The organism is Streptomyces sp. NPDC002574 (genome assembly GCF_042889545.1).
Taxonomy (GTDB): Bacteria; Actinomycetota; Actinomycetes; order Streptomycetales; family Streptomycetaceae; genus Actinacidiphila.
In genome coordinates this window covers 226118-282425 of record NZ_JBIARB010000007.1, presented here as the reverse complement: position 1 = coordinate 282425, position 56308 = coordinate 226118, and the positions used below count along the sequence as shown (strand labels likewise).

The window sequence follows — 56308 nt, the reverse complement described above, 5'->3', positions numbered from 1 at the left end:
ACGCCTGCGGCTGCCCGCGCCGCTGCCGGCGGCGCGCCGCGGGCTCGTGCCGGTCGTCGTGGGGCTGCCGTTGTGCGCCGCCGCGGCCGTACCGTTTCTCCTCCCGGTCGCCCTGGTCGGGTTCACGCTCCTGGTCACCGGGCTGCTGGCCCGGCGGCGGGCCGCGGCGCTGCGCCGGGACGAACTGCCGGTGCTGCGCGTGCTGTCCCGTGAGGACGAGGACACCCGCGTGTGGGTCTACGCCGCCGACGACACCGCCGGCCGTGTGCCGCTCTTCTCCTGCCCGGTGCGGCCCGGTTCCGCGATGCCCGACGACGACCACGCGCCCGGCGACAGCCGGCTGCGCGACACGCTGCTCTTCGGCGCGCCCTGCGAGGGGGCCGAACTGGCCCTGCTCTCCGCCGATGTGGAGCACGGGCCGCTGATCGACCGGGTGGCCGGGCCGGTGCGCCCGGCGGGGGGCTAACCTGCGACCGCAAGGCAACCATCGCCACGACGAGGGGTCCTGATCGATGTTCGAGTACAAGGTCGTCAACTTCCGTGAGTCGCTGATAGGGGACGCGATCGACAGCGACAAGCTGGAGAAGACGCTCAACAAGCACGCCGAGGACGGCTGGCAGCTCAAGGCGATCACCGCCGCCGACGTCAAGGGCCGCATCGGTCCCGGCGCCGTCGAGGGCCTGCTGATCACCTTCGAGCGGCCGCGCCAGGCCTGACCGCCTCGGTCCCGGTGCGGGGGCCGGCCGGCGCGTAGGCTGCACGCCATGCCGCCCGCCGCCCGCCGCCCCCGCACCTACGACCCGGCGCGGACCGCCGCCGCGCTCACCGCGCAGACGGGGCATGTCCTCGATGCCGCGCGGACGCTGAGCGCGGAACAACTGTCGGCGTCCTCGGGACTGCCGGGCTGGGACGTGCTCCACCTGCTGGTGCACATGGCGCGCCAGATCGAGGTGGTCCCCCGGGTACTGGCCGAACCGGCCCCGGCCAAGGCGGACCTGGACCTGACGGGCTGGGCCCGTTCCACCAACCGCATCGCCGTCAACCTGGACGCCGACACCCGTGAGGCCGCGCTCGGCACCGACGACGTCGCCGGGCGTCTGGAGGCGGCGGCGGGCGACCTGCGGGCCGCGCTGCCCGAGGCGGTCGACCCGGCCCGCGTGATCGCCATCACGCTGGGCGCGATGCGCGCGCCGGACTTCCTCGTCACCCGTCTCGTCGAGCTCGTCGTGCACAGCGACGACCTGGCCGCCGCCACCGGCGTCCCCGTCCCGCTGGACCGGCAGGCGCTGGCCGCCGTCGTCCGGCTGCTCGCCGACACCCTGGCGGTCACCGCGCCCGGCAACTCCGTCGAGGTCCGCGTGCCGCCGTACGCGGCCGTGCAGTGCGTGGCCGGGCCCCGGCACACCCGGGGCACCCCGCCCAACGTCGTCGAGACCGACCCCGTCACCTGGGTGCGCCTGGTCACCGGCCGCACGACCTGGGACGCCGCCCTGGCCGCCGGCGCCGTCTCCGCGAGCGGCGAGCGCGCCGACCTGGCCGCTTACCTGCCCCTGATGGGCTGAGGCGGCGGGAGCCTCCGCATAATGCGGCGGTGACCTCGAAGAACGCACCGGCGGACATACCGGCCCGCCCCTGGCTCACCGCCGACGCGCAGCGCTGGGCCGCCGTACGCCTGCCGGGCTGGGCGCGCCCGCTGTGGTGCGCGGTCGTGCTCCTGGTGGCGGTGATCGCCGCGATCGCGTCGTCGCCGGACGAGGTGTGCAGGACGGGCGCGCCCTGCGGGCCGATGTGGCTGGACGCGATCGGTACGGTCGGCTTCTTCGTTCACGCGGTCTGGCTGTTCGTGCTGCCCGAGGCGGCGTTGTTGTCGGCGGCCTTGCTGTTGCTGTGGACAGTCGATCCCGGCAACTGGTCCGGCGGCACCGCCGAGCACGTGGCGGCCGCGACGGTGGTGGCAGCGCTTTGCTGGGGCTGGGCGGCGGTCATCGCCCGGCTGCGGATGCGCCGCCGCCAGCGGGCGCTCGCCCTGGAGGCGGCCGGCGGCCTCCTGCTGCCGGTCCCGGCGCCGATGGCCCCTTCGCGGCGCGGCACGATCCGCGTGGTCAGCGGGGCGGCGGCGCTGGTGGTTGCCGCGGTGGCCGCCGTGGTCGCCGTCAGCGGTGATCGCGCCGACGAGGCGCACGCCGCGACGGCGGAACGTGTCGAGGCGGCCGTGATCGCCAACGGCGCGGAGGACCACGTCGTCGTCCGCTTCGCGGACGGCACCCGCCACCACGTCGAGGTGATGTTCCCCGAGGACTACGCACGCGACGCCGAAGTGCCCGTCCTCGTCGACGGCGACTGGACGCGCCTCGCCGCGGAGCCCTACCGGGACCGGACGGGGGAGCAGCTCCTGGTGCTCGGGGCAGGCGGCGCGGGGCTCACCCTGCTGTGGTCCGCGGCCCTCACGATCACCCGCGTCCGGGCCGTGCGTCGTGGACCGGCGCCCGCGCTGCGGGTGCTGGCGCGGCGCAAGCACGGCTTCACCGTGATCCGCCCGCTGGACGGCTCGGCCGGCCCGCCGGTCCTGATGTACGACCCGGTCAACCTCGGCGGGCCGCCCCAGGGGGAGAGCGTGCTGTTCGGGCTGCCCGCCGAGGCGGGCGAGTTCGTACTCGTCGGCTCGGGGAAGTCCGGCCGTGTCGTGACGGAGGTGAGCGCGTCCCCTGCACGGCGGTGGTCGAAGGCGGCTCCCGATCCCCAGCGGCACCGGAACGCCGAGCACCGCCGCGCGGCGGACGCCCGGGTCACCGAGGCGGCGGCCACGATGAAACCCGCCCCGGGCCCCGTCCGCTGGGACAGCGGAGCTTCCGGCCGTGCCGCGGGAGGGCTGCTCCTGGCGTTCCCCGTGGCGTTGCTGGTGTTCGGGACGGGCTTGGCCTGGCCCCTCGACGGGGCTTGGTGGCACTGGCCGCTGTGCGTCCTGGGCGGCTTGGGCATGGCCGAGGGGCCGGTGTCCCTCATCACCTGGCGGATCACCGCCGATGCGGGCGGTCTTCGAGTCCGCCGGTACCTGCGCACCCGGCACGTCCCGTGGGCGGACGCGGCCCGTGTCGTGCGCACCCGGGACGGCGAGCTGATAGTGCGCCGTGCCAGGGGCCTGAAGGACCTCTCGCTCGGGCACCTCACCAGCCCCCGATGGGAGCGCCTGCGCAGCCGCCCGTCCCGCGCGACGCGCGCCGCCGCGGAGCTGACCGCCATGATCCGCGACCCGGAACTGCGTCCCTGACGTCGCTCAGGGCTGCTCGGGGCTGCTCAGGACCGATCAGGACGTAGGTCACATGCCCATGCGCCCCATGGGTTTACGCGCATAGAACACGGGTTTGTCGGGTTCCCTCGTTCGGACGACACCGCAACCTGCCCTAGACTCGATGACGTGCCACGTGGTGACGGACGACTCAACCACGACCTGCTCCCCGGCGAGAAGGGCCCCCAGGACGCTTGCGGCGTCTTCGGTGTCTGGGCCCCCGGCGAAGAGGTCTCCAAGCTCACCTACTTCGGGCTGTACGCCCTGCAACACCGCGGACAGGAGTCCGCGGGCATCGCAGTGAGCAACGGCTCCCAGATCCTGGTCTTCAAGGACATGGGTCTGGTGTCCCAGGTCTTCGACGAAACCTCGCTCGGCTCCCTCCGGGGCCACATCGCGGTCGGGCATGCCCGTTACTCGACCACGGGTGCGTCGGTCTGGGAGAACGCCCAGCCCACCTTCCGTGCCACGGCCAGCGGCTCCATCGCGCTCGGCCACAACGGCAACCTGGTCAACACCGCTGAGCTGGCCGAGATGGTCGCCGCTCTGCCGCAGGGCAACGGCCGGGCCACCAAGGTCGCCGCGACCAACGACACCGATCTGGTGACGGCGCTGCTGGCCGGACAGGCCGACGCGGACGGCAAGCCGCTGTCCGTCGAGGAGGCCGCCCGCCAGGTGCTGCCGAAGGTCAAGGGCGCCTTCAGCCTGGTGTTCATGGACGAGCACACCCTCTACGCCGCCCGCGACCCGCAGGGCATCCGCCCGCTGGTGCTGGGCCGCCTGGAGCGCGGCTGGGTGGTCGCGTCGGAGTCCGCCGCCCTGGACATCGTCGGCGCGAGCTTCATCCGGGAGATCGAGCCCGGCGAGCTGGTCGTCATCGACGAGAACGGGCTGCGCGCCTCCCGCTTCGCCGAGGCCAGGCCCAAGGGCTGCGTCTTCGAGTACGTCTACCTGGCCCGCCCCGACACCGACATCGCCGGGCGCAACGTCTACCTCTCCCGCGTGGAGATGGGCCGACGGCTGGCCAAGGAGGCCCCGGCCGACGCCGACCTGGTGATACCGACCCCGGAGTCCGGCACGCCGGCCGCCGTCGGCTTCGCCGAGGCCAGCGGCATCCCGTACGGCTCGGGCCTGGTGAAGAACTCCTACGTCGGCCGGACGTTCATCCAGCCCAGCCAGACCATCCGGCAGCTGGGCATCCGCCTGAAGCTCAACCCGCTCAAGGAGGTCATCCGGGGCAAGCGCCTGGTGGTCGTGGACGACTCGATCGTCCGCGGCAACACCCAGCGCGCGCTGGTCCGGATGCTGCGCGAGGCCGGTGCCGCCGAGGTCCACATCCGGATCTCCTCGCCGCCCATCAAGTGGCCGTGCTTCTTCGGCATCGACTTCGCCACCCGCGCCGAGCTGATCGCCAACGGGCTGACCGTCGACGAGATCTGCAAGTCGCTGGACGCCGACTCCCTGGCGTACATCTCGATCGACGCGATGGTCGAGGCCACCACGATCGCCAAGCCGGATCTGTGCCGCGCCTGCTTCGACGGCGAGTACCCGATGGAGCTGCCGGACCCCGAGCTGCTCGGCAAGCACCTCCTGGAGACCGAGCTGGCCGGCGGCCCCGACGCCGCCGACGCGCTCCGTCGCCCGTAAGCACACGACGCAAGGACACCTCACAGTCATGTCCGAGAACACCGGTGCCAGCTACGCCGCGGCGGGGGTCGACATCGAGGCGGGCGACCGCGCGGTCGAGCTGATGAAGGAATGGGTGAAGAAGGCCACCCGCCCCGAGGTCGTGGGCGGGCTGGGCGGCTTCGCCGGGCTCTTCGACGCGAGCGCCCTCAAGCGCTACGAGCGCCCCCTGCTGGCCTCCGCCACCGACGGCGTGGGCACGAAGGTGGACATCGCCCGCCGGATGGGCGTGTACGACACCATCGGCCACGACCTCGTCGGCATGGTCGTGGACGACCTGGTCGTGTGCGGCGCCGAGCCGCTGTTCATGACCGACTACATCTGCGTGGGCAAGGTCTTCCCGGACCGGGTCGCCGCCATCGTCAAGGGCATCGCGGAGGGCTGCGTACTGGCCGGCTGCGCCCTGGTCGGCGGCGAGACCGCCGAGCACCCGGGCCTGCTGGGCGAGGACGAGTTCGACGTCGCGGGCGCCGGCACCGGCGTCGTCGAGGCGGACCGGCTGCTGGGCGCGGATCGCATCCGTAAGGGTGACGTGGTGATCGCCATGGAGTCCTCCGGTCTTCACTCCAACGGGTACTCGCTCGTGCGTCACGTGCTCTTCGACCGGGCGGGCTGGGCGCTCGACCGCGAGGTCGCGGAGTTCGGCCGCACCCTCGGCGAGGAGCTGCTGGAGCCGACCAGGATCTACTCGCTGGACTGTCTCGCGCTCACCCGTACGGCCGAGGTGCACGCGTTCTCGCACGTCACCGGCGGCGGTCTGGCCAACAACCTGGCCCGGGTCGTGCCGGACCACCTGCACGCCACCGTGGACCGTTCGACGTGGGCACCGGGCGCGGTGTTCCGTACCGTCGGCGAACTCGGCGGGGTGGCGCGGAACGAGCTGGAGAAGACCCTCAACATGGGCGTCGGCATGGTCGCCGTGGTCCCCGAGGAGTCGGTGGACGTGGCGCTGACGACGCTGGCCGACCGGGGCCTGGAGGCCTGGGTGGCCGGTGAGGTCCTGGAGCGCGGCGACCGCGCCGAGGCCGTCGAGCTCACCGGTGAGTACGCGGACTAGGGCGCCCGGGGCGGCCGGCACGGCCAGGCCGGACATCCGCCCCGCGCCCCGCGGAACGGGCAGCACGAAACCCGGTCCGGGCGTGCCCGGACCGGGTCAGTGGTCAAGCTGGATTGGATTGTGCAGCGTCAAGCGCGACGACGTTGGGACGAGGGCTCGGACTCGTCTTCGTCCTCGTCGTCCTCATCGTCGCCGTAGAGATCCGCGTACCGTGCGTACGGGTCGTCTTCCAGCTCGTCGTCATCGTCGTCTTCCTGTACTTCCGGCGGATTAACCGGCAGTGGTGACGATGCGCCCAGCTCTTCGGCCAGACGTGACAGGTCCGTGCCGCCGCTGTTGTACTTCAGCTGGCGGGCGACCTTCGTCTGCTTGGCCTTGGCCCGGCCGCGCCCCATTGGCTCGACCCCCTCAACGTGGGGCTCGACGGCCCCGAGTCTTGACACGCGTTCACGATGTGGAACGGGCCCTCGCAGGAGAGTCCCGGTCCGTAGGGCTTCAACGGTACCTGCTTCCGAGGCCGCACGGTACGTCGCCCGCACGACGCGCGTCGGAGCAGGGGCCCGCCGAGAGCCCGTCCTGGCTGGTCAGTCGTGATTTTACCTTCTTCCGCCGCGGTCTGGTTGCCGGGGCGTGGTAACGACCGAATCTCCAGTCTGCGGCCCGTGTCCCGGGCGGCCGGCGAAGGCCGTACGGGTGAACGACGGGCGCGGGCACACCGTACGACGACGGGGCGGTCCGGTGTCCGCTTTGTGATGGAGGACACGCCCCCGCCCGGTCGGGCGGGGGCGTGCTCACCGGTGCCGTCAGTTGCCGGCGGAGGGCCGCAGCCAGCGGTCCGAGGGGGTGCGCTCGGCCATGCGCTGCTCGGCGAGCCGGTCGGCCGCCGCGGCGGGCGGGATGCCGTCGGCCGCCGCGCGCTCGAAGATGGCCAGCGTCGTGTCGAAGATCTTCGTCGCCTTGCCGCGGGCCCGCTCGAAGTCGAAGCCGTGCAGTTCGTCGGCGACCTGGATCACGCCGCCCGCGTTCACCACGTAGTCGGGCGCGTACAGGATGCCGCGGTCGGCGAGGTCCTTCTCGACGCCGGGGTGGGCCAGCTGGTTGTTGGCCGCACCGCAGACGATCGTGGCGGTGAGGGCCGGCACGGTGTCGTCGTTGAGCGCGCCGCCGAGCGCGCAGGGCGCGTACACGTCCAGCGGGGTCCTGATCAGGACGTCAGCGTCGGTGACGGCGGTGACCTGGGGGTGACGGGAGATGATCCGCTCGACGGCTTCGCCGCGAACGTCGGTGATCACGACCTCGGCGCCGTCCTCGACCAGGTGCTCCACCAGGTGGTGGCCGACCTTGCCGACGCCGGCGACGCCGACCCGGCGGCCGCGCAGCGTGGGCTCGCCCCACTTGGCCTGGGCGGCGGCCCGCATGCCCTGGAAGACGCCCCAGGCGGTCAGCACCGAGGAGTCGCCGGCGCCGCCGTTCTCGGGCGAGCGGCCGGTGGTCCACTGCGGGTTGGCGCGGGCCACGACGTCCATGTCGGCGACGTACGTGCCGACGTCGCAGGCGGTCACGTAGCGACCGCCGAGCGAGGCCACGAAGCGGCCGTAGGCCAGCAGCAGTTCCTCGGACTTGACGGTGTCCGGGTCACCGATGATCACGGCCTTGCCGCCACCGAGGTCCAGCCCGGCGAGCGCGTTCTTGTACGACATGCCGCGGGCGAGGTTGAGCGCGTCGGCGACGGCCTCCTCGTCGGAGGCGTAGGCGTGGAAGCGGGTGCCGCCGAGGGCCGGGCCCAGGGCGGTGGAGTGGATCGCGATGACGGCCTTGAGGCCGGTGTCGCGGTCCTGGCACAAGACGACCTGCTCGTGTCCTCCCTGATCCGATCGGAACAGGGTCCACAAGGGGGAGACGAGGTCGGAGGTCTGACGTACGTCGGTCACTGTGGTGACTCCCGATGTCCAGAGGTCGCCCTCCGAGCGGGTGGGGAGGGCCGGTTGCGAGAAGAGTAGAGCCACCTGCTCCTGTGCATGCTTCCAGTGTCGTGGATCACTCCCGGCGGGGGAAGCGACGTGGGACGATGCCAGGGCGGATGCCGTCGTGAGGGAGCGGGTGTGGGCTTGTCTTCGGTACTGGTCCCGTACGCGTCGTATCTGCGCGTGTACGAGCCGCTGGCGGCCTTCCCGGAGCCCGAACGAAGCCGTTGGTACCGCTATGCCGCGGCGGGCGCGGAACGGACCGCACAGGACGAACTGCGCCAGTCCCTGGCCAACCTCCTGCCCGTCCCCCCGGTGCCCGTACCGGTGCACGAGAGCCCGGACGCCTTCGTGACCGTCGTGGACGGCGTGACGCACGTCTGCCCCTGGCGCACCCGCCTGCGCGGCTGGCTGGCCCTGGAGGACCTCGAGGAGGAGTTCCCCACCGCGGTGCTGGACGCCGTGCTGCCCAAGGTCGTGCGGGAGCAGGCGGCGGCCGACTACGAGGCGTGGCGGGCCGAGAAGCCGGAGAACGCCGACGCGCGGCCGTGGATCCGCAGTGCGACCTGGCACGTGCCGGTGCGCTGGTTCACGCTGTTCGACGACTCCGAGCGGGAGTACGAGCCGGCCGGCGCCGGGGAGTCCAAGCAGCCGGTGATGCGCTACCGGACCCCCATGGTGCAGGCCCGCCGGCGCACGGCGCGGGGCCTTCGGGTGCTGAAGGATTCACTCGATGAGGGAGTCCTGATCGACGGCCTGGTGGATGTGGGGCGCTGGCTGGAGGAGTTCCACCCGCGGTCGCTGGTCGAACTCGACTACGGCGGCCTCGTCCACGTCATCCCCGAGGACCGGCTCGCCGACGACCACTCCGCCACCGATGTGGCGGACGCGCTGGCGGCGTTGCGCGCCGGGGACGGGTCGCGGGCCGGCGAGGCGTACGAGCGTCTCACCGACCGCTGGCGGGCCGTCCGGGAGCTGCAGTACGCGAGTTGAGGGACCGTCGGAAGTCCTTCGCCCTGGGACCTTGGTCCCGAGTGCGGTCGACCGGTACCTTTGGCCTAAGGGTGACGTAAAGCACCTTTGGGGGGCTTGCCCTCATCCCTACCCCCCATGACAATATGGGACATCGGGTCCGTAAGGACCTTATTCCGTCTGCTTGGGACGGGATGTCCGGTATTGCATCCTTTGAGATGGGGCTGTTGCTCGTGGGTTGGCTGTGACTGATCGTCACTGTGGTGTGACTGTCCGTTATAGCCCGGTCCATCGGCTTCCGTCGAGCTTAGACACCTCAGAGGGCAAATCCATCGGTTTGGCCGACACGGCTGGACAGATGGTGTAGTTGTAGTGCCGAGGACAAGCCGTTCGTCCTATTACCGACTCGGCCTGCGTCCGCCATTTCGGGCAACGTGGGTCAAGGTGCAGAATTTAGAGGAAAGAACCGTGTTGGTTCGGTTCTCTCGAGGAGGCCGCTCATGACCGCTCGCACCCCTGATGCCGAGCCGCTGCTGACCCCCGCTGAGGTCGCCACGATGTTCCGCGTGGACCCGAAGACGGTCACGCGCTGGGCCAAGGCTGGCAAGCTCACGTCCATCCGCACGCTCGGCGGGCATCGCCGCTACCGCGAGGCGGAGGTCCGTGCACTGCTGGCGGGCATTCCGCAGCAGCGCAGCGAGGCCTGACCTGATCCAACGGGCTTTCGTGCAGGGCCCCCAACCTGCCGAAACGTCCGCTCCAACGGGTCCCTGCCCCCATCAGGGAAGCCCAACGGAACCTTGATCGCACCGGAGTCCGCCGGCTCCGGTGCGATCTTTTTTGTGCGCGTCATGTGTCCGTCTTGTGCAGACGTGAGGCTCATGACCACAGTGCAATTGCACATATTAAATTGACGGTCCCCCAGGAGACCTCAAGTTCCCCCAGAGTCGAAACTCTTGACGTGACTCCCGTCACACGCACGGGTCTTGCTCTGGATGTTCCCTGTGCGGTAGTGACGTTCCGCACTCGGCCGCCCGTTCCGCCGCCGGCCCCAACGGCCCTCGGCGGGCCGGGCGGTGGCGTGTGCGGCGCTCGCGCCCGGATGCCGGCCGCCGCTGCCGGCAGCCGGCTGTGGGGGCGCCGGTGACGGCGACGGTGAAAGCCATGAGCCAGGCGTACCACGCACGAAGGCCCGGATCCAGGGGATCCGGGCCTTCCTTTACTGCGGTCCTGACGGGATTTGAACCCGCGGCCTCCACCTTGACAGGGTGGCGAGCACTCCAAACTGCTCCACAGGACCAGGTTTCGCCGCCCTCTTTCCTGGCGACGAGGAAGACTGTACAGCAGGTCAGAGGGTGAAAGCGAACCGGATGGCGGGCGACCTCCGGGCGGACCGCGGGGGGTGCCGCGGGGTCAGCCCCAGGCCTCGTCCAGCGCCTTGAAGATGCGCTTGTCGGAGACGGGGAACGCGGTGCCCAGGGCGTGCGCGAAGTAGCTCACGCGCAGCTCCTCGATCATCCAGCGGATGTCGCGCACCCGCTCGGGGACCGGTCGCCCGGCCGGCCGGGCGGCGAGCAGCTCGGCGTACTCGGTCTGGATCTCCCGGACCTTCTCCATGCGCGTGGTGTCGCGCTGGGCGCCACTGGGCATCTGCTGCAGCCGCCGGTCGACGGCGACCAGGTAGCGCATCAGGTCCGGCAGCCGGCGCACACCCGTGGCGGCCACGAAGCCGGGGTGCACGAGGGCCGCCAGCTGCTCCTTGACGTCCGCGAGGTTGGCGACCAGCGCCAGGCTCTGGGTGGCCTTCAGACGCCGCTCACAGGCCTGCCAGGCGGCCAGCACCTGGCGGATCTGCCCCACCGTCGTGATGGTCAGTTCGACGAGGTCCGCGCGCACGGAGTCGTAGAGCTTGCGGAAGGACTCCTCGTCCCAGACCGGTCCGCCGTGGTCGGCGACGAGGCGGTCGGCGGCGGCGGTGACGCAGTCGTCGAAGAGGGCGGCGACCGAGCCGTGCGGGCTGCGCGACAGGGCGAGCTTGTCCTGGTTGGACAGCCGGTCCGCGACGAACTTCGCGGGGTTGGCGGGCACGTTCAGCAGGATCAGCCGGCGGGTGCCGCGCCACATCGCCTCGGCCTGCTCGGCCTCGGTGTCGAAGAGCTGCACGCCCACGCTCTCGCCCTCGTCCACCAGCGCCGGGTACGCCTTGACCGGCTGGCCGGCCCGCCGGGTCTCGAAGGTGCGCGGCAGGGTGCCCACGGTCCACTGCTTCAGGCCCGTACGCCGCTCGATGCCGATGGAGCCCGCCGCGTCGAAGGCCTTGCTGATGGCGGCCTTGGTCTTCGGCCGGAGGCTGAGCTTCAGCGCCTCCAGGTCCTTGTCCTCGGCCAGCTTGCGGCGCCGCTCGTCGGTCACCCGGAAGGTGATCTTCAGATGGTCGGGCACCTTCGCGAGGTCGAAGTCCTCGGCCGTGACGGGCACGCCCACCATCCGCTGCAACTCGCGCGCCAGCGTCTCCGGGAGGGGATCCTGCACCGGCACGACGCGGTCCAGGAAGGCCTTCGCGTAGTTGGGAGCCGGTACGTAGTGGCGGCGGATCGCCTTGGGCAGCGAGCGGATGAGCTCGGTGACGACCTCCTCGCGCAGGCCCGGGATCTGCCAGTCGAAGCCGTCCGGGGTGATCTGGTTGAGCACCTGGAGCGGGACGTGGACGGTCACGCCGTCCGCGTCGGCGCCGGGCTCGAACTGGTACGTCACCCGCAGCTTGAGCTTCCCCTGGCGCCAGGAGTCGGGGTAGTCGTCCTTGGTGACGGCCTCGGCGTTCTCGTTGATGAGCATGGAGTGCTCGAAGGTGAGCAGCTCCGGCTGCTCCCGGCGGGCCTGCTTCCACCACGAGTCGAAGTGCGCGCCGGAGACGACGTGTTCGGGCACCACGCGGTCGTAGAAGTCGAAGAGCGTCTCGTCGTCCACGAGGATGTCGCGGCGCCGCGCCCGGTGCTCCAGCTCCTCGACCTCCGCGAGCAGTTTGCGGTTGTCGTGGAAGAACTGGTGGTGGGTCCGCCAGTCGCCCTCGACCAGCGCGTTGCGGATGAACAGCTCGCGGCTGGTCTCCGGGTCGATCTTCCCGTAGTTGACCTTGCGGTCGGCGACGATCGGCACGCCGTACAGCGTCACCTTCTCCAGGGCCACGACCGCGGCCTGGTCCTTCTCCCAGTGCGGCTCGCTGTAGGACCGTTTCACCAGGTGCTGGGCGAGCGGTTCGATCCACTCCGGTTCGATGCGGGAGTTGACCCGCGCCCACAGCCGCGAGGTCTCCACCAGCTCGGCGGACATGATCCAGCGCGGCGGCTTCTTGAAGAGCGACGAGCCGGGGAAGACCGCGAACTTGGCGCTGCGGGCCCCCAGGTACTCGTTCTTGCTGTCGGTGTCCTTCAGGCCGACGTGCGACAGCAGGCCGGCCAGCAGGGACTGGTGCACGTGCTGGGCGTTGACCTCGTGGTCGCCCTCGGCGAGGTGGATGCCCATCGTCTTGGCGACCGTGCGCAGCTGGCTGTAGATGTCCTGCCACTCGCGGATGCGCAGGTAGTTGAGGAACTCCGTACGGCACATCCGGCGGAAGGCGGAGGAGGACAGCGCCTTCTGCTGCTCGCGGACGTACCGCCACAGGTTGAGCAGCGCCATGAAGTCGCTGGTCTCGTCGGCGAAGCGGCGGTGCTTCTCGTCCGCCTGCTGCTGCTTGTCCTGGGGGCGCTCGCGCGGGTCCTGGATGGACAGCGCGGCCGCGATGACCATCACCTCGCGGACCACGCCGTTGCGCTCCGCCTCCAGCACCATGCGGGCCAGTCGCGGGTCCACCGGCAGCTGGGAGAGCTTGCGGCCGGTCTGGGTGAGCTTCTGGCCGTCCAGCGCGCCCAGTTCCTGCAGCAGCTGGACGCCGTCCTTGATGTTCCGGGCGTCCGGCGGGTCGATGAACGGGAAGCGGGCGATGTCGCCGAGGCCCGCGGCGGTCATCTGCAGGATGACGGAGGCCAGGTTGGTGCGCAGGATCTCGGCGTCGGTGAACTCCGGGCGGGACAGGAAGTCGTCCTCGGAGTACAGCCGGACGCAGATGCCGTCCGCGAGCCGGCCGCAGCGGCCCTTGCGCTGGTTGGCGCTGGCCTGGCTGATCGGCTCGATCGGCAGCCGCTGCACCTTGGTGCGGTGGCTGTAGCGGGAGATGCGGGCCATGCCCGTGTCGATCACGTACCGGATGCCCGGGACGGTGAGCGAGGTCTCCGCGACGTTGGTGGCCAGCACGATACGGCGCCCCGTGCCGCCGCGCTGGAACACCCGGTGCTGCTCTGCGGAGGACAGTCGCGCGTACAGCGGCAGCACCTCGGTGAAGCGCAGCTGCCTCTTGTTGAGGGCGTCGGCGGTGTCGCGGATCTCCCGCTCGCCGGAGAGGAAGACCAGGATGTCGCCGGGGCCCTCGGCCTGGAGCTCGTCGACCGCGTCGCAGATCGCGGTGATCTGGTCGCGGTCCGCTTCGTCGGCCTCCCCGTCGCCTTCGGCCAGCAGCGGGCGGTACCGCACCTCTACCGGATACGTGCGCCCGCTGACCTCCACGATCGGGGCGTCGCCGAAGTGCCGGGAGAAGCGCTGCGGGTCGATCGTCGCGGAGGTGATCACGACCTTGAGGTCGGGGCGCCGGGGGAGCAGCTGGGCGAGGTAGCCCAGGATGAAGTCGATGTTGAGGCTGCGCTCGTGCGCCTCGTCGATGATGATCGTGTCGTACTGGAGCAGCTCCCGGTCCGTCTGGATCTCGGCGAGCATGATGCCGTCCGTCATCAGCTTGACCAGGGTGCTGTCGCCGACCTGGTCGGTGAAGCGGACCTTCCAGCCGACCGCCTCGCCCAGCGGGGTGCGCAGCTCCTCCGCGACGCGCTCCGCGACCGTGCGGGCGGCGATCCGGCGGGGCTGGGTGTGCCCGATCAGGCCGCGGACGCCGCGGCCCAGCTCCAGGCAGATCTTCGGGATCTGGGTCGTCTTGCCGGAACCGGTCTCGCCCGCGACGATCACGACCTGGTGGTCGCGGATCGCCGCGAGGATCTCGTCCTTCTTCTGGCTGACCGGCAACTGCTCGGGGTACGAAATCGCGGGTATGGCCGTGCGTCGGGCCTCGACCTTGAGGGCGGCCTTGTCGATCTCGGTCCCGATCTCCGCCAGCACCGCCGTACGGGCCTCCGGCTTGCGGATGCGGCGTGCGCCGTCGAGGCGGCGGCCGAGGCGCTGCGCGTCGCGCAGGGTCAGCTCGGTCAGCCGGGTGCCGAGCTCGGCGAATGCGGGGGTGGGGGGCTGCGTAGACATAGCGCGTTCCAGCATCGCATTCGGCGAGGCCCATGGGCGAACCCATTTCGCTCGGCGGCCCCCTTCGCGCGCTGCGCGTGCGATGCCGGGGGCCGCGCGCGACGTGCGGCATCCCCGTACCAGGGAGACGATCGAGGAGCGGAGTCCTCCCGGGAAGCGGGCCGTACCCCTCGCTCCCCGCGGGCCGGGGCTCCGCGCGCGTGATCCACGACCCCGGCACGTCCGCAGGAAGGACCTCACCATGGCCGCTCCCACCGTTGTGATCACCGGCGCGCTCACCGGCATCGGCCGTGCCACCGCGGAGGCGTACGCGCGCCAGGGCGCGAACGTCGTGGTGTCGGGCCGCCACCAGGAGGCCGGCGAGCAGCTCGCCGGGGAACTGGGGGCGCTGGGCGGCCGGGCGGAGTTCGTCCGGACCGATGTGCGTCTCGAGGCCGAGGTGCAGCGGCTGATGGAGCACGCCGTACAGGCGTACGGGAAGATCGACGTCGCCTTCAACAACGCCGGCACCGAGGGCACCCCCGGCGGCATCGAGGACATCACCGACAAGGAGTACGACGCCGTCTTCGACACGAACGTGCGCGGGACGCTGCTCAGCATGAAGCACGAGTTCCTCGCCATGAAGAACAGCGGCGGCGGCAGCATCGTCAACATCAGCTCCACCTACGGCCAGATGGGCTTCCCCGGCGCCGGCCTGTACGTGGCCAGCAAGCACGCCGTCATCGGTGTCACCAAGGTCGCCGCGATCGAGGGCGCGCTGCACGGCATCCGGGTGAACGCGGTCGCTCCCGGCTTCACCCGGACCGCCATGTACGAGCGGGTCACCGCCTCGGACGGATTCCGCCGGGCGGTGGACTCCGTGCTGCCGATGCACCGCCCCGGCACCCCGGAGGAGATCGCGGACGCGGTGGTCTTCCTCGGCTCGGAGAAGGCCTCGTACATCACCGGGCAGACCCTCACCCTGGACGGCGGGCTCATGGCAGGCTGGCCGCTCTTCCCGGTCGGCTGACCCCGCGCGTCGTACACGCGCCCGTGCACAACGCGGAACCCCCGCCGAGGATCTCGGCGGGGGTTCCTGCCCTTGCGGGCTGCTGTGGCTGGGGCCGGGGTCGAACCGGCGACCTATCGCTTTTCAGGCGATCGCTCGTACCAACTGAGCTACCCAGCCAGCGCGGTCCTGACGGGATTTGAACCCGCGGCCTCCACCTTGACAGGGTGGCGAGCACTCCAAACTGCTCCACAGGACCCAGCTTTGCGCTTCTCTGTGCGAGACACAGTCTCGCACAGGTCAGTGCGTGCCCCCAACGGGATTCGAACCCGTGCTACCGCCTTGAAAGGGCGGCGTCCTGGGCCACTAGACGATGAGGGCTGATGGCCCGCCGGGCGGTGTTTCGGCCGTCGGGGACGTGAGAAGCATATGGGATGCGGCGGGGGATCGCCAAAACGCTTTAGCCCGCGCCCGTCGGGCGGACCGCGGGGGACGGCTCCCGCCCGGGTTCCACTTCCGCCGGCAGGTGGCGGGAGACCTCGGCCGTCGACTGGCCCAGACCGCCCAGCGTGATCTCGTCCCAGGCCTGCAGGGTGTGGCTGTCGCGGTCCAGGTAGAGCACCGAGGCCTCCACCTTCTGCGGCGTGTCGCCCTCCACGGCGCGCAGCCCGCCGCCGCCCGTCGTGCCCTGCACCATCAGACGGCTGCCGTGCTCCAGGACGCTGACGTTCCGCTGGTGGGTGTGCCCGGCCAGGATCAGCGGGACGGTGCCGTCGGCCTCGGCGGCCGCGACGGGGTTGTGGGCGATGGCGATGTCGACCGTGTGCCCGGCCGCGTCCTGCCGCCGGATGGAGTCGGCCAGCCGCTGCCCGGCCCGGCGTTCCGCGGGGTCGCCGGCCGCCTCGACCGAGCGGTCCGGGGTGAACTGCGGGTCGCCGATGCCGGCGATCCGCAGCCCCTTCACGACCGCCGAGTCCCCGTTGTCCACCACGATGGCCCCCTTGCGCGCCGCCACCGCGCGCTGGCTGTCCATGGAGTCGTGGTTGCCGCGCACGAAGACGTAGGGCGCGCCCAGGTCCGGGATGGCGGAGGTGAAGCCGTTCTCGGCGGCGGTGCCGTGGTCCATCAGATCGCCGGTGTCCACGATGACGTCGATCCGGTACTCGGCGACGACGGACTGGATGATCTGCCAGGCCGCCGGGTTGAGGTGGATGTCCGAGACGTGCAGCACCCGCAGGGTCGACGGGTCGGGGGTGTACGCGGGCAGCGTGGAGGTCGCGTCGTACAGCCGGGTCATGTTGGTGACCAGGCGTGCCAGCTCCTGCTGGTAGACGTCGAAGTCGCTGACGATGCTGCGGGCGTTGCCGACCACCGACGGCGCGCTGCTCAGCAGGCCGGAGAACTTGGGCTCCAGGACACTGCGCGGGTTCCACGTCCCGTACGCCGTGCCCGCGCAGGCCGCCAGCACCACCAGCGACAGCCCGCCGGCGGCCAGCGCCCTGCGGGGCCTGCGGTAGACGGCCAGGCCCAGGGCGGTGGCGCCGGTCAGCACGGCCAGCGACGAGCGCAGCGCGAGCTCCGCGGTGCTGTTGCGCACGTCCGAGGCGATCTCGTCCTGCAGCCCGCTCAGCCGCTCCGGGTGCCGGACCAGGGCCTGGGCACGTTCGGGGTCGAGCGTGTCGACGTCCACCACCAGCCGCAGCGGGCCGTCGTGGCTGTCGAGCTGCAGGGCTCCCAGCGGCGCCACGTTCACCTGGGTGTCGCCGGTCCACGCCGGGTGCAGTGACATCCGGGTGTTCATCGGCCCCACCGGCTCCTTGATGCTCCCCAGCACCACCAGCCCGAGCCAGCCGCCGATCAGCGTGACCGCGACCAGCGCGAGCGCCGTGAGCCAGGGGCGGTGCGGTGTGCCGAGGGCGGGGACGGCACGAGTCGGACGGGATGTACCGGAGGAGGGGGCGGGACGGCGCCGAAGGGCACGGCGCAGCACGGACCGGACGCGGTGCGGCAGATCTCGGAGCATTGCCGACGTATGCCCGCCTCCTCCCTCGCGTAAGCCCCGTTACCCCCAGCCCAGCTCGTGGAGGCGCTCCTCCTCGATGCCGAAGTGGTGCGCCACTTCGTGGACGACGGTGGTGGCGACCTCCTCCACGATCTGCTCGGTGGTGGAGCACAGCCGCTGGGTCGGGCCCCGGTAGATCGTGATGCGGTCGGGGAGCACCCCCGCGTACCACTCGCCGCGCTCGGTCAGGGGAGTTCCCTCGTACAGGCCGAGCAGCCCGGGGTCGGACGGGTCGGGTTCGTCCTCGACGAACACCGCCACGTTGTCCATGACCCGGGCCAGCTCGGGCGGGATCCGGTCCAGCGCGTCGCTGACCAGTTCCTCGAACGCTTCGCGCGACATCTCCAGCACACCGCCCATTGTCCGGGACGGCAGGGCGATCGGGCAGCGTCCGACGCGGATTGGGTCACACGAGCGCGGCGCCGGCGAAGGCGGCGGCCACTCCCGCGGCGACGCTCCCCGCCACATTGAGGGCCGCGTACAGCCGCGCGCCGCCCTCGGCCAGCCGCAAGGTCTCGTAGGAGAAGGTCGAGTACGTCGTCAGCGCGCCGCACAGTCCGGTGCCCAGCAGGAGTTGGAGCCGGGTGGACGCGCCGGCCGCCACCGCGCCGGTGACCGCGCCCAGGATCAGCGACCCGGCGACGTTCACGGTGAAGGTGCCCCAGGGGAAGACGCCGTCGTGCCGCGACTGGACCGCACGGTCCGTCAGATAGCGCAGGGGCGCGCCGATCGCGGCGCCGACGGCGACCAGCAGCCAGTTCACCCCTCGTCACCCCCGGCGGTGCCGTGCACGACCTCCACCTCCTCGACCGTGGCCAGACCCGTGGTCAGCACCTCCCGCAGCTGCGGCAGGAAGGCCCTCACCCGTTCGGCGCTGTCCACGACGACGATCATGACCGGCAGGTCCTCGCTCACCGACAGCAGGCGGGAGGTGTGGACGCGCGAGCCGGCGCCGAAGCCCTCGACGCCGTGGAACACCGACGCCCCGGCGAGTCCTGCGGCGTGGGCGCGGTGCACGATCTCGCTGTGCAGCGGCCGGTGGTGCCAGGTGTCGATCTCCCCCAGGTGGACGGTGAGGCGAAGCGCGGGACCGGTGAGCATCATCACGTCCTCCACACGCGGCGGGTCAGCACCGCCGCGGACCATACGCAGAGCAGGGCGGCCACGGGCGTGGCCGCCAGGTAGAGCAGGGCGACGCCGACGCGGCCGGCGGTCAGCAGTCGCTGCACGTCGACCGTGTACGTCGAGAAGGTCGTGAAGCCGCCGAGCACGCCGGTGCCCAGGAACGGCCGGACGAGGCGGTGCGGCGAGGGAAGGCGTTCGGTGACCACCACCATCAGTACGCCGATCGCCGCGCAGCCGGCCGCGTTCACCAGGAAGGTCGTCCACGGGAAGGCCCCGGCCGCGGTGGGCCGGAGCAGCCCCGCGCCGTAGCGGGCGAACGCCCCGGCGACCCCGCCGAGCGCGACGACGGCGACCACCGGACCCTGGTCGCGCAGCGGTGCCGTCCACCGGGAGCGCGGCGGGTCGCCCGCTGCCTGTGCCGGCCGACTGCTCATGCCCAGGACGGTATCCGAGAGGCGTCACGGGAGGGCCGGCCGGGCGGCGTGCGGCCGCGGGCGTGTCCCCGGGGGCCGCGGGCCCGTTGGGCAGCGCGGGACCCGCTCAGCGGGACGGACTGCCCGCAGCTCCACTCCTGATCATCTCCAGACCCTCTTCAGACGTCTTCAGACCTTCCGAGGTGCTCCCGTGACCCCTGCCACAGCCCGCGCGCGCACGGCGGCCGCACTGCTTCTTCCCGTACTCGCCCTGGGGTCCCTGACCGGCTGCATGACGGTCGGCGGCACGGGCAGCGACGCCAAGCCCGACGGGATCTCCTCGGGGATCTCGGGCGAGGACGGTGGGGCCGGCGGCGCCGGCTCGGACGGCGGGCTGGGCATGCCCGGCGTCGCCCCGGGGGCCCCCGCGGGCCGCCCGGGCCGGCCGGGGCACTCCCCGTCGGCCTCCGGGTCGCCGTCGGCGACCGCGCAGGAATCGGTGCCGGGGCCGACCCAGGGTCCGGGCGGCCCGCACAGCGGCAAGCCCTCGGGGCGGCCGTCGTCCTCGCCCCGGCCCTCGACGCCGGCGTCACCGTCCGACCGGCCCTCGCCCTCGTCGTCGCCCGGCGGCGGCGAGTCGTCCGCACCGCCCTCCGGCGGGTCCTCGCCCGAGCCGTCGCCCTCCAGCGCACCGTCCGCGAACGGGGCCGCCTGAGGCTCCCAGGACCGAATTGGCCAAAGCGGCCACCTATGCGTATGCTGGTAGATCGTTTGATCCCATTGCCCGGCGCCGAACCGAGACGCGCCGCGTTGGCGCGTTCCTTTTCTCCTGTGGCTGACCGCATCGAGGCGGTTGTAAGCAACCTCCGGAGCTGGCGCGTGCCGAAATCTCCGAGAGGTTTTAGCTTCAGCATGTCTATTGACACTGCCGACCGTTCCGCCATGCCCTTCGACAGCAACGACACCACCGACGTCATCGACGAGGCCGTCACCGAGGAGCACACCGCTCCCGAGGCCGTCGAGACCCCCGGGCCCACCTTCGGCGACCTGGGCCTGAACGAGGCCATCGTCCGCAAGCTGGCGCAGAACGGCGTCACCACCCCCTTCCCAATCCAGGCCGCGACCATCCCGGACGCCCTGGCCGGCAAGGACATCCTCGGCCGCGGCCGCACCGGCTCCGGCAAGACGCTCTCCTTCGGCCTGCCGCTGCTCACGCAGCTCTCCGGCGGCCACACCGACCGCAAGCGTCCGCGCGGTGTGATCCTCACCCCGACCCGCGAGCTGGCGATGCAGGTCGCCGACGCCCTGCAGCCGTACGGCGACGTGCTCGGCCTGAAGATGAAGGTCGTCTGCGGCGGTACGTCGATGCAGAACCAGATCTACGCCCTCGAGCGCGGCGTCGACATCCTCGTCGCCACCCCGGGCCGGCTGCGCGACCTGATCGACCGCGGCGCCTGCTCGCTGGACCAGGTGCAGATCGCCGTCCTCGACGAGGCCGACCAGATGGCCGACATGGGCTTCCTGCCCGAGGTCACCGAGATCCTCGACCTGGTGCCCAAGGGCGGCCAGCGGCTGCTGTTCTCCGCCACGCTGGAGAACGAGATCGACACGCTGGTCAAGCGCTACCTGAAGGACCCGGTCACCCACGAGGTCGACCCCTCCGCGGGCGCGGTCACGACCATGACCCACCACGTGCTGATCGTGAAGCCCAAGGACAAGGCGCCGGTCACCGCGGCCATCGCCGCCCGCAAGGGCCGCACCATCATCTTCGTCCGCACCCAGATGGGCGCCGACCGCGTCGCCGAGCAGCTGCGCGAGTCGGGCGTCAAGGCCGACGCCCTGCACGGCGGCATGACCCAGGGCGCGCGCACCCGCACGCTGGCCGACTTCAAGGACGGTTACGTCAACGTCCTGGTCGCCACGGACGTCGCGGCGCGCGGTATCCACGTCGACGGCATCGGCCTGGTGCTGAACGTGGACCCGGCCGCCGACCACAAGGACTACCTGCACCGCTCGGGCCGCACCGCCCGCGCGGGCGAGTCCGGCACGGTCGTCTCCCTGGCCCTGCCGCACCAGCGCAAGCAGATCTTCCGGCTGATGGAGGACGCGGGCGTCGACGCCTCGCGCCACATCGTCGGCGGCGCCGGCGCGTTCGACGAGGACGTCGCCAAGATCACCGGCGCCCGTTCGCTGACCGAGGTCCAGGCGGACGCGGCCGGCAACGCCGCGCAGCAGGCCGAGCGTGAGGTCGCCGACCTCACCAAGTCCCTGGAGCGCGCGCAGCGTCGGGCCGCCGAACTGCGCGACGAGGCCGACCGCCTCACCGCCCGCGCCGCCCGCGAGCGCGGTGACGACCCCGAGGCCGCCGTGGCCGCCGCCCAGGCCGAGGCCGCCGAGGCGGTCGCCGCCGCTGCCGCCGTCCCGGCGCAGGCCGAGGCCCCGGCCGAGCCGGCCGAGCAGCGCACCTTCCAGCGCCGCGACGACCGGGGCAACTACGACCGCCGCCGCGACGACCGCCCGTCGTACGGCAACCGCGACCGCGGTGACCGCGGTGACCGTGGTTACGAGCGTCGTGACGACCGTCCGTCGTACAACAGCCGTGACCGCCGCGACGACCGCCCGGCCCGTCCGTCCCACGACCGCCGCGACGACCGTCCGTCCTACGGCAACCGCGACCGTCGTGACGACCGCCCCGCGTACGGCAACCGGGACCGTCGTGACGACCGTCCGTCGTACAACAGCCGTGACCGCCGTGACGACCGCCCGGCCCGTCCGTCCTACGAGCGCCGTGACGACCGCCCGTCGTACGGGAACCGCGACGACCGCCCGGCGGCCCGCTCCTACGACCGTCCGTTCAACCGCGACCGCCGTGACGACCGCCCGTCGTCCTTCGGCCGCGACCGCGACAACAACGAGCGCCGCCCGTACGGCCGTCGTGACGACCACCGCCCCGGCACCACGGGCACCGGCACCGGCACCGGCTCGTTCGGCCGCCGCGACGACAAGCCGCGCTGGAAGCGCAACGGCTGACGCCGTATGAACCGCGTCTGAACGCGAACGGGCCCGGCGGGTGCACACCACCTGCCGGGCCTTTTCATGCTCCATGCAGCTTCCGGGGCCTGTGGGGCGGCTGTTAGGGTCCGTGGTAATTGCGTGGGGGGTACAAGCCGGGGGGCTTGGGGGATTCCGCGGCGCCGGACGCCGCGACACCAGTGACCGCTGTGCCGCTCCGCTTCTTCGTGACTTCCAGGAGGAACGGGTGGCCAGACGTGCCCTCGTCCGCGGCGGCGCAGCCGCCGTCACCGCAGTCGCCACCGCCGTGGCCCTCGGCCCGGCCTCTCCTCCCGCGGCCGCGGCGGGCAGCAGCATCCCCGCGGAGGCGGTGATCGCGGCCGGCGCCCGCAAGATTCCGCGCGGCGAGACCGTGGTGACCGCCGGTCCCACCGGCTACCTGCACGTACAGGAGGGAACGGACGGCTACTTGTGGACGGACTACGCGTCCGGCACCACGACGCCGTCCCTGTCCTCCGTGGCGACCCACCAGCTCAACTCCGGCCTGTACGCCTCCGTGCCCTTCGGCTCGCACAACGTGGTCGTGCGCGATCTGGCGACCGGCGGTACCACGACCGTCCCCTTCTCCGAGGGGCACAACTGGACCGGGGCCTACGGGGCGTCGTCGGCCGTGACGTACGAGAAGGACGCGGCCGGCGCGATCACGGCGCTGCACCTGGTGCGTCTGGCCGACGGACAGGTCACCGACGTTCCGCTGGCCGCGGAGGGAGTGCTCCCGGGAGCCCACTCTGTCGCCGTCCTCGCCCAGGACCGGAAGGGCGCGGTGCTCGTGTTCGTCACCGCATCCGGACTGCGCCTGCTGCTGGTCGACTTCGCGACCGCCACGGCCACGGAGGCCTTCGGTTCGATGGCCGCCAAGCCCGGCAGGGTCGCGCTCTCGGGCGACCGGGTGCTCGGCTGGAACCCGGCGTCGGGAACGGCCTGGACCGTGCCGCGCGCCGATCCGGCCGCCGAGCCGGTGGCGACCGCGATCCCGCCGCTGGCCGGGGCGTCACCGCAGCCGGACGTCACGCTCGCCCTGGCCGGCGACTGGATCCTGGTCGGCCGTCATGAGACGCAACCCACGACTGACCCGGGTGAGGCACTGACCGCCGTCCCGGTCGGGGGCGGTGCGTCCCGGACTCTTCTGCCCTACGCGGTCGACCACTTTGCCACCGCCCCTGACGGCACCGTCCTGGTCGCGGGCGGCAGCGCCTCCACGGACTGGGCGGTGCACAGGGTCACCGCGGCGGGGGCCGGGGTCCCCACGGTCGCCTCCGTCACCACGGTCGACCCGATCTCCATGGCCGTCGACGGCATCGCGCTCGGCGGCGGCCGGCTGTCGGTCGCCACCGCCTCCGACAGTTCCATTCGCGTCCAGTACGACTACGACCTCGCGCTCAAGGGGACTCCCGTGCCGGGCCCGCGCACCCTGCGCGCCGTCCTCCACACCTGGTACCAGCCGTGCCGGACGGACTCCGCGTGCATCGAGCTTCACGCCCTCGGCGACGGCCGCACCGCCCACCTGTCCAAGGGGTCCGTGGACAGTCCGATCTCGCAGAGCACGGGTCAGGTTGTGCTCCTGCCGAATTCGCTCAACCGGATCGTGGACTCCTCCGGGCGCTACACGGTCGTCGACGACGGTACCGTCGCCCGCCAGTACGTCGGTGACTTCGAACAGCACTCCACCAACAACATCGTGAACACCCGGACCCGGTCTGCCGCGTCCGTCTGGGGCAGCAAGCTGTGGAAGCCCGCGGGGACGAAGGGCAGCGTCAACTCCTACGATCTGAAGACGAAGAAGACCTCCGCCGACATCGCCCTCGGTTCCGGCTGCGTTCCGCAGGAACTGCAGGTCGTGGGGCGTTGGCTGTACTGGTCGTGCGGCCCCACGGCCAAGGCGGGTGTGTGGGACCTGACGGCGAAGAGGGACATCCCCGTCCCGTCGGGCGAGGCGCTGCTCGGTGACGGATTCCTCGTACGTCACGACCGGGCCGCGGGCAAGCTGCTGCTGACCGACTTCCACAAGGGCGCGGGTACGGCGGCGGCCACGGCCGCCTTCGCCGATCTGCCGGCCGGCGATCCGCCCGCCGACCGGCGGATCACGTGGACCGTGGACAAGTACGGCGGCAACGTGGCCTACGTGGACTCCGCCCAACGGGTCCACGTCAAGCCGGTCACCGTGCCGCGTTCCCCCGTCACCACCGTTGAGTCACGGGTGGACACCTACACGAACCTCGGCCTTCCCGACGAGAGCGACAACACCTGGCACGGCAGCTGGCTGCTGACCCGGCCGCCCACGGCCTGGGTCCTGACCTTCCGGAACCGGGCGGGCAAGGCCGTGCGGACCATGCGTGGCACGGGGCACCAGGGCGCGCAGGTCACCACCACCTGGAAGGGCACCGACGACCACGGCACGGTGCCGGCCGGGGGCTTCTACACATGGACGTTGGCCGCGGACCCGGGTGACGGCACCGGCTTCCGCACAGCGGCCTCGGGCGCGATGCAGTTGGCCGGCGCCAAGAGCGCGTGGCGCGACAGCGACGGCGACGGCTTCGGGGAACTGGTGGCACTGAGGCCGTCGGGAGAGCTTGAGTACGCCGGATTCCTCCCCGGCAACCAGGGCGGTTTGTGGACCGGTGCCTCCGAGGGATGGAATCCCAACTACCGCTTCATCCCCTTCGGTGACCTCGACGGCGACCGCTGCATGGACACCTTGGTGCGCAACACCGCCGGCGATCTCTACCGCTACAGCGGCCGGTGCAAGGGGGCGATCACCACGGCCTCCCCCCGAATCTTGTTGGGGAAGGGCTTCCAGGCGTACGACGTGCTGACCTCGCCCGGCGACCTCACCGGTGACGGCCGGGCGGACCTGGTGGCCCGCAGGTCCTCCACGGGCGACATCTACCTCTTCGCCGCGACGAGCAGCGGAAAACTGGCGGCGGGCAAGCGGATCGCCTCCGCCTGGGGCGTGTTCAAGAGGCTCGTCGGCGTGGGTGATCTGAACGGCGACGGGTTCGGCGACCTGCTGGCGCAGGACAAGTCGAACCAGTTGTGGCGCTTCTCAGGGGACGGCAAGGGGCACTTCAAGCCCCGTGTCCTGCTGGCCAAGAACTGGGGAGCCTCGTACAACATGGTCGTCGGCATCGGCGACAACTCGGGCGACGGCAAGTTGGACCTGATCGTCCGTGACACCTCCAACAGGGTGTACCGCTACGGCGGAACCGGCAAGGGCACCTTCGGCGGACGCGTGCTGATCGCGACCGGCTGGACGGGCTACAAGGCGCTTCTGTGATCGCCGCCCGAGCAATGACGACGCCATCGGCTGAACCACCCACGGGACGTGTACGGACAATGAATCGACGCAAGAGCACGACAGCGGCGCTGACCGCGATGCTGATACTCGCGGTGACCGCGGGCGCCGGCCCCGTGCTTCCCTCGGCCGTCGCCGCTGACGACGACCCGGGTCCGCTGCCGGTGGTCCTGCCGGCCGCGGCCAGGGCGGTGCCGCGCGCCACGCAGATCCTGGACGCGGGCACCACCGGCTTCCTGTTCGTCGAGGAGGACGACAACCGGTTGCTGTGGACGGACTACCGCACGGGCACCACGTCGGCGCTGCCCGAGACCGTCCCGGCGCCCGACTACGACATCGACGGCGGCTGGTTGCGCTGGAGCGAGTCGCTGGACCCCGGCTATTTCGGAGCGGGCTCCGACACCGTGGCGGTGTACGAGGAGACACCCGCACCGCACGTGACCCTCCGGCAGCGGGCCGGCGGTGACGTGACCGAGTTGGCCCTGCCGCAGGGGCAGGAGTACGTCGGCACCTTCGGTGGCACGGTCCTCACTCGTACCGGCTCCCCGGAGTCCCCGACCGGCTTCCACCTGCTGACGGCCGACGACGGCGCGGTGACCGACCGGCCGGTGACCGGGCTGCCCGACGGCGTCGTCGCCACGTCGGTGGAGGACGGAGACGCGACGTCCGTTGTCCTGGGTTACGGAACCGGCTCAGGCGACAACTCCCGGCACTGGGGCATCCTCGACGTCGCCGGCGGCGCGCTCACCCCGCTGCCCGACCGGCCCTCCCCGGACGCCGCGTGGGAGGTCAGCGGCTTCCGGCTCGCTCCCGGCGCGGTGCTCCGGCTGCGTATGGGCCGCGGCATGGTGGACGTCCTGGACCGGAAGGACCTGGCGGCGGCTCCCCGCACGGTGGACACGAGCGCGTACGACTACCAGGCCGCGTACGGTCTGGTGGGGGACTCGCTGCTCGCCGTCGAACCCGTGTGGCCGGGCAACAACCTGTACCGCGGCCAGCCTCTGGGCCGGCTGCCTCTGGACGGCTCCGCCCGACAGACGCTGATGGACCCCGCCGCCCACCAGATCGTCCAGGTTCCGGACGGGTCGGTGCTCGTCGCGGGGGCGGAACGCTACGTCGACCGGGGTGACCTCGACTGGGGAATCCACCGCTTCACGGCGGCGGCCGACGGCACGGTGAAGCGCACCCGCGTCACGGCCGTCGCGCCGGTACCCGCACAGGTCTATGGTCTCTCCCTGGGTGGCGGCGTCCTGACCACGGCTGACAACAGCACCCTGTACGAACCCGGCACGGTTATCGGCGCCTATCGCAGCACATGGCTGTCGGCGTCGGGCAGTCCGGTGCCGCTCCGGTCCACGGTGGACGGCCTGGTGAGCGGCCACGACGGAGACTGGGGCTGCTCCACATACACCCCGCGCTGCATCGAGATGTACGCGAGTGGTGACGGATTCCACGGCCGGCGCTTCGCGACGGAGTCGGGCCTCACCATGGTGCGTGGCAATGGGCTCGCGGACTGGGGACCTCAGATCGACACGGGGGACGACAACCCTGAACTCGCCGACTACTCGGGCCGTTACGTACTCGTCGACGGAGCGTTGTCGGGGAAGCAATACGTGGGCGAGGTCGACGAGAACGGGTCGGGCGGGAAGATCCTGTTCAAACGGGACCGTGTCGCGTCCGCTCTCTGGGGTTCGACGCTGTGGAGCGCCGGCACCAGTGGTTCCGAGGTGACGGCCACGTCCCTTCCCTCGGGCTCTCCTCTGCCCGTCTTCGTGACACGCAATGGGTGCGTCCCCACCGAACTCCAGGCCGTTGGCCGCTGGGTGTACTGGAACTGCGCGGACTCCCGGGGCGGTTCTCGGGGGGCCGGCGTCTACGACTGCTGGACCCGCGGGACCAGCACCATGCCCGGCGACGAGGCACTGCTCGGTGACGGCTACCTGGTGCTGCGGGCGGCCGGGACCGGCCTGACGCTCTACGACCTGCACGACGGTCTTCCGTTCGGCGGTCAGTACAGCCAGTTGCCGAGCCGCGTGCTGGCGACCTCCGACGAACTCGGCGCGCAGCAGGGCCGCCGGACCAGCTGGACCGTCGACCGGTTCGGTGGGGACGTGGCCTACGCGGACGACCACCAGCGGGTTCACATCGTGCCCACCGGTGTCCCCACGTCCCGTCTCGCCGTGATCGATCAGAGCCCCGGCGCCTCGTCCCTCGATCTCAGGAAGGGCTCGAACTGGGTTGCCACGTCATGGTTCTCCCGGCCCGTGAGGTCGCAGCTCACGATCAAGAACAAGGCCACGGGGGTGGTGGTCTGGTCGCGGCAACCCGCGGCGATCATGGGGCACGCGGTGGTCTCCGCGGCGTGGCCGGGCGGCCGCGACATGAACGGGCGCTTGGTCCCCAACGGCACGTACGCCTGGACGTTGACGGCCTGGGGGGAGAACGGCGTGGACTCGCAGGTGCAGTCCGGGACGATCAAGGTCACGGGCGGTGCGGCGGTGCGGCGGGACTTCACCGGCGTAGGGGGTCCGGACGGGTTCGGCGACCTGCTGACGCAGAGTTCCTCGGGGACCCTGGCCTTCCAGCAGGGCGGTGCGGGGAAGTTCTCGGGTTCCCTTGCGGGTGCCGGGTGGGCCACCTCGGTCACCGCGGTGCCGTTCGGTGATCTGAGTGGTGACCGGTGCAATGACGTGCTGGTGCGGCTCAGCAACGGAAGCCTGCGGGGGTACAAGCCGGCCTGTGGGAGGGCGTTGACGACGTCGACGCCGTACACCTCGCTCGGTACCGGTTTCCAGCAGTACAACGTGCTGACGTCGCCCGGTGACATCAGCGGCGACGGGCGCCCCGACCTGATCACCCGTCAGTCGTCGACGGGTGACATCTACCTCTACAAGGCGACCGGTACCGGCACGTTCGCCGCGCGGGTGAAGATCGCTTCGAGGTGGACCGTCTTCAAGAAGATCGTGGGTGCCGGGGACCTGGACGGCGACGGGTTCGGCGACCTGCTGGCGCAGGACACGTCGAACGAGTTGTGGCGCTTCTCCGGGGACGGCAAGGGTCACTTCAAGCCGCGTGTGCTGCTGGCCAAGAACTGGGGGGCCTCGTACAACGCGGTCGTCGGCGTCGGTGACATCACCGGCGACGGCAAGGCCGATCTGGTCGTGCGGGACACCGCGGGTGTCCTGTACCGATACGGCGGCAACGGCAAGGGCCTCTTCGGCGGGCGCGTGAAGATCGCGACCGGCTGGAAGGGCTACAAGGCCATCGCCTGATGGGGGAGACGATGAGGAAAGTGATGGTGGGGGCCGCCCTGCTGGCGCTCACCGGCTGCGCCGGGACGACGGTGTCCTCCGGTGTGGCGGCTCCCATCACGACGCCGGCTGCTCCATCGGCGTCCGCGGCCCCGGCGAAGGCCCCGCACGGCTACGACCCCAGTCGCGACGCGGCCGCGGACATCGGGGCAGCCCGCGCGGCGGCGAAGAAGGACGGCCGGCCCGTGCTGATCGACTTCGGCGCCGACTGGTGCCTGGACTGCGTCGTGCTGGGCACGCGTTTCCAGCAGCCCGAACCGGCCGCCCTGTTGGCGACTTACCATGTAGTGAGCGTGGACGTCGGCGAGTTCGACCGGAACCTCGATGTGGCCGGGCGCTACGTGGACCTGCGGACCAGCGGCATCCCGGCTCTGGTCGTGCTCGATCCCTCCTCGGGCCGGATCAAGGTGGCTACGGATCAGGGCGAGTTCTCCAACGCCCGCACGATGTCGGCGGCCCAGGTCGGGACGTTCCTCAAGCGATGGGCGTGACCGCGGGGCGCCGGGCCGCCGGGTTCGGGGCCGCCGCCGTGCTCGCGCTCACCGGTTGCGCGGCGGGTGGCGACGACCCTGCGGCCTCCGCCGCGAGCCGGTTCTCGGAGGGCGGGGTCGCCGTGACGGTCCGGGTGGAGTCCGGCGACGGCGTGCTGCGGGTCGTCGCCGACCTGCGGCCGGAGCGGGCCGGGTTCCACCTCTACAGCCTCGCTCTCCCCGACGGCGGCGTCGGCGGGATCGGCATCCCGACCCGCATCCGCGCCGAGGGCGCCCTGCGGCCCACCGGTCCGGCGGCCACCGACGCGCGGGAGCGCGTCCTGAGTCCGGAGGGCCTCGGTGTGCGCCTGCCCGTCTACCAGGACGGAGAGGTCACCCTCGAACTCCCGGTCCGGCGCGTCGCGGACGCGCACGGAGCGCGGGTGTTCCTGACGTACGGGGCGTGCAGCGAGCACGACGGCTGCCTGGCCCCGGTACGGGACCGGGCGGTCTCCGTGCCGCTCGGCGACTGAAGGAAACGGGACGGCGACACCCCCGTCGTCCACAGGGCGAATACGGTCAATTTCAGCCAGCGGCCGACGCATGCCGTGCCCCCTGCGAGGGAATCGCTGGGGGCATGACAATTCCAAAAGGATCGGACGCGACCGAAGGGCCCGCCGCCCCGGTCACCGACGAGGAACGCCTCGCCCAGCTGGGGTACACGCAGGTACTGGCCCGCCGCATGTCCGCGTTCTCCAACTTCGCGGTCTCCTTCACGATCATCTCGGTGCTCTCCGGCTGCCTGACGCTCTACGCGTTCGGCATGAACACCGGCGGCCCCGCGGTCATCACCTGGGGCTGGGTCGGCGTCGGGCTGATGACCCTGGTCGTCGGTCTGGCCATGGCCGAGATCTGCTCCACGTACCCGACCTCCGCCGGCCTCTACTACTGGGCCTACAAGCTCGCCCCGGCGCGCAGCGCCGCCGCCTGGGCGTGGTTCGCGGGCTGGTTCAACGTGCTGGGCCAGGTCGCCGTGACCGCGGGCATCGACTTCGGTGCGGCGAGCTTCCTCAACGCGTACCTGGACCTGCAGTTCGGATTCACCAGCACTCCTGGTCACACCATCGTGCTGTTCGCGGCGATCCTGCTGCTGCACGGACTGCTCAACACCTTCGGCGTCCGCGTCGTCGCGCTCCTCAACGACATCAGCGTCTGGTGGCACGTACTCGGCGTCGCGCTGATCGTGGGCGTGCTCGCTTTCGTGCCCGACCGGCACCAGTCGACCTCGTTCGTCTTCACGCATTTCGTCAACAACACCGGCTGGGGCAGCGGCGTGTACGTCGTCCTGCTGGGCCTGCTCATGGCGCAGTACACCTTCACCGGCTACGACGCCTCCGCCCACATGACCGAGGAGACCCACGACGCGGCCACCGCCGGACCGCGCGGCATCGTCCGGTCCATCTGGATCTCGTGGATCGCCGGCTTCGTGCTGCTGCTCGGCTTCACGTACGCCATCCAGTCGTACGACAAGACCCTCGGCACGGCCACCGGCGTGCCGCCCGCCCAGATCCTCATCGACGGCGCCGGCGCCGTCGGGGGCAAGCTGCTGCTGCTCGTCGTCATCGGCGCCCAGCTCTTCTGCGGCATGGCCTCCGTCACCGCCAACAGCCGCATGATCTACGCCTTCTCGCGCGACGGCGCGCTGCCCTTCTCCGCCACCTGGCGGCGCATCAACCCCCGCACCAAGACCCCCACCAACGCGGTCTGGCTCGCCGCCCTGGGCGCCCTCGTCCTCGGGCTGCCCTACCTGATCAACCTCACCGCGTACGCCGCCGTGACGTCCATCGCCGTCATCGGCCTCTACATCGCGTACGTCATCCCCACGCTGCTGCGCCTCCGCAAGGGCGACGCCTTCGACCGCGGGCCCTGGCACCTGGGCCGCTGGTCCCGTCCCATCGGCATCCTCGCCGTCGTGTGGGTGGCCTTCATCACCGTCCTGTTCATGCTCCCCCAGGTGAGTCCCGTCACCGTCGACACCTTCAACTACGCGCCCATAGCCGTCCTGGTCGTGCTCGGTTTCGCCGCCACCTGGTGGTTCGCGTCCGCCCGGCGCTGGTTCCTCCGCGACCACGCCCCGGCCCCCACGGACACCGCGGGCTGACGCCGCCGGTGGCCGCCGCCGTCCCCTCCGCGACGGCGACCGCGCCCAACAGGCCCAATGCGCTCGGAGCGACGGCCGACGTCCGGCTATGCTGCGGTGTGCGGGCCGTTAGCTCAATTGGCAGAGCAGTGGACTTTTAATCCATTGGTTGTGGGTTCGAGTCCCACACGGCCTACCCGCAGGCGGTTGGTCTCGCCACCGCTGTCCTGCGTGAATGCGGCCCCACCGGTTCAGACCGGTGGGGCCGCAGCCTCTTCTCCGGCCCCCAAGATCGAGTGCCGGCCCGCTGCCGGCCCGAGAGTGCAGCGATCATGTCTTGCCCATCCGGCCTGTGAATCCCCGCGAGAGCCCACTCGTTGCTGCGCGGGCGGCCGACTGTGGCTCAGATCATGTGCGGGCGCCTGGCGTAGAGAGCAGAACGCTGGCCCCGTCATTCCCACGCCTCGGGCCCGTCGCCGCGCCAGTCGACGAGCTCGGGGTCGGTGACGTCGACGGTGTCCGGGTCGAGGCCTGCGCGCCGAAGGAACTCCAGCAGGTCGCTCGCGTTGAAGGCCACGCCGAGGATCTCCTCCCCTGCGCGTACCTGCCGGCCGCCGCCCGGCGAGACCGGCATGACGATCACGCGGTGGTCCATTCGCTCAGGATGACCCGGGGCGGTGACGGTCGCATCCTGGTGGCGGCGCCCGGCGCCCGGCGCCGGGGCTGCCGAGCGCCGGAGAGTTACTGTGGTTGTGCGGGCTCCGCTCACCCCCCCCGGGTGGAACCTGCCGAGGGCTCCGCTCACCCCCCCCGAGCGGAGCCCTCCTTCACGGGCTGCGGTGGCTGCTGAGATTCTCCCGCCGAAAGCGCCCGTTGCGGCCCGCCGGGGTGTAGACCTTGTAGTAAGAAGCACAAAAACCACATATCGGTCGCGTCACTGCGCCTCTGAGGAGCCCCTGATGGCCTACGGCGTTTGCGATGCACCGCCCGCCCCCCGTCCAGTCATCTCCCTCGCTCGCGGCTGCAAGACGTGCCGCGGCTGGGGAACGATCGTCACCTCCGAGGGGCGTCTTGAACTGTGCCCGGTCTGCCAGAGCCGGGCTTTCCAGGTGGAGCGCATGCACTGACAGTGCGCCCTACCGTGACGAGGCCCCCACCGCGGCGCGGTGGGGGCCTCGTGCCGTCCGTCCCGTGGTGCTTGCCGTCGGGCGGCCGGCAGTCTCAGGAGGGTGCGGTCCAGCGGGGCGCCGGGGCGCGGCTGACGCACGCGGCCGCGTCGGCGCAGACGACGCCCGTGCCACTCGACCCGGGTCTTCCAGCGCTTGCGGTTGAGCAGCTCGATCTGCATGGAGGACCGGATCGGCGCGTTCCTCGACGAGGCCGAGCAGGACAGGCTCTACGCCTTCTTCCACCTGATGGCGTTCCGAGGCCTGCGCCGCGGCGAGGGCGTCGGCCAGGACTGGACAGGCGTTGACCTCGAGGCCGGTCTGCTGACCATCGCCAAGGAGATCGTCGTCGGCTCCGACGGCTGGACGCCGCTCAGCCGAAGCACGCTGCCGGCCAGGGTGCCCCACGCCCGAGCGGCGGGGTCGCCGAGCACCAGCCCGTTCAGCAGTGCTCGTTCGTCATCACCGCGCCGAAGCGGTAGACCGGGCCGGGGTCCATGGCCGCGGTGCAGATCTTCCAGGTGGACGGGTCCTCGATCTCGCGGTGCTGCCCGCCGGCATCGGTGATCCTCACGTCGGCGTCGGGCCCGAGCTGGTCGAGCGCCCCCTGGACGTTGCCACCGATGACGTCGGGCATCGGCACAGTCGCCGCGCCGACCACGGTGGGGCTGTGCGTGGCCGCGGCCGCACGTGGCGGGTCGCTCTCCGGGGTCGTCGTGGGCTGTGACGAGCCACTGCACGCGGTGAGCACCGCGAGCAGTGCGGGGGCAAGGACGAACGTGAAGGCGTGCGTGCGCATATCTCCCTCAAAGGCGTGTGAGCGACGGTCGTCATCCTCGGCGAGCCCTCGGAAGAAGCGGGCGGGCGGCACCACGCCGCCCGGGGCCTGAGATGACCCTCGAGGATAAGGCGAAGGCCGATGCACACGAGCAGGGCCTTCACCGTTTCCGCCGAGAGTGGGGATCGCGCGTCGCTGCCGTGCGCACCGGATTGCCGAGGCGCGGGGCGGGACAGCAGCCAGAGCAGACCCCAGTTCTGGAGGTGCAGCCCATGAACGCCGCAGACGCCCACGCCCTCCTTGGCGGAGGGGGTGCCGAAACCGTCCGGGCCCAGGCCCGCCGCGCGGTCGAGACCGCACCGCCGTCACCTGAACTGCTGGCGCGCCTGCGCCGCGTCTTCCTGGGCCCGGCGTCGGTGGATCCCAAGGAATGAGCGCTCACGCCGTTGAGCGATGGAAGGGCTGACAACGCGGCGCGGGCGGTCCTACCGTTCCACCATGAGGACCGTGCTCTGGACGCTGGCCGCACTCTTCTTCGGCGCTCTCGTCGTGTCCAGCCTCGTCGACATCATCACCGGGTTCCGGAGCGGGTTCACTGACGTCGTCGTCGGTGCCGGGCACCTGTTCCTCAGCGGTCTGGCGGCGAGCTACGCCGTCGGCAGGGCGCGGAAAGGCCTTGCCTCCCCGAAGAGGTGACCTCGGTCTGCTCTGCGGGGCGGCGACCGTCCCGGTCGCCGCCCCGCAGTCCCGGGTCCTGCTCCACCGTTGACCATCGGCGGCTCGCGTCAGGACGCGTAGCGGGTCACGTCGGTCACCCGGCACGTCACCTTCCCCGTGGCCTCCGCCGTGCCCTGCGCCACCTCCTGGGCGCTCTGGCCCGGGCGCAGGTTGTTCGTCCCGGCGAACCCCTCGCTGATCCGCGTGCCCTTCGCGTCGACGAATTCGACCTGCACCATGTAGTTCGACGTCTTCGAGCTGCGGTTGGTGATGGTGAGTTTCGCGCTCGGCCACGTGGTGAAGGCCTCGATCTCGCACGCGATGAGTTTCACATCGCCACTCGGGCCGGCCGACGCTTCCTTCGCGCCGTCGTCTCCGTGCCTCCCGGGCGCGTCGGCCGACGCCATGCTCGCCCCCGGCTTGGGGTCGTCACCGCCGCCCCCGCTGCTCGCCGCGACCGCGATGATCGCGAAGAGGACGAACAGCAGCACGATGCCGAGGCACCCGAAGCCGACGATCTTCCCCGCTCCGGACTTCTTCGGTGCCGGCGGCGCACCCCATCCCGGCTGCGGAGGTCCGGACGGCGGCGGGTACTGAGGCTGTGACATGGCGTCCCCCTGAGTCGTGCTGCGTGTGGCGCAAACGTGGCACAGCGGCGTATGACGGGTGATGTCACCACGAACTCCGTGACGCGGCCGTGACCGTATAGGGACGGATCGCTCATTGTCGGGCGTACGGGACGGATCGCTCGCTGTACGCGGCCAGTTGGAACCGGACGGCTGAGCCGCGGGGCGCGGGTTCGGGGCGCGGTCCGGTGTTCCGTAACGGATGGGGCGTGTGCGCCGGAGTGCGGCGCGCCCGTATCGTGGGGCCACCGCGAGCGCCGCCGCGCGGCTCGTCCCGGCACGCTTGCGCCGCCGACGCCCATCGCACTTGCCAGGAACCGGACCTCATATGACCGCACCCTCCTTGCACAGCTCCGCCGACCTCGCTTCCCTCAGCCCCGAACTCCGGGACGACCTGCGCGGGTACGCGGACCTCGGCGGCTTCACGCTGACCGCCGCCACCCACGCCTGGTACGCCGCCGCGGAGACCGTCGGCGGCCCCGAGGAGGCCCGCGCCGCCTCCACGGTTCTCACGGAACTGCGCGTCCGTGACCTGCCCGCGGTCACCAAGGCCGCGAGCCGCATCGGCGAGGGCACGGACTTCGAAGCCCCCGGCACGGTGGAGGAGGCCGAGCGGATCGTCGCGCTCCTGCTGCGCGTGCGGTCCACGCTGCGGACGCTGAGCCCCGAGGCGTACGGGCTGTCCGACGACGACCTCGACGAGCTGATCGCCGCCACCGCGAACGGCGCGTGGCGGCGCGAGCGCGGCCTCAAGCTGTCCTGGCTGCGCCGCCGCGCCCCCGGCAAGCGGGCCCGTGCCCTTGCTGCCGGGCGGGCCCGGCGCGATGCCCTCCACGCCGCGCTGACCGCCACCTCCGCCGACCGCGCCGAGTGGGCAGCGCTCGAGGTCCCCGGCCGCCCGGCCCTCCCCGCCGACGCGGACTTCCTCGACGAGGGCGCCCGCGCATCGCAGGCGGCCGTCGAGGGCCTGCGCGAACTGGGCCGACTTCTGCGGGCGGAGGGCGACCTCGCGGTTCTTCCCTTCGCCGAGCTGACCGAACTCCTCGATCGCCTCGCCGCGGACGAGGGCACCCTCTTCCGCCTCCCCACCCTCCGCGTCACGCGTGACCGCCTCACGGAGGGCGGCCTCACCGACCTCCTCGCGGACCTCACGGAGCACCGCACCGACTCCGCAGCCCTCGCGGCCCTCCTGGGCGAGACCGCGGCCACGGGTACGGCGCCGGTCCCCGCACCCCGGTCGTCGACGGACCCGGATGCCGACGAGGCCGACACGGCCGCTTCGGACGTCGAGTCCGGCGTCGAGGCGGAGCCGGAGCCGGAGGCCGTGCCCGATGTCACGGCCGCGGAGGAGCCCGAACCCGAGGCTGCGGTCCCCGCGGACGTCGAGCCTGAGGCGGAGGCGGTCGCTTCGGCCTCCGAGGGCGAGCCGGAGGCCCTGACCTCTGCGGAGCCCGAGCCGGTGGCGGAGGCTCCGGCGGTCACGGCTGATGTCGAGCCCGAGGTCGTGGTCGAGCCCGAGCCGGTGGCGGAGGCTCCCGCGGTCACGGCTGATGTCGAGCCCGAGGTCGTGGTCGAGCCCGAGCCTGAGCCGGTGGCGGATGCTTCCGCTCCTGAGCCTGAGGTTGTTGCTGAGCCGGAGCCCGTGGCCGCGGCGGAAGTTGTGGTCGAGCCGGCGGCCGAGGCTCCCGCGGTCACGGCTGAAGTCGAGCCCGAGGTCGGGGTCGAGCCCGAGCCTGAGCCGGTGGCGGATGCTTCCGCTCCTGAGCCTGAGGTTGTTGCTGAGCCGGAGCCCGTGGCCCCGGCGGAAGTTGAGCCCGAGCCGGTGGCGGAGGCTGCGGTCCCTGCGGAGGTTGAGCCGGAGACGGCTGCCGAGCCTGAGCCGAAGGCGGAGGCGGTATCCGTCCCCGAGCCTGAGCCCGTGCAGCCGGTGGCGGAAGCCCCGGAGTCCGAGCCCGAGCGCGCGCAGCAGTCCGAGGCGGTCGAGCCCGAGGCGCATGACGAGCAGGCCGGCGCGGTGCGGCCGGCGAAGCCGGCGATCCTGGCCGGGAAGGCCGTGACGGCGTACGCGCCGGAGGAACTGGCCGCGCTCGTGCGGTGGATCGACACGGACGGCGTGAAGCGGACGGACGACGAGTTGCTGCGGGCGGCGATGAAGGAGCTCGGGTTCGCCCGGCTCGGGCCGCGCATCAAGGAGGCGCTGGGCGCGGCGGTCGCCGCAGCGCGGGGCTGACCGCACCGCAAGGCAGGGCGTGGCGGCGCATGCCGCTCCGTGGGGGCACTTTCCGGTGAGGGAAAGTGCCCCCACGGGCGTTTTCCGGCCGGAGCGCCGGAGCGCCGGAGCGCCGGGGCGGTGGGGCTGGGGAAGGCGACGTGACGGCGGTGCTGTCCGAGCGCGCTGCGCGGCGTACGGGCCCAGGGGAAACGTTGCGCCGCGCATCGAACAACCGCGCCATGTCCGCATGCCCGCACGTGCGTTCGGCGTCGTGATCAAAATGGGGGGCGACTTCCAGATTTAACCTGAACTCACTTGTCGTGCCCCTTTCTACGCGCGTAACTTGACGCAGTCCGCCGTACGTTGGCCCGAATCCGACGGGCCGACGGCCGTTGAAGGAGAACCTCGTGCCGATCGCAAGACCGAGCCGAAACCGCAGCCGCACCGCGGCATTCGCTCTGATATCGACGGGAATCGCCACTTCCGTCGCCTTGACCGGACTGCCCGCCGCCCACGCGGCCCCGTCCGCCTCCGCGGTCGTCGCCGAGGTGTACGGCGGTGGCGGCAACTCGGGCGCGACGCTGACGAACGACTTCGTCGAGCTCGCGAACGCCGGGACGGCCGCGTACAACCTCTCCGGCTACAGCGTGCAGTACCTGCCCGGTTCGCCCTCCGCCTCCTCCAAGTGGGGCGTGACGCCGCTGACCGGGTCCATCGCCCCCGGCGGCCGCTACCTGGTCTCCGAGGCCGCCGGCACCGGCGGTACGACCGCCCTCCCGGCCGCCGACGCCAGCGGCAACATCGCGATGAGCGGCACCACCGGCACCATCGCCCTGGTCTCCGGCACCACCCCGCTGACCTGCCTCAACGCCGCGGACTGCGCCGCCGACACGCGCATCGTCGACGTGGTCGGCTACGGCACCGCCACCGTCCGCGAGGGCAGCCCGGTCACCGGCGCGAGCAACACCGCCTCCGTGTCGCGCGCTTCCTCCCTCGCCGACACCGACAACAACGCGGCCGACTTGACCGCCGGCACCCCGAGCCCGGTCAACACCGCGGGCCAGACCCCCGGCGGCCCCGGCGGCGACCCGGGCGACCCCGGCGACGGCGGCCCCACGGAGCCCGGCACCACCCGCATCCACGACATCCAGGGCGCCACCCGGGTCTCCCCGCTCAAGGGCCAGACCGTCACCAACGTGCCCGGCATCGTCACCGCCGTGCGCACCACCGGGTCCAAGGGCTACTGGATCCAGTCCACCGGGACCGACGTCGACGCCGACCCGCGCACCAGCGAGGCCGTCTTCGTCTACACCGGCTCGGCCAACCCGACCGTCGCGGTCGGCGACAAGGTGCTGGTGACCGGCAAGGTCTCCGAGTACTACCCCGGCACCGGCGCGCAGTCGCTCACCGAGATCACCGGCCCGACGGCCACCGTGCTCTCCAGCGGCAACACCCTGCCCGCCGTGGTCCGCCTCGACCAGACCACCATCCCGAACACCTACGGGCCGGACGCCGCCGGCGGCAGCATCGAGAACCTGCCGCTGCAGCCCGACGTCTACGCCCTGGACTTCTACGAGGCCCACGAGGGCGAGCTCGCCCAATTCACCGGCGGCAGGGTCGTCGGCGGCACCAACGAGTTCGGCGAGGTGTGGGTGACGCTGAAGCCGAACGAGAACCCCTCCGAGCGCGGCGGCACCGTGTACGGCTCGTACGCGCAGCCCAACACCGGCCGCATCAAGGTGATGTCGGTGAACACCGGCGCCCCGGTCCCGACCGCCAACGTCGGCGACAAGTTCACCGGCGACACGACCGGCCCCATCGACTACGACAACTTCGGCGGCTACAACCTTCAGGCCACCACCCTGGGCACCCGGGTCGACATGGGCCTGAAGCGCGAGGTCACCCGCAAGCAGAAGGACGCCGAGCTCGCGGTCGCCACGTACAACGTGGAGAACCTCGACCCGTCCGACCCGGCCGACAAGTTCGCGCGGCTCGCCGAGGGTGTCGTCACCAACCTCTCCTCGCCCGACATCGTGGCGCTGGAGGAGATCCAGGACAACAACGGCGCCGTCGACGACGGCACCGTCGCGGCCGACCAGACCGTGCGCAAGTTCGTCGACGCGATCGTCGCCGCCGGCGGCCCGCGCTACGACTGGCGCTCGGTCGACCCGACGAACGACACCGACGGCGGCGAGCCCGGCGGCAACATCCGCCAGGTCTTCCTCTTCAACCCCGACCGCGTGGTCTTCAAGGACCGCCCGGGCGGCGACGCCTCCACCTCGGTCGCGCCCGTCGCGACCAAGAAGGGCGTCCGGCTCTCGGTCTCGCCCGGCCGGATCGACCCGACCAGCACGGCGTGGAACAGCAGCCGCAAGCCGCTGGTCGGCGAGTTCGAGTTCAACGACAAGCAGGTCATCGTCGTCGCGAACCACTTCAACTCCAAGGGCGGCGACGAGCCCCTGCACAGCAAGGACCAGCAGCCCAACCGCACCTCCGAGGCGCAGCGCAAGCAGCAGGCCACCGAGGTCAACTCGTTCGTGAAGTCGCTGCTGGACGTCGACAAGAACGCGCGCGTCGTGGTCCTCGGTGACCTCAACGACTACGAGTTCTCCGACGCCCTGTCCACGCTCACCTCGGGCGGCGTGCTGACCGACCTGCTCACCACCCTCCCCGCCGAGCAGCGCTACACCTACGTGTACGAGGGCAACTCCCAGTCCCTCGACCACATCCTGCTCAGCCCGGACCTGCGTCGCTACGACTACGACGTCGTGCACATCAACGCCGAGTTCGCCGACCAGGCCAGCGACCACGACCCGCAGATCGTCCGGATGCGTCTGAGCGGCGCCCAGGCCGACGACTGACGGTCCCCGACGGCCGTGTGATCACGCAGGAGGGGGCGGTGCCGGCGGGCACCGCCCCCTTCCGCGCGCCCGGACGTGACGGACGTGGCGGACGGGTCAGCGGTGGTCGCGCTCGTGGTGCGGCACGCCGTTGCGGAGCGCCTCGTCGCCGGTCCAGGTGGCGAGCAGCTGCAGCGCGGCCTCGGAGGAGGAGCCGGGCTCGGCGGTGTGGAGGCACATGGACTGGTCGGCGTCGGCGGGGAAGACGACGTACTCGTACGCGAGCGTCAGGTCGCCGACGACCGGGTGGTGGTAGTGCTGGACGCCGTGGGTCCGTTCCCGGACGCCCTGGTCGGCCCACCAGTCGCGGAACTCCGTGCTCTTTATCGTCAGTTCGCCGACCAGCTCGGTCAGCCCCGGATCGTCGGGATACCGCGCGGCCTGCGCCCGCAGGGCGCCGACGAGTTCGGCGGCGTAGGCCGCCCACTGCCGGTACAGGTCACGCGCGGCCTCGTCGAGGAACAGGAAGCGCGCCAGATTGCGGTCCCGGTGCGGGAGCGCGTCGAAGTCGGTGATCAGCGCGCGGGCCAGCCGGTTGGAGGCCAGTACGTCGCCGTGGCGGCCCAGCACGAGGGCCGGGGAGCGGCCGTCCAGCAGGTCCAGCACGCGGTGCACCTCGGGTCGGACCCGCTGGGGCCGGTGCGGCGGGCGGCGGCGGGCGGCGCGGCGCGGCCTCGCCAGCTCGAAGAGGTTCGCCCGTTCGTCCGCGTCCAGCCGCAGGGCCCGGGCCACGGCGTCCAGCACCGCGTCGGAGACATTCTGGTGCCGGCCCTGCTCCAAACGGGTGTACGAGTCGGTGCTCACACCGGCGAGCCGCGCCAGCTCCTCCCGCCGCAGCCCCGGCACCCTGCGCGCCGTGCCGCTGACCGCCACCCCCGCGTCCTGAGGGCTCAGCCGTGCCCTGCGGGTCCGCAGGAACTCCCTGAGCTCGGCGTTGTGCTCCATGTCCTCCAGTATGGGCGGCCGGTCATACCTCCGCCCGGCCCCGCGTCCCCGCCCAGGTCGGGGGCTCGCGGGGCCGGCGACGCGGGGCGGGGCAGCGCTCCGGGAGGCACTAGGCGCCGTCCTCCAGGTGGCGGAGGCGTTCCTGGAAGTGGTCGAGGCGGGCGCGCAGGGCGGCCGCCTCGGCGGCGAGCTGCTGGCGCAGGGGCGGGGCGCTGTCGGCGGGGTGCGGGGCCTCGCCGGTGACGTTGACGCCGGGGCCCGCGAGACGGCCGAATTCCGCCGGGGTCAGCACCCACAGGCCCGCCGCGCACGCGTGGCAGTTGGCCTGGAGCGCGCGCCAGCCCGGCAGGCCCGTGCCGTCGCGCACGAAGACCCGCGCCGGGCGGCCGCAGCGGCAGGCCGCCATACGGACGGTGCGCACCCGCTGCCGGGCGTAGCGCATGCCGCGTTCGTACCGGGTGTACGCCCCCAGCACGCCAACCTGGAGGATCACCGCGTCACCGCAGTCCGTGGCGCAGGTCAGCGCCTGCGCCTCGGCGGCCGTGTGCAGACAGTAGAAGCCGCAGTCGCAGCCACGGGCGGGGCTGGCGTGCCGCCTGCCGTAGCCGCACCGGGCGTCGTCCAGGACGCCGTACACGATGCGCCCGCCGAGGGAGACGCCTCGGAAGCCGACGTGTGTGCCGTCCGCGGAGAGCATCGGGAACGCCAGCTTCCAGCCCGTCGGCGGCACCGCCGGCCGCTCCTCCGGCAAGCGGCGCCCGTACCTCACCGGACCGCGGCCTCGGCGCTCTCGGGCTCCCGCGCTGGCGTGTCGTCCGTGCCGGAGGCCGTCCGTGCCGTCACGGCCGTCGCGACGTCGAGCTCCTTCGCGACACCGGGCGGCTCGTCGCCGGTCTCCTCCGCGTAGCCCTTGGCCAGTGCCTTGCCCAGCTTCATGCCAGCCTCCAAGATCGGGCGAATCCGCCGTACTCGGGCATGATGACGCACCCTCGCGGCCGTCGCATAGGGGGCGTGGGGGCTCCCCGCCGCTCCCGGCCGGCTCCGGCCGTACGCCCCAGGCCATCCCCGACAGGGCGGTCGGCGGCCGTGGCAACGGCCCCTCGGCGACCCCGCGGTTGATGACACATCAGCATGCGGGCCGCCGCCGGGACCGACATGCCCCGCTTCGCATGGGTTTCCCTACCTGCCTCGCGGCGAGCATGCCGCACCCTGGGGTGTCAAGGGTGACGATCCTCACGCCGCCGTCGAGTGGTGCGGGGGGATGCGCGAGGGGCCGCGGTGCCGAAGCCCTCCCCGCTGTCGCCGTCCGCCGCGTCCCGCCGGCACGCGCGCCGCGCTCCGCGCCGCCCCCGCGGCCGCCGTCCGCCGCGTTGCTTTCAGCCGCGCCCAGTGGCGTGAAGTGCACCGCAGGCTCCCGACGCGCGGCGCGGCGGAGGGTGCGGCGCGAGGTCTCGGGGCCCGCAGGAAAGGGTCGTTGGGCGATCGGGGTCCGGGGTGACCCTCACTCCTCGTGAGCAGAGCACTCCCTTCCGCATAACGACTGATGCACACTCACATCTCCCGTTGGTCACGGCAGTCACAGCGGAATGTGGATAAATGCCCGTTCCATCCCCATAGATTCCCAGTGCGAACTCGCCGAAGCGGCTTGGAATTGGGTGCCGCCTCTATTAACGTTCGATAACGCAGCGCGGTCACCCGTCGCCCGCCAGGGCGGCGCCGTGCGCTTGCCGAATCCCGTCCGCGGGAACCGGGGAACCACTTCCTGGGGTGAATCGGGGGCCTTCACGGTCCTCGTAGGAGACCTTCCTGCTCCGAACCCGTCAGCTAACCCGGTAGGCGAGAAGGAAGGAAAGGAGTGCGCCCGCGTGGCGTCGAACGAGCCTGCCCTGATACCCGGACAACAGCAACAAGGGACCGGGTACCACAACCCCGAGTGGGACACCGCCGAGTGGAACATGGCCGCCGGCTGGAATCCCCCGGCCGCCGAGCAGACTCCGCCGACGAAGAACGCGATAGACGGCTGGGACACCGCGGAGTGGAACTTCGCCGCCGGCTGGGTCGAGGAAGCACTCGCCGCGGCCCCCGCCCCCGTCGCCGAACCGGTCGCCCCCTTCCAGCCGGTCGCACCCGTGCCCGAGCCGCGCAGCGCGGTCGAGGCCGCCGCCTTCGTCGACGAGGCGTACGACGCCCCCGAGGCCGGCCCCGCCCCGGACGCGGACACCCGCGACGCGTACACCACGCAGGCCTTCTCCCCGTTCGGCGAGCCCGAGCCGGCCGCCGAGCCGTGGAACCCCACCGAGGAGTCCACCGCCCCCGTCCGCGGCCGGCACCGGGTCGCCAAGCAGCGCACCCTGGGCCGCGGTTCGGCGGTCTTCGGCGTCGCGGCCGTGGCGGTGCTCGGCGTCGGCGGTGTCGCGACCGCCGAGGGCAAGAACCCGCTCCCGGTCTCCCTCCCCAACCTGCCCGAGGTGGCCAAGGTGCCCGGGCTCGGCTCTCTGCTGGACAGCCAGCCCACCGCCAAGCCCGTCGCCCAGGCCCTGACCCCGGGCGCCGGCGAGGCGCTGCGCACCCGGATCCTCGACCAGGCCCAGCAGCAGCGGAACGCCGCCGACGCGGCCGCGCGGTCCGCCGCGCAGCAGCAGGCCGCCGCCAAGGCGGCCAAGGCCGCCGCCGCGCAGCAGGTGCGCGAGGAGGCCGCGGCCAAGAGGAAGGCCGCCCAGGAGGCCGCGAAGAAGGCCGAGGCCGCGCGGCTGGCAGAGCTCGCCAAGAGCTACACCCTGCCGCTGACCTCGTACACCCTCACCGCGAGCTTCGGGCAGTCCAGCTCCCTGTGGGCCAACACCCACACCGGCCAGGACTTCGCCGCCCCGACCGGCACCCCGGCCAAGGCCATCCACAGCGGCACCATCACCTCGGCCGGCTGGGCGGGTTCGTACGGCTACCGCATCATCCTGACCCTCGACGACGGCACCGAGCTCTGGTACTGCCACCTCTCCTCGATGCTCATCACCTCGGGCAAGGTCTCCACCGGCGACACCATCGCCCGCGTCGGCGCGACCGGCAACGTCACCGGTCCGCACTTGCACATCGAGGTCCGCCCCGGCGGCGGCGACCCGATCGACCCGATGCCGTGGCTGCGCAGCATGGGCATGACCCCGTGATCCTGAGCTGACGCTCTGCGTACGGACCCCGGCGGCCTGGTGACACCCCCGACACCAGGCCGCCGGTCCGTCGTTTCCGCGCCGGTGACCTACGGGACGAGGAAGTTGTAGAGCTCCGAGACCCGCGGCGGCCCGCTCGGCTCCGGGAACCCGGACTCCTTGGCGGCGGGCATCATGATCACCAGGTAGGCCTCCAGCGCCTCCGCCGAGTTCCACACGTTCACGATCCGCAGACCGTCGTTGGTGATCACGGCGGCATGGGCCAGCAATCCGGCGGGGGGATGGTCGGGGCCGAATCCGGCGCGGTGATTGGCCTCCTCGTACTGCAGGGCCGTCACGCCCGGGAACTCGACCTCCGCCAGGACCGTCATGGGAACCTCCCGTTTCCCTCTACGCCCAATTTCCCCCGGCTGCGGAGCGCCCGCAACGGGAGACGGCCGCAACGGGAGAAGGCCGCAACGGGAGAAGGCCGCGCGCCCCGGGGACGCGCGGCGGCGCCATGGCCGGGAAAGGCGCTAGAGCGCTTCCATCCGTACGTCCGCCGCGTCGCAGGCCACCGTCTCGTCCGCGTAGACCTCGCACACCGGCCGCCCGTCGGGCGTCATGGTGTGCTCGACCTCCCACAGGCTGAGCTCCTCGCCGCTCGCGAGCAGGAACGCGTGCTCGTACAGCGTCCAGCCCACCACGCGGCCGGTCCCGATACGGGTGTGCCGGCCGGTGACGTACGCGATGTCGTGACCGACCGCCGAGCCCAGCCGGACCCGCAGGTCGTCACCGGGCGCGTCCCGGTTCTCGGCACGCCGCAGCAGCCGCCAGGCGTGCTCCGCGGAGTCCTCCCGCATGTACTGCCTCGGACCGGGCAGCGGCTCCGCACCGACCCGCGGCAGCCGGGCCAGCCACTCCGCGGCCTCCGCCTCCAGCTCCTGCGGCGCGGGCTCGCCGAAACGCAGGTCGATCACATGCTGCGCGGCGAGCAGCACCTCGGGGTCGGCGTACACCTCGTACAGCGGGTCCTCGCCGGGGCCGGTGTTGTGCTCGATCTCCCACAGCACCTGGGTGCCGCCGTCCGCGAGCAGGAACGTGTGGCGCAGCGTGCGCCGGCTCAACCGCCGTGGCGGCCCTTTGCGCTGGCGGAAGGACGCCAGCTCCGTGCAGCCCATCAGCGCGGTCTCCAGCCGCCCCAGCACGACGTCGTCGATCTCGAACGCGTTCTGCGCCCGGGCCAGCACCACCTCGACGTCCGCCGGACCTGCCCCACCTGGTCGCGCGTTCCCCATGCGGTCCTCCTGCTTACGGCATTCCCCGCGCACCATTGCTGAGCACACAGCGTAGTGGTCCGTGAGCACTCCGCGTCGGGGGTACGGGAAAAATGGTGCACCCCTACCCGTAGGAGGCGCGTAAACGGGATGGCCCCCGTGGCGTACCCCCCGATGCCACTATGCGCCCATGCGCGCGCTCTTCGTAGGCCTCTGCACACTTGACGTCATCACGCGGGTCGACCGCGTCCCCGCCCCCAACGAGAAGCTGACCGCCTCGTCCCAGCTCATCGCGGCCGGCGGGCCCGCCACCAACGCCGCGGCGACCTTCGCCCACCTCGGGGGCGAGGCCGTCCTGCTCACCGCCTTCGGCGGCCATCCGCTGTCCACGGCGATCGACGAGGACCTCGCGGCGCTCGGCGTCGCCGTCCTCAACCTCACCGCGGACTCCCCGGAGCCGCCGGCCGTCTCCACGATCCTGGTCACCGAGTCCACCGGCGACCGGGCCGTGGCCTCCCCGGCATCGGCCCAGCCGACGCCGCCGGACGACCTCGAAGCGATCGTCGCCTCCGCCGACCTCGTCCTGGTCGACGCCCACCACCCGGCGCTGGCCCTCCCGGCGGTCCGCCACGCCCGCGCCGCGGGCATCCCCACCCTGCTCGACGCCGGCAGCTGGCGCCCGGGCACGGCACCCCTGCTCCCCTACACCGACCTCGCCGTCTGCTCCGCCGACTTCCGCCCCCCGGGCACGTCGTCCCCCGCCGACGTCCTCGCCTTCCTCCGCGGCGCCGGCGTCCCCTGGCCGATCGTCACCCGCGGTCCCCTCCCCGTCCTGTGGGCCGGCGGCGAAGTCCCCGTCCCCGCCCCCACCGCCGTCGCCGACACCCTCGGCGCCGGCGACATCTTCCACGGCGCCCTCGCCCACGCCCTCCTCACCCACGTCCGCACCCGCCTCACCCCCGCCCTCCTCACCACCACCCTTCGCTCCGCGGCCACCACCGCCTCCCGCTCCTGCGCCTCCTTCGGCACGCGCGCATGGATGCGAACGTGAGGCGCGGGTGGCCCGCCTCCCTCACGACCTCCCGCTGCGCCGCCCCGCGAACCCCACGAAGATCGCCGTCGCCACCCCAAGGACCGCCCACCCCACGGCGGTCTCCGACAGCGACGTCTGCGTGTGCTTCGGCAGCAGCGACAGCCCGCCCAGCACGACGAACATCGCGCACAGGTAGCTGCCCCCCGCCGCCAGCAGCCACCGCACCAACCGTCCCTGCCGTGTACTCGACGACTTGTCGCTCATGGGGATTCCGCCTTGCTCCGTGACCTTGCTCAGGCACCGGGACTTTCCCGTCAGTGCTTCAACGCCCGCCCACAGTCCCCGACACGGGCTCACGGCGCCGTCAATTCACGGGTGTTGCTTGTGGGGTGGGGATGAATGAGGTAGCCCCGGGCCTAATTGCGTTCCTGAGCACTGTCGCGGGACGAGGTCCACCACAGGACGATCGCGCTGAGCGCTACGCCTACGATCAGGACGATCCATCCGACAGTGGCGTCCGAGAGCGAGTCCTGCACACCGCCTGGGAGCAACGCCAGGCACAGCGGTACGAAGATCGCGACGACGACGAAACTCAGGGTCACGGCCAGGAACCAGCGCACCAACCTGCTGCCTAGTGCGCTCTGAAAACCATTGCCCATTGTGCTGCTCCCGACCTGCTAGTCGATGATGTTGTGGCACTGCGTCCCGCGCCTGGTCCCTCCCGCGATGAAGTCGGCGCAGGCTTTTCCGTAGTGCTTCAACGTCCGTCGCGTCGTGTCGATGCGGCCCAGGGAGCTCATGTACGCGCACTTCGGGTGCTCAGGCCCCCGACTCGTGAGATATGTGCGGCCATCTGTGTCGGAGTAGCGCCAGTCGATCCGCCAGTTGCACCACCGGCCGCCGGCCGTGTCTGCGCCGAGAGTGTCCTGAATGGACGCCTCCTGGCGTGTGATGGTGCGGCTCGAACCCTGGATGAAGTGCCCGATGGTAGTGGCCGGGACGCAGACCTGGGTTCCCTTCATGTCGAAGCAGTAGCCCGCGACTTTTCCGTAGCCAATGGCTGAGGCCGACGCAGGTGAAGTCGACGAAATGAACAGGGCGGTCGCGCTGGTGATCACCAGCGCGACGTACCGCGCTGCAACGTTCGCTCGCTCCATGGGGACTCCTCCGATGCTCTTGAACTGCGGATGCACCGGAAACGGGAGGAGTGGATCACGGGGTACGCCGTGTTGCACGGCGGTGACACAAGGTCGCTCCGGGGAGTGGTGCAGGAACCTTCAAGCGGCAGTTCTGCAACAAGATCAGGCGACGAATTGCCGCTGGGCACATCGGCCTGGCAACGCCGCCGGGGCCGGGCGACGCGGCCATACTGGTCCCATGCCCCCGATAGCATCCTCACCGGCCGTCGCGGCGCGCATGAGCCGGCAGAGCTCTCGTGACACGGCTCAGGAACTGGCCGTTCGCCGGATACTGCACGGCAGTGGTCTGCGCTACCGGGTGCACGTCCCCGTGCCGGGCATGCCGCGCAGGAGCGTCGACATCGCTTTCGGCAAGCTGAAGATCGCGGTGTTCCTCGACGGATGCTTCTGGCACGGCTGCCCGCAGCACGCCACGAGCCCGCGCTCGAACGCCGAATGGTGGCGCGCGAAGCTAGACAAGAACATGGCACGTGACCACGAGACCACGGCCCACATGAGCGCGGCAGGGTGGACGGTCCTGAGGTTCTGGGAGCACGAACCGCCCGAAGACGTCGCACATCGAGTCGCCGACGCGGTGGCGGCCGAGCGGGCGTCCCGAATTACGTCCTGATATGACGTGCCGGGACCGAGCAGTGGACTCGTGGCCCGAACGACCCCTTCGCGGCGGGCGCGGCGCGACCCATTGGCGCAGCATGGGCGCATGAGTGCGAGCGAGACCCCGGTCACCGATGGCTTCGAGCAGGCGCTGGACGCGTTGCGGCGGGCGCCGTACGGGGTGGGGGACGAGGCGTTGTGGGAGGTGGAGGGGAGCGTGCTGTGGGAGGCGCGCATGCATTTGGAGGCGTGGGAGCGGGTGGTGCGGGGGCTGGGGGCGGGGCGGGTGACGGGGCGGCCGGAGCTGGTGTGCCGGGACGGGGTGGCCGGGTTGGCGCGGAAGCTGCCGGGGCCGGTGGCGGAGGTGTACGGGGAGGCGCTGGGGGAGGTCGACGGCCGGTACATGGAGCTGACGGTGGAGGACGACGACGCTCCGGGCGGCGGGGGCGGCTGGTGGTGGGGCCGGCGGCCGCGGGCGGGGTGGGCGTGACAGTGGGGCCGGGCACACTGGTCGTATGTGCCGAAGCATCAAGACGCTGCGTCCGCCGATGACGGCCGACGTCAGTGAAGAGGACATCAGGGCGGCCGCCCTGCAGTACGTGCGGAAGATCTCCGGGTTCCGGGCGCCGGCGGCGCACAACCGGGAGGTCTTCGAGGAGGCCGTGGACGCGGTGGCCGCGGCCACGCGGGAGTTGCTCTCCGGGATCGAGGTGCGGGGGCAGCAGACGCCGGCGTAGCGGGGCGTGTCACTCAGGGCGGGTGGGCGATTTCGGTAGGTTGTCGCCTGCTTGCATCTGTCTGTCCGTCCAACGCTCCACTGGGGTACGCCATGTCCGTTGTCCGCAAGGCCCTCGTCGTCACCGCGCTCACCGCCCTCCTGCTGGCGAGCGCGGTCGTCTGCCAGTCAGCGGCCGGGGAGTGACACGTACTGGTGCAGGCCCGGGATGGTGAGCAGGTTCGCCCGCAGGAGCTGGTTGTAGGTCACGACCTGCGTGAAGAACAGCGGGATCGGGATCGTCAGCCCGGGCGGCAGCGGGGGCGGCGTGTCCGGGGTGAAGGTGACGGGCAGCAGCCCGAGGAGGTTGCCGCTCAGCACCCGGGTCAGCAGGACGACCGGGCGGCCGGTGGCCGTCGTGGTGCTCCAGGGGCGGCCGTCGGTCTCCAGTTCGCCCTGGCAGGGCGCCCAGGGCGCGGGTTCGGGCGATACGTGGCCGATCCCGGGCAGGCCGATGTCCAGTAGCGGCAGGGCGAGGCCGGGCAGCCCGTGGAACGGCGGCGTCCAGTTCTCGGCGCGGCCGCGGGCGCAGGCCGGTGAGAGCAGGCCGGCGGTCTGGCGCAGGTTCGCGATGTCGACCCGCCAGGCGGTGAAGACCAGGACGCGCTCGGGGCCGTGCCGCGTGGGGACGCCCGTGATGCCCTGGTACGTCAGCCCGGTCAGCACCAGCAGCGGGGTCAGGACCCGGAACGGCTGCTCCGCGGCGAGGCCGGCCGGGCGGTAGCGCCCGGCGCCGATGGACAGTTCCAGCGAGACCTGCGGGAGGCACCAGGGCGAGTCCGGCGTGCTGCCGCCGATCCGGATGCGTGGTGGCAGCAGCGACAACGGCGCGTCCATGCCGCGGTCGGAGGGCAGCCGGGGCACGATCAGATCCAGCAGGCTGTCCGGGGTGATCTTGTTGCCGGACAGGATGCCGGTCGGGACGTGCGGCGGCTGCGGCCTCCTCTTCCCCGGGTCGCCGCCGCGAGCCTCCCGTCCGCGCTGCGGCGCCGCGCGCCGGGGGATCCCCTCCGCGCGCGGCGCGGGCGGCGCGGACGGCGCCGAGTGGCGCAGCCCGAGCAGGTCGGACACCGCCCCGAGCAGGCCGCCGCCCCCGGATGACGACGACGGGGAGGGCGACGGCGTCAACGAGGGCGCCGGTGCCGCCCGGCGCTGCGGCGGCACGGGGACCAGCGGGGCGGCCGGGGCATGCGGGAGGTGCGGGGCCCGCCTCGGCGCCGGCGGGCCGATGTCCAGCTTCCCGTGCACCGGCACCGGCGCCTCCAGCCCGATGCCGAGATGCAGGCCCGCCCGCGCCTCCTTGGCCGTGCCGGTGCCGTGCACGGTGGGGTGGCGTGCCTGGTAGAGCCCGTCCAGGACGCCGCAGATCGCCTCGCGCGCGCGCCGGTTCGCCTCCGCGCCGGAGGCACCCGACGTGCCGGACGGTGGCCCGTCGGCCGCGTGGTGGTCGTGCGCCGCGGGCGCCGCCATCGGCTGCAGCCCTCCGGCGAGCAGCGCGCCGCCCACCGGGATGACGCTCAGGGCCCGCAACCGCGTGACGGTGCCGGCCCGCAGGCTGCGGCTGGTCCCCGGCTGCGGCCCGGCGGGGGGCGCGGCGGGCGGCGGCTCCGGCACGTCACCCCCTGGTGCGCCCGGCCCCTCCGGGGCATCCGGCTCGCCCGGCGCCTCCGGATCGCGCGCCGGGCCCGCACCGCCCCCGCCGCCCCAGTCCGGCACCGGCCGTCCGCGGCCCCAGCGGCCGTTCCCGTCGCCGTACGGCACCCAGCTGACGGCCATCGCGCCGCCCGCCACCCCGAGCAGGAAGCCGATCAGGAAGCCGCCGAAGTTGGACAGCACCAGGGAGGCGACGGAGAAGATCAGGGTGGCGATGCCGGCGAACGTCCGGTAGTGCGGCGCGAACCACATCGTCAGGCCGAGGACGACCAGGAAGACGCCCATGAGCAGGCCGGAGACGCCCGCGATGCCCTCGTGGATCATGAGGGACAGCGGCGCGAGCGGGATGGAGAGGATCTCCAGGCCCGCGAGCAGGGTCCAGAAACCGGCCCAGAAGGGCCGGGACCGGCGCCAGTGGCGGAAGCGGGACCGGATTTTCCTCGGTGGGATCAAGGCGGCGGGCCCCCTCAGAAGCAGGAGTGGTCGCCGCGCCGCACGGTGAGGTGCAGGTCCGGCAGTCTGAACGTGGCCGCGCTGATGGAGCGCGTGGTCTGGCGGAGGTCGCCGATGACGACCGAGGAGGCCTGCTCGCCGAACGTGCCGGGGGTGCCCTGCACGCCGGGGACGCCGCGCACGGTGCCCGCGTCCTGGCCGATGTTGATGTTCTGGAAGACGGCGTCGCCCCGGAGGTCGTGGGCGTTCGCGATGAGGCGGTCGGCGTGGGCGGGCGTGGAGGTGAACCGGAGGGTGACCGGGCCCAGCAGCGGGACGTTCTGGACGACGGACTGGCACAGGTGGTGGAGGGTGGCCGAACGGATGCCGGACAGCGCTTCGGGGTAGAGCCCGTCGCGGCCCCGGTCGACGACGCCGAACTGGACGAAGCCATCCCCCTCGAGCCGGGTGGAGGCGATCTGGAAGCTCTCGCCGGCGACCGGGAAGGAGGTGGCGGAGACCCCGAAGGACGTGGCCAGCGCGCCGGAGGCCATCGTCGCGACGAGAGCGCCGGCGGTGGCGAGTGTCGGCACCATGACGAGGGCGAGCCGCTTCCAGCTGGTGCGGCCGGAGGGGCGGGCGTCAGAGGTCTGCACGCCTGGTCAACCGTCGGACTGTCTGATCGGTGGCTCGGTGCGCGGTGGCAATCACTCCGACGGCGGTACGCGCTCGCCCATTCGGGTCAGGGCGCGGCTCGGAAACAGGGCTGCGCGCCCTTCTTCACGGTCAGGTGCAGATCGTTGAGCTGGAAGGTAGCGGCGCTGATCGAACGTGTGGTCTGCCGCAGGTGGTCGATGCGGACGCTGTCGGCCTGCTGGGCGAAGGCGCCGGACGGGCCCTTGGCGCGACCGTCGCCGGGCAACTGGGCGGCGTCCGTGCCGATCTGGATGTTGTGGAACGTCGCGTCGCCCTCCAGGGCGTCCGTGTCGACGATCAGCTGGTCGGCGTGGACGGGCTTGCTGCCGCCGCCCGCCTTGATCAGCATGGTGACCTCGCCGATGCCGGGGAGGGAGCTGACCACCGACTGGCACAGGTTGTGCAGTTCCGCGGAGTTGATCGCGGAGACGGCCCCGGGGAAGTCCCCGTGGGCGGAGGAGTCGACGGCGAGGTACTGGGTGAATCCCGTGCCTTCCAGGGAGTCCGCGGCCACCTGGAAGCTCTGGCCCGACAGCGTGGCGGTCGTCGGCGATATCGCCAGGGAGACCGGTACCGCGCCGGCGCCTATCCCGGCCACGAGCGCGGCCGAGACGGCCAGTGTCGGGACGAGGGCGATCGCCATCCGTTTCCAGCTGGTCCGGCCGGAAGGGCGGTGGCGGGGGCTGGGCGAGCTGCTCGTGTGGGGGCTCACATCGTCATTGCAACCCCGGCCGGGGGCCCCGGCAACCGCAGCCGGTGAACGGCCACGGGCACGGGGGCGCCCGGGATCAGCGGTGGCGGCCGCCCTGCGAGTACGGGTAGGGGGGCGGCTGCTGCCAGTACGGGGCGGGTGCCTGAGCCGGGGCCGGGGTCTGGGCCTGGGCCTCCGGTGCCGCCGGGGAGGACTGCAGGGGCACCTGGTGTCCCCAGCCCCCCGTCGCGCCGTACGCCGCCGACCCCCATTGCGGTGCGCTCCACTGAGGCGCCCCCCACTGCGGAGCCCCGTAGGACGCGGCTCCGTACGGGGCCGCGGGGCGCTGCGCCCAGGCGTACACGGGCGGGAACGGCGGGCGGATGGTGTGGGCCGCATGGGTGAGCGCCGGCTGGGCGACGGTCTTGCGCTCCCAGAGGTGGTGCAGCAGTTCCTGCTCCCGCGCGTGGAAGTCGGGGCCGGCGGCGCCGCGGTTGGCGCGGGCCCGCAGGAAGGCCAGCGAGGTGGCGAAGGACACGTACTCGCGCACGGTACGGGCGGCGGCCGCGCCCTGTGCGCGGTGGGCGGCGGAGCGGGCCAGCGAGCGCCCTCGCATGGAGCCGATGGCGAGGGGCTCCGGCAGGGTCAGCCAGCCGGCCATGGCGTAGAGCGGGAGTTGGGTCCGGATGGTCTTGAGCTCGTGGGAACGGGACCAGATCGCGAGCCAGACCAGCAGGCCGAACAGCGGGATCATCAGCGTCGCGTACACGGCCAGGAAGCCCAGCGGGCCGAAGGAGGCGGAGCCGTTCCAGGTGCCGTGCAGCGTCATCGCGAGCAGCCAGCCGCCGATCGGGGCGAGCCAGCGGCGGGCCCGGCCGGGGCGGGAGGTGGCGGCGATGCCGAAGCCTATGCCGGTCAGCGAGGTGAAGAGCGGGTGGGCGAACGGGGTCATCACGATCCGGACCACGAACATCGCGGCGGTGGTGGGGCCGACGCCCCCGCCGCCCAGCGCCTGGTCCTCGGCGAAGCCCGAGCCGAGGTAGAGGATGTTCTCGGTGAAGGCGAAGCCGGTGGCGGTGAGCCCGGCTATGACGACTCCGTCGACGACGCCGGTGAAGTCACGGCGGCGGAAGAGGAAGAGCAGCAGGATCGCGGTGCCCTTGGCGCTCTCCTCCACGAAGGGGGCGACGAAGGTGGCGCCCCAGCTGTCGCTCTGCGCGGGGCTGGCGGTGAAGGTCGAGGCCAGCAGTTCGGTCGCGTACTCGTTGGCGAGGATGGCGACCAGTGTGGCGGCGCACGCGCCCCAGGCGAAGGCGAAGACGGCGTTCCGCAGGGGGGTGGGCTCGACCCGGTCCAGCCACAGGAAGGCGCCGCCGAGCAGCGGTACGGGCAGGATCGCCAGGGCGAGGCCGACGAGGAAGCCCTCGGTGCCCGTCTGCCGCCGCACCAGGGCCAGGATGATCACTCCGCACAGCGCGAGCACCGAGAAGAGCACCACCAGGCGCAGCGTCCGGTTCTCCCAGAAGTGGCGGCGCGGCTTGTAGTGCCACTGGCCGGGTGCGGGCAGCGCGAAACTCGGTTCGTGCCGGCGTTCCGGGTACTCGGGGACGTCCGGGTGGGCCGCCGGGCCCGGCAGGGGCGGGTCGGGCGAATGCGAGTACGAGGACACCCATCGACCTTACGGGGGAGTGGTTGCGGCGCGCGACGGTGTTACGCACAACGTCACTGGTGAGCCACAACGATCGCCCGGTGTCCGGCCGACGTCAACAGGTGCTACCGGCGGGTGAAGACCAGGTCGTTGACCACGTGGCCCTTGGCGATGCCCTGCCGCTCGAACTTGGTCATCGGCCGGTGTTCCGGGCGCGGCCGCGCGTAGCCCCTCCCATGGGCGTTGACGAGGTGGGGGTCGGCGGCGAGCACCTCGAGCATCTGCTCGGCGTACGGCTCCCAGTCGGTCGCGCAGTGCACGGTCGCGCCGGACCGCAGCCGCGTGACGGCCAGGGCCACGAACTCGGGCTGGATCATGCGGCGCTTGTGGTGCCGCGCCTTGGGCCAGGGGTCGGGGAAGAAGACCCGCAGCCCGGCCAGTGAGCCGGGGGCGAGCATGTCGCGCAGCAGGATGACGGCGTCGCCGTTGGCGACCCGGATGTTGGACAGGCCGTTCCGCTCGGCGAGGCGGATCAGGTTGCCCTGCCCGGGGGTGTGCACGTCCGCCGCGAGGATCCCGGTCCCGGGGTCGGCGGCGGCCATGGCCGCGGTGGCGTCGCCCATGCCGAAGCCGATCTCCAGGACCACCGGGCGGTCCGGGGCGAGGTCCGCGCCGGCGAAGAGTGCGCCGAGGTCCAGCGGGCTGCCGTCGATGTCGACGCCCCAGTCCGCCCAGTGCCGTTCCAGTGCCGCCTGCTGCCCGTGGGTGACCCGGCCGCGGCGGGGGTGGAAGGTGCGGATGCGCTGCTCGGTGTGCGCGTCCGGATGCGGGTGGGAGGCGGGGCCGCCCGGGAAGTGGGGGGTGTGGGGCTTGTACATGGTGGGTCGATTTTACGTGTGCCCCGCGGCCTCCAGTGCCCGCCGGGCGATCTCCCTGCCGATCGGCAGGGACGCGGTCGCGGCGGGCGACGGGGCGTTGAGCACGTGCACGAAGGGGCCGCTGCCCGCGAAGAGGAAGTCGTCGACGAGTTCCCCGTCGCGCAGCACCGCCTGCGCCCGCACACCGGCGGCGGACGGCACGAGGTCGGCGGCGGTCACCTCGGGCAGCAGCCGGCGCACCTCCTCGGTGAACGCCCGCTTCGACAGCGACCGGCGGAGTTCGCCCGCCTCGTACCGCCAGTGCCGGCGGGCGATCCGCCAAGTACCGGGGAACAGGGCGGTCTCCAGCAGGTCGCGCGCGCTGACCGTGCGCCGCCGGTAGCCCTCGCGGGCCGGGGCGGGCACCGCGTTGGGGCCGATGTGCACAGTGCCGTCGATGCCGCGGGTCAGATGGACGCCGAGGAAGGGGAACGCGGGGTCGGGCACCGGGTAGACCAGGCCGCGCACCAGCCCGGTGCGGGCCGGGGCCAGCTCGTAGTACTCGCCGCGGAACGGCACGATCCGTACCCCGGTGGTGTCGTCGCCGGCCAGCCGCGCGATCCGGTCGGACTGCAGGCCCGCGCAGTTGACGAGCACCTTCGCGCGGACCGGGGGTCCGGCGGCGGGTTCGACGATCACGGTGCCGCCGTCGCGGTGGACCGCCCGGACCTCGGCGCCGTACGCCGTGCGCGCCTCGCCGGACTCGGTGGCCAGGCGGGCCATCGCCTCGGCGACGGCGGTGTAGTCGCACACGCCGGTGGTGCCGACGTGGATCGCGGCCAGGCCCGCGACGTGCGGCTCGCGCTCGGCGATCTGGGCGGGGCCGAGTTCGCGCACCGGGATGTTGTTCGTGCGGCCGCGCTGCACCAGGGCGTGCAGCCGGGGCAGCTCCTCGCGCGTGGGGGCGACGATCAGCTTGCCGGTGACCTCGTGCGGGATGTCGTGCCGGGCGCAGAACTTCACCATCTCGGCGGCACCCTGCGTCGCGTAGCGGGCCTTGAGCGAGCCGGGGCGGTAGTAGATGCCGCTGTGGATCACGCCGCTGTTGTGGCCGGTCTGGTGCCGTGCCGGACCCGGTTCCTTGTCCAGGACGACCACGGTCGTCCGGGGCGACGCACGGGTGATCGCGTACGCGGTGGCCAGGCCGACGATGCCGGCGCCGATCACGACGACGTCCGCGGTGTCCATGCGCGCGGTCACCTCCCGCTTGAGGCTTGGCCCGCCCGCGCCCCCGTCAAACCTGTGAGGGGGCCGGTGTGACGCGGTCGTCCCGCGGACGGCGACGGCCGCCGCACCGGGACCGGTGCGGCGGCCGTCGTGACCTGCTGCGCGAGCGTCAGGCAGCCGACTTGCGGCGGACGAGGACCACGATCGCGGTGCCCAGGCCGAGTATGAGGAGCGCGGCACCGCCGATGGTCAGCGCGCCGGCGGCGCCGGTGAACGCGAGGCCGCCGCCACCGGAGTCGCCCCCGGAGGAGGCCGCACCGCTGTCGCCGGACGTCCCGCCCGAGACGGACGACCCGTCGTCGGAGGAGGACGGGCTCGGGCTCGGCGACGTGCCGCCGGAGGACGATCCGTCCGTCGACGACCCGTCGTCGTCGGCGGGGTTCAGGACGATCCACGCGGTGTTGTCGGACTGGTTGGGCTCGTGCGGGTTGTTCCAGGCCGGCAGCGTGATCTTGGCCTTGGCGTTCTCCACGACCGTGTCGATGCGCAGCTGGAACGGGA

Annotated in this window: 51 protein-coding genes, 5 tRNA genes, 1 pseudogene and 1 riboswitch (2 of these 58 cut by a window edge); of the genes and pseudogenes, 27 read left to right on the top strand and 30 right to left on the bottom strand. The window is 72.1% G+C overall.

Annotation, left to right across the window (positions count from 1 at the left end):
* The 6 genes from ACFYXS_RS18750 to purM all read left to right on the top strand — a co-directional run.
* Positions 1-466 carry the 3' portion of a hypothetical protein gene (locus ACFYXS_RS18750; protein WP_389249359.1) on the top strand. Its footprint begins 392 nt before the window's first position, so only the last 466 of its 858 coding nucleotides appear in the window; its start codon lies off the left edge, out of view; its stop codon occupies positions 464-466.
* 46 nt (positions 467-512) lie between these two features.
* A complete protein-coding gene (locus tag ACFYXS_RS18745; RefSeq protein ID WP_384285329.1) occupies positions 513-716 on the top strand; it encodes a DUF4177 domain-containing protein in 204 nt (67 codons plus the stop codon).
* 48 nt (positions 717-764) lie between these two features.
* Positions 765-1562, top strand: a complete 798-nt coding sequence (locus ACFYXS_RS18740) for a sterol carrier family protein (RefSeq protein WP_389249356.1) — start codon at positions 765-767, stop codon at positions 1560-1562.
* Positions 1563-1591: 29 nt separating this feature from the next.
* Positions 1592-3268 carry a hypothetical protein gene (locus tag ACFYXS_RS18735; RefSeq protein ID WP_389249354.1) on the top strand — a complete coding sequence of 559 codons (1677 nt, stop codon included), beginning with the start codon at positions 1592-1594 and terminating at the stop codon, positions 3266-3268.
* Between the two features lie 147 nt (positions 3269-3415).
* The gene (purF, locus tag ACFYXS_RS18730; protein WP_389249352.1) at positions 3416-4933 is read left to right on the top strand and encodes an amidophosphoribosyltransferase; all 1518 of its coding nucleotides are present in this window, start codon (positions 3416-3418) and stop codon (positions 4931-4933) included.
* A 28-nt stretch (positions 4934-4961) separates the two neighbouring features.
* Positions 4962-6029 (top strand): phosphoribosylformylglycinamidine cyclo-ligase, encoded by a 1068-nt coding sequence (gene purM / locus ACFYXS_RS18725; RefSeq protein ID WP_389249350.1) that lies wholly within the window; start codon positions 4962-4964, stop codon positions 6027-6029.
* 128 nt (positions 6030-6157) lie between these two features.
* On the opposite strand, the gene ACFYXS_RS18720 is transcribed toward purM, so the two are convergent.
* Both ACFYXS_RS18720 and ACFYXS_RS18715 read right to left on the bottom strand, forming a co-directional pair.
* A complete protein-coding gene (locus tag ACFYXS_RS18720; protein ID WP_384285307.1) occupies positions 6158-6472 on the bottom strand; it encodes a DUF3073 domain-containing protein in 315 nt (104 codons plus the stop codon).
* A 360-nt stretch (positions 6473-6832) separates the two neighbouring features.
* On the bottom strand, positions 6833-7960 hold the full coding sequence (locus tag ACFYXS_RS18715; protein WP_389249348.1) for a Leu/Phe/Val dehydrogenase: 1128 nt from the start codon (positions 7958-7960) through the stop codon (positions 6833-6835).
* A 171-nt stretch (positions 7961-8131) separates the two neighbouring features.
* Here ACFYXS_RS18715 and ACFYXS_RS18710 point away from each other — a divergent pair, with 171 nt between their 5' ends.
* Positions 8132-8986, top strand: coding sequence for a hypothetical protein (locus ACFYXS_RS18710; protein ID WP_389249346.1), 855 nt, complete (start codon positions 8132-8134; stop codon positions 8984-8986).
* A gap of 479 nt (positions 8987-9465) precedes the next feature.
* Positions 9466-9672 (top strand): developmental transcriptional regulator BldC, encoded by a 207-nt coding sequence (gene bldC / locus ACFYXS_RS18705; RefSeq protein WP_003949541.1) that lies wholly within the window; start codon positions 9466-9468, stop codon positions 9670-9672.
* 518 nt (positions 9673-10190) lie between these two features.
* Here bldC and ACFYXS_RS18700 read toward each other — a convergent pair.
* Positions 10191-10265 (bottom strand) — tRNA-Asp (locus tag ACFYXS_RS18700).
* A gap of 113 nt (positions 10266-10378) precedes the next feature.
* Positions 10379-14308, bottom strand: coding sequence for an ATP-dependent RNA helicase HrpA (gene hrpA, locus ACFYXS_RS18695; RefSeq protein WP_389249344.1), 3930 nt, complete (start codon positions 14306-14308; stop codon positions 10379-10381).
* Between the two features lie 241 nt (positions 14309-14549).
* Between hrpA and ACFYXS_RS18690 the strand changes: the two genes are divergently transcribed.
* Positions 14550-15317, top strand: coding sequence for an SDR family NAD(P)-dependent oxidoreductase (locus ACFYXS_RS18690; protein ID WP_389249342.1), 768 nt, complete (start codon positions 14550-14552; stop codon positions 15315-15317).
* Between the two features lie 85 nt (positions 15318-15402).
* On the opposite strand, the gene ACFYXS_RS18685 is transcribed toward ACFYXS_RS18690, so the two are convergent.
* From ACFYXS_RS18685 to crcB (ACFYXS_RS18650), 8 genes are all read right to left on the bottom strand, one after another.
* Positions 15403-15476 (bottom strand) — tRNA-Phe (locus ACFYXS_RS18685).
* A gap of 4 nt (positions 15477-15480) precedes the next feature.
* Positions 15481-15555 (bottom strand) — tRNA-Asp (locus ACFYXS_RS18680).
* A gap of 49 nt (positions 15556-15604) precedes the next feature.
* Positions 15605-15677: transfer RNA gene (locus tag ACFYXS_RS18675), tRNA-Glu, on the bottom strand.
* A gap of 79 nt (positions 15678-15756) precedes the next feature.
* Positions 15757-17319, bottom strand: a complete 1563-nt coding sequence (locus ACFYXS_RS18670; RefSeq protein ID WP_389249340.1) for a metallophosphoesterase — start codon at positions 17317-17319, stop codon at positions 15757-15759.
* Between the two features lie 39 nt (positions 17320-17358).
* Positions 17359-17709, bottom strand: coding sequence for a metallopeptidase family protein (locus ACFYXS_RS18665; protein ID WP_319660401.1), 351 nt, complete (start codon positions 17707-17709; stop codon positions 17359-17361).
* A 55-nt stretch (positions 17710-17764) separates the two neighbouring features.
* Entirely contained in the window at positions 17765-18121 is a 357-nt protein-coding gene (gene crcB / locus ACFYXS_RS18660) for a fluoride efflux transporter CrcB (protein ID WP_389249338.1), read from the bottom strand.
* Positions 18118-18465 (bottom strand): DUF190 domain-containing protein, encoded by a 348-nt coding sequence (locus ACFYXS_RS18655; RefSeq protein WP_389249878.1) that lies wholly within the window; start codon positions 18463-18465, stop codon positions 18118-18120. Before ACFYXS_RS18655 ends, crcB (ACFYXS_RS18660) begins: the two co-directional genes overlap by 4 nt.
* On the bottom strand, positions 18462-18917 hold the full coding sequence (gene crcB, locus ACFYXS_RS18650; protein WP_389249336.1) for a fluoride efflux transporter CrcB: 456 nt from the start codon (positions 18915-18917) through the stop codon (positions 18462-18464). The genes ACFYXS_RS18655 and crcB (ACFYXS_RS18650) overlap by 4 nt, the downstream gene beginning before the upstream one ends.
* A 190-nt stretch (positions 18918-19107) precedes the next feature.
* On the opposite strand from crcB (ACFYXS_RS18650), the gene ACFYXS_RS18645 reads away from it, so the two are divergent.
* From ACFYXS_RS18645 to ACFYXS_RS18610, 8 genes are all read left to right on the top strand, one after another.
* Entirely contained in the window at positions 19108-19611 is a 504-nt protein-coding gene (locus ACFYXS_RS18645; protein ID WP_389249334.1) for a hypothetical protein, read from the top strand.
* A gap of 197 nt (positions 19612-19808) precedes the next feature.
* Positions 19809-21926, top strand: a complete 2118-nt coding sequence (locus tag ACFYXS_RS18640) for a DEAD/DEAH box helicase (protein ID WP_389249332.1) — start codon at positions 19809-19811, stop codon at positions 21924-21926.
* Between the two features lie 229 nt (positions 21927-22155).
* Positions 22156-25242 carry an FG-GAP-like repeat-containing protein gene (locus ACFYXS_RS18635; protein ID WP_389249330.1) on the top strand — a complete coding sequence of 1029 codons (3087 nt, stop codon included), beginning with the start codon at positions 22156-22158 and terminating at the stop codon, positions 25240-25242.
* A 59-nt stretch (positions 25243-25301) separates the two neighbouring features.
* The gene (locus tag ACFYXS_RS18630; protein ID WP_389249328.1) at positions 25302-28532 is read left to right on the top strand and encodes an FG-GAP repeat domain-containing protein; all 3231 of its coding nucleotides are present in this window, start codon (positions 25302-25304) and stop codon (positions 28530-28532) included.
* An 11-nt stretch (positions 28533-28543) separates the two neighbouring features.
* Entirely contained in the window at positions 28544-29062 is a 519-nt protein-coding gene (locus ACFYXS_RS18625; protein WP_389249325.1) for a thioredoxin family protein, read from the top strand.
* Entirely contained in the window at positions 29053-29574 is a 522-nt protein-coding gene (locus ACFYXS_RS18620) for a hypothetical protein (protein WP_389249323.1), read from the top strand. Before ACFYXS_RS18625 ends, ACFYXS_RS18620 begins: the two co-directional genes overlap by 10 nt.
* A 104-nt stretch (positions 29575-29678) precedes the next feature.
* A complete protein-coding gene (locus tag ACFYXS_RS18615) occupies positions 29679-31202 on the top strand; it encodes an amino acid permease (RefSeq protein WP_389249321.1) in 1524 nt (507 codons plus the stop codon).
* Positions 31203-31304: 102 nt separating this feature from the next.
* Positions 31305-31377: transfer RNA gene (locus ACFYXS_RS18610), tRNA-Lys, on the top strand.
* A gap of 255 nt (positions 31378-31632) precedes the next feature.
* Here ACFYXS_RS18610 and ACFYXS_RS18605 read toward each other — a convergent pair.
* Positions 31633-31836 (bottom strand): hypothetical protein, encoded by a 204-nt coding sequence (locus tag ACFYXS_RS18605; RefSeq protein ID WP_389249318.1) that lies wholly within the window; start codon positions 31834-31836, stop codon positions 31633-31635.
* Between the two features lie 700 nt (positions 31837-32536).
* Between ACFYXS_RS18605 and ACFYXS_RS18600 the strand changes: the two are divergent.
* Positions 32537-32719, top strand: a pseudogene (locus ACFYXS_RS18600) (site-specific integrase); the annotation flags it as partial.
* Positions 32720-32789: 70 nt separating this feature from the next.
* Here the strand turns inward: ACFYXS_RS18600 and ACFYXS_RS18595 are convergent.
* Positions 32790-33146, bottom strand: coding sequence for a hypothetical protein (locus ACFYXS_RS18595; protein WP_389249900.1), 357 nt, complete (start codon positions 33144-33146; stop codon positions 32790-32792).
* Positions 33147-33397: 251 nt separating this feature from the next.
* Between ACFYXS_RS18595 and ACFYXS_RS18590 the strand changes: the two genes are divergently transcribed.
* Both ACFYXS_RS18590 and ACFYXS_RS18585 read left to right on the top strand, forming a co-directional pair.
* Complete coding sequence (locus ACFYXS_RS18590) at positions 33398-33559, top strand: hypothetical protein (protein ID WP_389249315.1); 162 nt, start codon at positions 33398-33400, stop codon at positions 33557-33559.
* Positions 33560-33623: 64 nt separating this feature from the next.
* The gene (locus tag ACFYXS_RS18585; RefSeq protein WP_389249313.1) at positions 33624-33821 is read left to right on the top strand and encodes a hypothetical protein; all 198 of its coding nucleotides are present in this window, start codon (positions 33624-33626) and stop codon (positions 33819-33821) included.
* Positions 33822-33910: 89 nt separating this feature from the next.
* On the opposite strand, the gene ACFYXS_RS18580 is transcribed toward ACFYXS_RS18585, so the two are convergent.
* Positions 33911-34450: an FxLYD domain-containing protein gene (locus ACFYXS_RS18580; RefSeq protein ID WP_389249311.1), complete on the bottom strand. Its 540-nt coding sequence runs from the start codon at positions 34448-34450 to the stop codon at positions 33911-33913.
* 346 nt (positions 34451-34796) lie between these two features.
* Here ACFYXS_RS18580 and ACFYXS_RS18575 point away from each other — a divergent pair, with 346 nt between their 5' ends.
* Entirely contained in the window at positions 34797-36698 is a 1902-nt protein-coding gene (locus ACFYXS_RS18575) for a hypothetical protein (protein WP_389249309.1), read from the top strand.
* 389 nt (positions 36699-37087) lie between these two features.
* Positions 37088-39541 (top strand): endonuclease/exonuclease/phosphatase family protein, encoded by a 2454-nt coding sequence (locus ACFYXS_RS18570; RefSeq protein ID WP_389249306.1) that lies wholly within the window; start codon positions 37088-37090, stop codon positions 39539-39541.
* 96 nt (positions 39542-39637) lie between these two features.
* Here the strand turns inward: ACFYXS_RS18570 and ACFYXS_RS18565 are convergent, their stop codons facing one another.
* The 3 genes from ACFYXS_RS18565 to ACFYXS_RS18555 all read right to left on the bottom strand — a co-directional run bounded on the left by ACFYXS_RS18565 (position 39638) and on the right by ACFYXS_RS18555 (position 41461).
* Positions 39638-40525 carry a helix-turn-helix domain-containing protein gene (locus ACFYXS_RS18565; RefSeq protein WP_389249304.1) on the bottom strand — a complete coding sequence of 296 codons (888 nt, stop codon included), beginning with the start codon at positions 40523-40525 and terminating at the stop codon, positions 39638-39640.
* Between the two features lie 109 nt (positions 40526-40634).
* Entirely contained in the window at positions 40635-41255 is a 621-nt protein-coding gene (locus ACFYXS_RS18560; RefSeq protein WP_389249302.1) for a hypothetical protein, read from the bottom strand.
* A gap of 35 nt (positions 41256-41290) precedes the next feature.
* Complete coding sequence (locus tag ACFYXS_RS18555; RefSeq protein WP_389249300.1) at positions 41291-41461, bottom strand: hypothetical protein; 171 nt, start codon at positions 41459-41461, stop codon at positions 41291-41293.
* A 779-nt stretch (positions 41462-42240) separates the two neighbouring features.
* A riboswitch (cyclic di-AMP (ydaO/yuaA leader) is annotated at positions 42241-42379 on the top strand.
* Between the two features lie 11 nt (positions 42380-42390).
* Here ACFYXS_RS18555 and ACFYXS_RS18550 point away from each other — a divergent pair.
* Positions 42391-43686 carry a M23 family metallopeptidase gene (locus tag ACFYXS_RS18550; RefSeq protein ID WP_389249297.1) on the top strand — a complete coding sequence of 432 codons (1296 nt, stop codon included), beginning with the start codon at positions 42391-42393 and terminating at the stop codon, positions 43684-43686.
* A gap of 89 nt (positions 43687-43775) precedes the next feature.
* Here ACFYXS_RS18550 and ACFYXS_RS18545 read toward each other — a convergent pair whose 3' ends face one another.
* Positions 43776-44057, bottom strand: a complete 282-nt coding sequence (locus ACFYXS_RS18545; RefSeq protein WP_389249295.1) for a hypothetical protein — start codon at positions 44055-44057, stop codon at positions 43776-43778.
* A 144-nt stretch (positions 44058-44201) separates the two neighbouring features.
* The gene (locus ACFYXS_RS18540; protein WP_389249293.1) at positions 44202-44963 is read right to left on the bottom strand and encodes a DUF6227 family protein; all 762 of its coding nucleotides are present in this window, start codon (positions 44961-44963) and stop codon (positions 44202-44204) included.
* Between the two features lie 169 nt (positions 44964-45132).
* Between ACFYXS_RS18540 and ACFYXS_RS18535 the strand changes: the two genes are divergently transcribed.
* Complete coding sequence (locus ACFYXS_RS18535; RefSeq protein WP_389249291.1) at positions 45133-45993, top strand: PfkB family carbohydrate kinase; 861 nt, start codon at positions 45133-45135, stop codon at positions 45991-45993.
* A 21-nt stretch (positions 45994-46014) separates the two neighbouring features.
* Here ACFYXS_RS18535 and ACFYXS_RS18530 read toward each other — a convergent pair whose 3' ends face one another.
* From ACFYXS_RS18530 to ACFYXS_RS18520, 3 genes are all read right to left on the bottom strand, one after another.
* Positions 46015-46239 (bottom strand): hypothetical protein, encoded by a 225-nt coding sequence (locus ACFYXS_RS18530; protein ID WP_389249289.1) that lies wholly within the window; start codon positions 46237-46239, stop codon positions 46015-46017.
* 152 nt (positions 46240-46391) lie between these two features.
* The gene (locus ACFYXS_RS18525; RefSeq protein WP_389249287.1) at positions 46392-46595 is read right to left on the bottom strand and encodes a hypothetical protein; all 204 of its coding nucleotides are present in this window, start codon (positions 46593-46595) and stop codon (positions 46392-46394) included.
* Between the two features lie 57 nt (positions 46596-46652).
* On the bottom strand, positions 46653-47132 hold the full coding sequence (locus ACFYXS_RS18520; protein WP_389249285.1) for a hypothetical protein: 480 nt from the start codon (positions 47130-47132) through the stop codon (positions 46653-46655).
* A 220-nt stretch (positions 47133-47352) separates the two neighbouring features.
* On the opposite strand from ACFYXS_RS18520, the gene ACFYXS_RS18515 reads away from it, so the two are divergent.
* The 3 genes from ACFYXS_RS18515 (at position 47353) to ACFYXS_RS18505 (ending at position 48505) form a co-directional block, all read left to right on the top strand.
* Positions 47353-47784, top strand: coding sequence for a very short patch repair endonuclease (locus ACFYXS_RS18515; RefSeq protein WP_389249283.1), 432 nt, complete (start codon positions 47353-47355; stop codon positions 47782-47784).
* A gap of 90 nt (positions 47785-47874) precedes the next feature.
* A complete protein-coding gene (locus ACFYXS_RS18510) occupies positions 47875-48258 on the top strand; it encodes a hypothetical protein (protein WP_389249280.1) in 384 nt (127 codons plus the stop codon).
* 25 nt (positions 48259-48283) lie between these two features.
* Positions 48284-48505 (top strand): DUF2277 domain-containing protein, encoded by a 222-nt coding sequence (locus ACFYXS_RS18505; protein WP_389249278.1) that lies wholly within the window; start codon positions 48284-48286, stop codon positions 48503-48505.
* A gap of 167 nt (positions 48506-48672) precedes the next feature.
* Here the strand turns inward: ACFYXS_RS18505 and ACFYXS_RS18500 are convergent, their stop codons facing one another.
* The 7 genes from ACFYXS_RS18500 to ACFYXS_RS18470 all read right to left on the bottom strand — a co-directional run.
* On the bottom strand, positions 48673-50649 hold the full coding sequence (locus ACFYXS_RS18500; RefSeq protein ID WP_389249276.1) for a DUF6114 domain-containing protein: 1977 nt from the start codon (positions 50647-50649) through the stop codon (positions 48673-48675).
* Between the two features lie 14 nt (positions 50650-50663).
* A complete protein-coding gene (locus ACFYXS_RS18495; RefSeq protein WP_389249274.1) occupies positions 50664-51284 on the bottom strand; it encodes a DUF6230 family protein in 621 nt (206 codons plus the stop codon).
* 86 nt (positions 51285-51370) lie between these two features.
* The gene (locus ACFYXS_RS18490) at positions 51371-51967 is read right to left on the bottom strand and encodes a DUF6230 family protein (RefSeq protein WP_389249272.1); all 597 of its coding nucleotides are present in this window, start codon (positions 51965-51967) and stop codon (positions 51371-51373) included.
* 145 nt (positions 51968-52112) lie between these two features.
* Positions 52113-53684 (bottom strand): PrsW family intramembrane metalloprotease, encoded by a 1572-nt coding sequence (locus ACFYXS_RS18485; RefSeq protein ID WP_389249270.1) that lies wholly within the window; start codon positions 53682-53684, stop codon positions 52113-52115.
* 104 nt (positions 53685-53788) lie between these two features.
* The gene (gene trmB / locus ACFYXS_RS18480; protein WP_389249268.1) at positions 53789-54541 is read right to left on the bottom strand and encodes a tRNA (guanosine(46)-N7)-methyltransferase TrmB; all 753 of its coding nucleotides are present in this window, start codon (positions 54539-54541) and stop codon (positions 53789-53791) included.
* 12 nt (positions 54542-54553) lie between these two features.
* Positions 54554-55768: an L-2-hydroxyglutarate oxidase gene (gene lhgO / locus ACFYXS_RS18475; protein ID WP_389249266.1), complete on the bottom strand. Its 1215-nt coding sequence runs from the start codon at positions 55766-55768 to the stop codon at positions 54554-54556.
* Positions 55769-55916: 148 nt separating this feature from the next.
* Positions 55917-56308, bottom strand: partial view of a hypothetical protein gene (locus tag ACFYXS_RS18470; RefSeq protein ID WP_389249264.1) — the final stretch only. The gene runs 1273 nt beyond the window's last position; only the last 392 of its 1665 coding nucleotides appear in the window; its start codon lies beyond the right edge, outside the window — the gene reads right to left on this strand; it ends in the stop codon at positions 55917-55919.

What these genes read in the sequence shown, in the direction of transcription:
- ACFYXS_RS18745 (WP_384285329.1), top strand. Translation starts at nt 513, where the DNA reads ATGTTCGAGTACAAGGTCGTCAACTTCCGTGAGTCGCTGATAGGGGAC.
- ACFYXS_RS18740 (WP_389249356.1), top strand. Translation starts at nt 765, where the DNA reads ATGCCGCCCGCCGCCCGCCGCCCCCGCACCTACGACCCGGCGCGGACC.
- purM (WP_389249350.1), top strand. Translation starts at nt 4,962, where the DNA reads ATGTCCGAGAACACCGGTGCCAGCTACGCCGCGGCGGGGGTCGACATC.
- bldC (WP_003949541.1), top strand. Translation starts at nt 9,466, where the DNA reads ATGACCGCTCGCACCCCTGATGCCGAGCCGCTGCTGACCCCCGCTGAG.
- hrpA (WP_389249344.1), bottom strand. Translation starts at nt 14,308, where the DNA reads ATGTCTACGCAGCCCCCCACCCCCGCATTCGCCGAGCTCGGCACCCGG.
- ACFYXS_RS18690 (WP_389249342.1), top strand. Translation starts at nt 14,550, where the DNA reads ATGGCCGCTCCCACCGTTGTGATCACCGGCGCGCTCACCGGCATCGGC.
- ACFYXS_RS18670 (WP_389249340.1), bottom strand. Translation starts at nt 17,319, where the DNA reads ATGCTCCGAGATCTGCCGCACCGCGTCCGGTCCGTGCTGCGCCGTGCC.
- crcB (WP_389249336.1), bottom strand. Translation starts at nt 18,917, where the DNA reads ATGAGCAGTCGGCCGGCACAGGCAGCGGGCGACCCGCCGCGCTCCCGG.
- ACFYXS_RS18640 (WP_389249332.1), top strand. Translation starts at nt 19,809, where the DNA reads ATGTCTATTGACACTGCCGACCGTTCCGCCATGCCCTTCGACAGCAAC.
- ACFYXS_RS18630 (WP_389249328.1), top strand. Translation starts at nt 25,302, where the DNA reads ATGAATCGACGCAAGAGCACGACAGCGGCGCTGACCGCGATGCTGATA.
- ACFYXS_RS18625 (WP_389249325.1), top strand. Translation starts at nt 28,544, where the DNA reads ATGAGGAAAGTGATGGTGGGGGCCGCCCTGCTGGCGCTCACCGGCTGC.
- ACFYXS_RS18620 (WP_389249323.1), top strand. Translation starts at nt 29,053, where the DNA reads ATGGGCGTGACCGCGGGGCGCCGGGCCGCCGGGTTCGGGGCCGCCGCC.
- ACFYXS_RS18615 (WP_389249321.1), top strand. Translation starts at nt 29,679, where the DNA reads ATGACAATTCCAAAAGGATCGGACGCGACCGAAGGGCCCGCCGCCCCG.
- ACFYXS_RS18605 (WP_389249318.1), bottom strand. Translation starts at nt 31,836, where the DNA reads ATGGACCACCGCGTGATCGTCATGCCGGTCTCGCCGGGCGGCGGCCGG.
- ACFYXS_RS18595 (WP_389249900.1), bottom strand. Translation starts at nt 33,146, where the DNA reads ATGCGCACGCACGCCTTCACGTTCGTCCTTGCCCCCGCACTGCTCGCG.
- ACFYXS_RS18590 (WP_389249315.1), top strand. Translation starts at nt 33,398, where the DNA reads ATGAACGCCGCAGACGCCCACGCCCTCCTTGGCGGAGGGGGTGCCGAA.
- ACFYXS_RS18585 (WP_389249313.1), top strand. Translation starts at nt 33,624, where the DNA reads ATGAGGACCGTGCTCTGGACGCTGGCCGCACTCTTCTTCGGCGCTCTC.
- ACFYXS_RS18580 (WP_389249311.1), bottom strand. Translation starts at nt 34,450, where the DNA reads ATGTCACAGCCTCAGTACCCGCCGCCGTCCGGACCTCCGCAGCCGGGA.
- ACFYXS_RS18575 (WP_389249309.1), top strand. Translation starts at nt 34,797, where the DNA reads ATGACCGCACCCTCCTTGCACAGCTCCGCCGACCTCGCTTCCCTCAGC.
- ACFYXS_RS18565 (WP_389249304.1), bottom strand. Translation starts at nt 40,525, where the DNA reads ATGGAGCACAACGCCGAGCTCAGGGAGTTCCTGCGGACCCGCAGGGCA.
- ACFYXS_RS18555 (WP_389249300.1), bottom strand. Translation starts at nt 41,461, where the DNA reads ATGAAGCTGGGCAAGGCACTGGCCAAGGGCTACGCGGAGGAGACCGGC.
- ACFYXS_RS18545 (WP_389249295.1), bottom strand. Translation starts at nt 44,057, where the DNA reads ATGACGGTCCTGGCGGAGGTCGAGTTCCCGGGCGTGACGGCCCTGCAG.
- ACFYXS_RS18540 (WP_389249293.1), bottom strand. Translation starts at nt 44,963, where the DNA reads ATGGGGAACGCGCGACCAGGTGGGGCAGGTCCGGCGGACGTCGAGGTG.
- ACFYXS_RS18535 (WP_389249291.1), top strand. Translation starts at nt 45,133, where the DNA reads ATGCGCGCGCTCTTCGTAGGCCTCTGCACACTTGACGTCATCACGCGG.
- ACFYXS_RS18530 (WP_389249289.1), bottom strand. Translation starts at nt 46,239, where the DNA reads ATGAGCGACAAGTCGTCGAGTACACGGCAGGGACGGTTGGTGCGGTGG.
- ACFYXS_RS18520 (WP_389249285.1), bottom strand. Translation starts at nt 47,132, where the DNA reads ATGGAGCGAGCGAACGTTGCAGCGCGGTACGTCGCGCTGGTGATCACC.
- ACFYXS_RS18515 (WP_389249283.1), top strand. Translation starts at nt 47,353, where the DNA reads ATGCCCCCGATAGCATCCTCACCGGCCGTCGCGGCGCGCATGAGCCGG.
- ACFYXS_RS18510 (WP_389249280.1), top strand. Translation starts at nt 47,875, where the DNA reads ATGAGTGCGAGCGAGACCCCGGTCACCGATGGCTTCGAGCAGGCGCTG.
- ACFYXS_RS18505 (WP_389249278.1), top strand. Translation starts at nt 48,284, where the DNA reads ATGTGCCGAAGCATCAAGACGCTGCGTCCGCCGATGACGGCCGACGTC.
- ACFYXS_RS18490 (WP_389249272.1), bottom strand. Translation starts at nt 51,967, where the DNA reads ATGGCGATCGCCCTCGTCCCGACACTGGCCGTCTCGGCCGCGCTCGTG.
- trmB (WP_389249268.1), bottom strand. Translation starts at nt 54,541, where the DNA reads ATGTACAAGCCCCACACCCCCCACTTCCCGGGCGGCCCCGCCTCCCAC.
- lhgO (WP_389249266.1), bottom strand. Translation starts at nt 55,768, where the DNA reads ATGGACACCGCGGACGTCGTCGTGATCGGCGCCGGCATCGTCGGCCTG.